We start from the raw sequence: 54,972 nt of genomic DNA, 5'->3' as shown, positions 1-54,972 counted from the left end.
CGTCGCGGCGCCGGTGCAGCCGAACGATGGAGGATCGCCATGGCGAACGAGCGTAGCACCACCTTCGAGATCCCCGCCGAGATGCGCGAGATGGCCGAGCGCAGCGTCGAGCAGGCCCGCATGGCCATGGAGGGCTTCGTCAGCGCCGCCGCGCGCGCGATGGAGAGCTTCGATGCCCCCGCCGAGCGGATGGGCATGAACCCCAAGGACATGCGCGAGAAGACGTTCGGCATGGCCGAGGCCAACCTCAAGGCGAGCTTCGAGCACGCCCAGAAGATGATCCGCGCCAAGGACCCGGCCGAGGCCATGAAGCTCCAGATGGAGTTCATGCAGGCCCAGTTCGTGCTGATGCAGGAGCAGATGCGCCAGCTCGGCGTCGACGCCGGCGCGGCGATGAAGCAGGCCGGCGACGCGGCGACCGCCGCGACCACCCAGGCCGGCAAGGCCGCGCCGACGGGCGGCCCCGCCAAGAAGGCCTGAGGACCGGCTCCGAGCCCGGGTGCACGATTCCGGCGCGCCGACCGCGCCGGGATCGTGCCGGGGCACGAGCGCGCGCAGACGAGGAGCGAGCGATGAGCGACGAGACCACGAGCAAGCCGAAGACCGCGGTCGCGGCGTCGACGAAGGCGCCTGCGCGCCGCACGACCCCGCGCGGCGCGCCCGCGAAGGCGCGCGTCCCCGAGAAGCCTCCCGTCGCCGCCGCGCCCGCCCCCGCCGCGCCGGCGCCGAAGCCGGCCCGCCGGGCCGCCGCCCCGAAGACCACGGCGCTGAAGTCCGCCGCGCTCAAGGCCGCGGCCGCGCCGCGCCCCGAGCCCGTGGCGACCGAGGCGGCGGAGATCGCGCCCCCCGCCGATCCCGCCCCCGCTCCTGTCCCTGCCCCTGCCCCTGCGGCCGCGCGCGTGCCGGCCGAGATCCCGGCTCCGTCCCTCGCGCCGCGCTCTCCCGCCGCCGCGTCGGTCTCCCCGGCCCCGACCCCGGTCGAGGACGAGACCCCGGATCCGCGCGGAGAGGCTTTCTCCGCGGTCGGCATCGCCCACATCCCGGCCGCCGAGGAGCTGGTGAAGCCCTACGGGCGCCTGCTCGAGACCGGCGCCGACGGCGCGCGGACCGCCTACACGCAGGCCCGCGAGAGCAACGAGGCGCTGGCCCAGGCCTGCTTCGAGAGCGCCACGGCCGCGTCCCGCGGGATGGCGGCGCTGAACGCGCAGGTGCTCGACCTGATGCGCGCCAACACCGACCTGACGCTGTCGCTGATGCGCTCGACGCTCACCGCGGGATCGCTGTCGGAAGCGGTGAAGCTCCAGACCTCCGGCGCCCGTCAGGCCTACGAGACCACGAGCGCCCACCTGCGCGCCATCGCCGACACCACGACGAAGCTCGTCGGAGAGGCGACCGGGCCGCTGACCCAGGCGATGACGAAGCGGTGAGGCCGGGCAGGCGAGCCGCCGCGGCGACCTTTCGCTCTCGGGCGTGACCCGCGCGCGGAACGCCGCCGGTGGGCCGCCGCCGGCATCCTACGCCGCGAGCGCCGCCGGCGGCTCCTTCGCGCCGGTCATGAACGCGACCGCATCCGACATCGACACGTCCTGCGGGCGCACCACGCACAGCCGCCGGCCCAGCCGGTGGACGTGGATGCGGTCGGCGATCTCGAAGACGTGGGGCATGTTGTGCGAGATCAGCACGATGGGCAGGCCCCGCGCGCGCACCTCCAGGATGAGGTCGAGCACGCGCCGGCTCTCCTTGACGCCGAGCGCCGCCGTCGGCTCGTCCATGATCACGACCTTGGAGCCGAAGGCGGCGGCGCGGGCCACCGCCACGCCCTGGCGCTGGCCGCCGGACAAGGTCTCCACCGCCTGGTCGATGTCCTGGATGGTCATCAGGCCGAGCTCGGAGAGCTTCTCGCGGGCGATCCTGCGCATGGCGCCGCGGTCGAGCGCGCCGAGCCATTTGCCGAGCGGGCCGCCCTTCCTGATCTCGCGGCCGAGGAACATGTTGTCGGCGATGGAGAGCGCGGGCGACAAGGCGAGCGTCTGGTAGACGGTCTCGATCCCTGCCGTGCGCGCCTCCATCGGCGAGCGGAACAGCATGGGCTCGCCCATGAGCCGCATCTCCCCGGAATCGGGCTGCACCGCGCCCGAGAGCGCCTTGATCAGCGTCGACTTGCCGGCGCCGTTGTCGCCGATGACGGCGAGGATCTCGCCGGGAAGGAGCTCGAAATCGGCGCCGTCCAGCGCGACCACGCGGCCGTAGCGCTTGGTCAGGTTGCGGGCCAGAAGCACGGGCTCGGTCATGACGCCACCTTCCTGATCCACTGGTCGATCGCCACCGCCACGATGATCAGCCAGCCGATGGCGAAGACCTGCCAGAGCACGTCCACGCCCGCGAGCCGCAGCCCCGACTGGAAGACGCCGACGATCAGCGCGCCGATCAGCGCCCCCATGATCGAGCCGCGCCCGCCGAACAGGCTGATGCCGCCGATCACCACGGCGGTGATCGATTGCAGGTTCCCTTCGTAGAAGCTCTGCGGCGAGATCGAGCCGAGCCGGCCGATGGCGGCCCAGGCGCCGATGGCGCAGACGAGGCCGGCGAGCGCGTAGACCGAGACGAGCACCCGGTCGGTGCGGATGCCGGCGAGCTCGGCCGCGTCCTTGTCGTCGCCGACCGCGTAGACGTGCCGGCCCCAGGCGGTGCGGTTGAGCAGGTACCAGAGCGTCGCGAACAGGACGAGGAGCAGGATCGAGCCGAAGGTGAACTGCGTCCCGAACAGGCCGAAACTCTGGCCGAAGACTTTCAGCGCCGGCGCCTCGGCATCGATCGCCTGCGAGCGGATCGACTGCGCGCCGGACAGCCAGAGGTTCAGCGCGAAGAAGACGTTCCAGGTGCCGAGCGTGACGATGAAGGGCGGCAGCTTCAGCCGCGTCACGAGGAGCCCGTTCAGCGTGCCGCAGGCGATGCCCACTATCAGGCCGATGGGGATCGCGATCCCCGCCGGCAGGCCGAGCTCGACGGCGAGCTGGCCCATGGCGACCGTCGTCAGCACCATGATCGCGGCGACCGAGAGATCGATGCCGGCGGTGAGGATGACGAGGCTCTGCGCCGCGGCGAGGATGCCGATCACCGTCACCTGCTGCATGATCAGCGACAGGTTGAACGGCGAGAAGAAGCGCTCGCCGGCGATGAAGCCGAAGGCGACCAGCGAGAGAGCGAGCACCACGACCGGCACCATGGTCGGGTAGGCGTGCAGGAAGGCCTGCACGCGCCCGAGCGCGGTGCGCTTGTGCCCGAAGGAGGCGGGACCCTCGGCGGTGGTCTCAGGCGGATGCATCCTCGTTCCCTCATCGTACGAGTCTCAGGCGGGTCCGCTCGCGCTGCATCGACGGATCGCCCGACCGCGACGCCCCACACCCCCGACCCCTCTCCACGAGGGAGAGGGGAGATCCGTGGCGGCCGAAATCGACGACGTCGACCGTCCGGCCGCCATGCCCGATGACAGGTGCGACGTGCTCCCCTCTCCCTCGTGGAGAGGGGCCGGGGGTGTGGGGCGTGCAGGACGATGCCGACGCCTCAGCCCCAGCAGCGCTCGAGGCCTTCTTCCGCCGTCATCGACTCGATCCCCTCCACCGGCTGGTCGGTGACGAGCTCGACGCCGGTGTTGAAGAAGTCGAGGCCCGGCGAGGGCTCGGGCAGGGTGCCGTCCTGCGCGTACTGCGCGATCGCGTCGATGCCGAGCGAGGCCATGAGCAGCGGGAACTGCATCGAGGTCGCGCCGATGACGCCCTCCTGGACGTTGCGCACCCCCGGGCAGCCGCCATCGACGGAGACCACCATCACCTCGTCCTCGCGCCCGACCGCGCGCAAGGCCTCGTAGGCGCCCGCCGCCGCGGGCTCGTTGATCGTGTAGACCACGTTGAGGTCGGGATGTGCCTGGAGCAGGCTCTCCATGGCGGTGCGCCCGCCCTCCTCGTTGCCGTTGGTCACGTCGCGGCCGACATAGCGCGGGTCGTCCTCGTCGCCGATGACGTTCGGGTCCTTCACGTCGACCCCGAAACCGGCGAGGAAGCCCTGATTGCGCAGGTAGTCCACGCTCGGCGTCATGGCGTTGAGGTCGAGCGAGACGATCTTCGCGTCCGCCGCCGCGTCCCCGAGCTGCGCCGCCGCCCAGCGGCCGATCAGCTCGCCGGCGAGACGGTTGTCGGTGGCGAAGGTGGCGTCCGCAGCGCTCGCGGGCTCGAACGGCGTGTCGAGCGCGATGACGAGGATGCCCTGCCCGCGCGCCTGCTCGACGAGCGGCACGAGGCCGGCAGAATCGGAGGGCGTGATCAGGATGCCCTTGGCGCCGGCCGCGATGCAGGACTCGATCGCCTGGATTTGGCTGTCGACGTCCCCGTCGATGCGCCCGGCATAGGATTGCAGCTCGATCCCGTTCTCGGCGGCGGCCGCCTCGGCACCCTCGCGCATCTTCACGAAGAACGGATTGGCGTCGGTCTTGGTGATCAGGCAGGCGGTGGTCTCCTGCGCCACCGCCGGAGCGGCCTGCATCAGGGCCGCGCCGGCGACACCCGCCAGCGCGAACGCGATCGTCTTGCGCATCGTCTCTCCTCCCGTCGGCGTTTCCTGTCGACCGTTCGTCGCGGCCGTGCGCCGAGTGCACACCGGCACGCATCGGCTGTCAATAACTAATTCATTATGATTTAGTTATTGACCGGTCCGCCGGGCCGGCGCATCCTGCGCGCGAGGAGAGATGCGGAACCATGCTGGCCGGCCCCTCGAGACGAGACGCCTCGACCCTGCATCGGGGCTCGAACCAGACGGGCGTCCGCGCCTACAACGAGCGGCTCGTTCTCTCGCTCCTGTGGCGAGGCGGGCCGCTGACCAAGACCGAGATCGCCCGCCTCACCGGCCTCTCGGCCCAGGCCGCCTCGGTGATCGTGCGCCATCTCGAGGCCGACGGGCTCGTGCGCCGCGGCGCGCCCCAGCGCGGCCGCGTGGGCCAGCCCTCGGTGCCGATGTCGCTCGACCCGGATGGCGCCTACGCCATCGGCGTGAAGATCGGGCGGCGCTCCACGGACGTGGTGCTGGTCGACCTCGTGGGCCGGGTGCGGGCGCGGGAGACGATCGGCTATCCCTATCCACGCCTCGCCCAGGTGACGCGCTTCATCGACGACACGACGGATGCGCTCGTCGCCCAGCTCGGCGCCCGGGCGAGCCGGCTGGCGGGGGCCGGGATCGCAATGCCCTTCGAGATCTGGAGCTGGAGCGACATCGTCGGCGCGCCGCCGGGCGTCATGGACGATTGGCGGGAGGCGGACGTGCGCCGGCATCTCGCCGCCCGGCTCGGCTGCCCGGTCGGGCTCCACAACGACGCGACCGCCGCCTGCGCGGCGGAGATGCTGTTCGGCGGCGCCGAGCGCGTGGGCGACGCCCTGACGATCTTCGTCGGCACCTTCGTCGGCGGCGGGCTCGCCCTCAACGACGGCCTCTTCGTCGGCCGCACCGGAAACGCCGCCGCCATCGGCTCGCTGCCGCTGCGCGGCCCCGACGGACGCCCGCGCCAGCTCCTCGACGAGGCCTCGCTCCTCCTGCTCGAGCGACGCCTCGAGCGGGCGGGGATCGACACCGCCGGCATCTGGCGCCCGGACGGCGACTGGGCCGCCTTCGAGCCGCACCTGACGGCCTGGATCGACCGCGCCGCGGAGGCGCTCGCCATGGCGATCGTCTCCGCCGCGGCCCTCGTCGAGATCGAGACGGCGGTGGTGGACGGCATCTTCCCGTCCGCGGTGCGTGACAGGCTGATCTCGGCCACGGCGCGGGAGGTGGCGCACCTGCCCGACACCGGCATCGCGCGCCCGACGCTGCGGCCCGGCCGCATCGGCCCCCTCGCGCGGGCGCTCGGCGCGGCAGGGCTGGCGCTGTCGGAGCGGTACCTGATCGACCAGAACACGCTGATGCGGGCGTGAAGGCGCTCAGCGCCGGAACTCCTCCCGCAGCGCCCGGTACAGCGCCCGCCAGCGCGGCAGGCGCTCGGCATAGGCGTCTCGCAGCGCCGGGTCGGGCGCCGTGACGTCGAGGATCGGCGGCGGCGTCGCGATCTCCGCCACCGAGGCGCCCGTCGCCGCGATCCTGCCGAGGCGCGCCGCGCCGACGGCCGGGCCGGCCTCGCCGCCGCTGTAGCGCGTCAGCGGCGCGTCGAGGGCGGAGGCGAGCAGGCGCGCGAGGAACGCACTGCGCGCGCCGCCGCCGATCAGCCCCGCACCCGGCACCGCGACGCCCGCGCCCGCGAGCGCGTCGCGGCCGTCCACCATCGAGAGGACGAGGCCGTCGAGCACGGCGCGCATCACCGCGCCGGGGCCGCCATCCGTGTCGAGGCCGACGAGCACGCCGCGCGCGTGCGGGTCGTCGTGCGGGGTTCGCTCGCCGGCGAGATAGGGCAGGAACAGGACGCGGCTCGGGCCGTCGGGCTCGCGCGCGGCGGCGGCGAGGGCGTCCGCGACGGAGAGGCCGAGAAGGCGCGCGGCCCAGGCGAGCACGCTCGCGCCGTTCAGCATCGCCGCCATGGCGAACCAGCGCTGCGGCACGCAATGGCAGAAGGCGTGGACGAGGGCGTCGGGCGCCGCGCGATACGCCGCGCTCGCGACGAAGATCTGCGCCGAGGTGCCGAGCGAGACGAACGCCGCGCCCTCGTCCACCGCGCCGAGGCCCACCGCCCCCGCCGCCACGTCGCCCCCGCCGCCCGCGACGATCACGCCCTCGGTGAGGCCGAGCTGCGCCGCGATCGCCGGCCTCACGACGCCCGTCGGCTCCGTGCCCTCGACGAGACGGGGCATGCGCGCGCGGTCGAGGCCGCCGGCGGCGAGCGCCGCGTCGCACCAGTCGCGGCGCGCCTGGTCGAGCCACCAGGTCCCGGCGGCGTCCGACATGTCGGTGGCGCGCTCCCCGCAGAGGCGCAGGCGCAAGTAGTCCTTCGGCAGGAGGACGGTGCGGATGCGGGCGAAGGCCTCCGGCTCGTGCCGGGCGAGCCAGGCGAGCTTCGGCGCGCCGAGGCCGGGCATCGGCTTCACGCCGACGGTCGCGGCGAGACCCGGGTGCCCGGCCGCGAGCGAAGCCGCCTCTTCGTGCGCGCGGCCGTCGTTCCACAGGATCGCCGGGCGGATCGGGCGGTCGCCGGCGTCGAGCAGCGTCGCGCCGTGCATCTGGCCGGAGAGGCCGATGGCGCGGGTCGCGGCATAGGCGTCGGGCGCCTGTGCGCGCAAAGCGGCGAGCGCGGCGACAGCGGCGTCCCACCAGGTGTCGGGATCCTGCTCCGACCAGAGCGGGCGGGGGCGCTGCGTGTCGAGGGGGATCTCGGCGCTGGCGAGGACGCGTTGCGCCTCGTCGACGAGCACGGCCTTGAGGGCGGAGGTGCCGAGGTCGAGGCCGAGGAAGGTGGGAGCGTGGTTCATCCGCGCAGAAGAGCGCGCCGCTTTCGCGTCCGCAAGCGCCGCGCCCTCGCTCAGAACAGCGAAACCACCAGCGCGATCGCGATCACCCACACCCCGATCACCAGCGCCCGGCCGCGGCCCGCCGCCGCCTCGCCGGCGCGCTCGATGGACGAGGGCGCGAGCGCGATGCCGCGCTCGGTGCCCTGCTCGAGCTGCACCAGGAGCCGCTCGGCGCGCACCGCGATGTCCGGCAGATCCTGGAGCACGCCGAAGAGCGTGCGGGCGCCGCGGCCGACGTCCTCGATCTTGCCGATGGGGCCGAGGTTGCGCTCGATCCACTCGCGCACCACCGGCTCGGCGATGGTCCACATGTCGAGATGCGGGTCGAGGCGTCGCGCGACGCCCTCGACCACGACCATGGTCTTCTGCAGCATGACGAGCTCGGTGCGCGTCTGCATCTGGAAGATGGCGGTGACCTCGAACAGCAGCGCCAGCACGCGGGCCATGGAGATCTCGTCGGCGCGCCGGTCGTGGATCGGCTCGCCGATGGCGCGGATGGCCTGGGCGAAATCGAGCACGGAATGGCGCGGGGGCACGTAGCCCGCCTCGAAATGCACCTCGGCCACGCGCACGTAGTCGCGCTGGATAAAGCCGAGCAGGATCTCGGCGAGGAACCGCCGCTCGCGGTGCCCGAGCCGGCCCATGATGCCGGTGTCCACCGCCACGAGCCGCCCGCGCGCGTCGACGAAGAGGTTGCCCGGGTGCATGTCGGCGTGGAAGAAGCCGTCGCGGATCGCCTGGCGCAGGAAGCTCTGGATGACGATGCGCGCCAGCGCCACCCGGTCGTGCCCGGCGGCGTCGATGTCCTCGGGCCGGTTGAGCTTGATGCCGTCGATCCACTCGAGGGTGAGCACCTCGCGATCGGTGAGGTCCCACTCGGGCTTGGGCACCCGAAACTCGAAATCGGTCTTGGTGTTGTCGGCGAGCTCGGAGAGGGCGGCGGCCTCGAGCCGCAGGTCCATCTCGATGACGACGGAGCGCGCCAACGTCTCCACCACCTCGACCATCTTCAGGCGGCGCGCCTCCGGGTCGTAGCCCTCGAAGACGCGCGCCGCGAAGCGCATGTCCTGCAAGTCCTGCGCGAAGCGCTGGCGAACGCCGGGCCGCACGACCTTGACCGCGACCACCTGCTCGCCGCCCTCGGGCGTCTTCATCACCGCGCGGTGGACCTGGGCGATGGAGGCGGCAGCCACCGGCTCGCCGAAATGCGAGAAGATCGCCTCGATCGGGCGCCCCAGCGCCTCCTCGACGACGCGCACCGCCTCCTCGCGCGGGAAGGGCGGCAGCCGGTCCTGCAGGCTCTCGAGGTCGCGCGCGGCCTGGAAGCCGACGATGTCGGGGCGCGTCGCCAGGAACTGGCCGAACTTCACGTAGGACGGCCCGAGCCGCACGAGCGCCGCCGAGAGGCGGCTGCGCGACGACCCCGCGTCCATGCGCTCGACGAGGCGGGCGAGCTTCAGCCCGAGCCGCGGCAGCGGCGGCAGGACGGACGGGTCGACGAGGCCGAGCGCGCCCTCGCGGGCGAGCACGAACCCGGCGCGCGCCATGCGCGCGATATGGACGGCGGCACCGATCACGAGCGCGCGCCCATCAGATCTTCCAGCCCGAATGCAGGCGCACGATGCCGCCGGTCATCGGCCGGTGCGACACGCGCCGGAAGCCCGCCTCCTCGATCATGTCGGCGAAGACGCCCGGCGTGGGGAAGCGGCGGATCGACTCGACGAGGTAGCGGTAGCTCTCCGCATCCCCGGTCACGGCCTTGCCGATGCGCGGGATGACGTTGAAGGAATAGGCGTCGTAGATCCGGTCGAAGCCCGGGATGTCGGGCATCGAGAACTCGAGGCACAGGAAGCGTCCGCCGGTCTTCAGCACGCGGTGCGCCTCGGCGAGCGCCGCCTCGATGCGCGGCACGTTGCGGATGCCGAAGGCGATCGTGTAGGCGTCGAAGCTCTTGTCGGGGAAGGGCAGGACCTCGGCGTTGCCATCGACGAAGGTGGCGCGCGAGCCGTAGCGCGCCCCCGCCCGATCGCGGCCCACCGCCAGCATCTCGGGATTGATGTCGAGGACCGTGACCCGCGCCGCCGGCCCGGCCTCGTCGAGCACGCGAAAGGCGACGTCGCCCGTGCCCCCCGCGACGTCCAGATGGGCGAAGGGGCGGGTGCGCGCCGGGCGCAGCGACACGACCATCGCGTCCTTCCAGGCCCGGTGGAGGCCCGCGGACATCAGGTCGTTCATCAGGTCGTAGCGGCGCGCCACCGAGCGGAACACGTCGTCGACGAGGCCCTGCTTCTCCTCGAGCGGGATCGTCCTCTCGCCGAAATGGGTCGTCGTCTCGTCCACCATCGCGTCCACCGTTCTCGCGCTCGCGCCCCGCGTCGCCGGGAGACATAGCGAAAGGCGCGGGCCGAGGCTATCTGATCTAGGCGCGCGGGCCGCTTTTCCCACCCGCGCGCCCCCGCGACACGCACCCGACGCCGAGACATATGCCCGAGCTTCCCGAAGTCGAGACCGTCCGCCGTGGGCTCGAGCCCGCCATGGTGGGCGCGCGGTTCACGAAGGTGGACCAGCGCCGCGCGGACCTGCGCTTTCCCTTCCCGCCGCGCTTTCCCGCACGCCTGGCAGGCGCGCGGGTCGAGGCGCTGTCGCGCCGGGCGAAGTACCTCGTCGCGGATCTCTCAACGGGCGAGAGCCTGATCATGCACCTGGGCATGACCGGCCGCTTCACCGTGGAGCACGCCCACGGGGTGATCACGCCGGGCGAGTTCCACTACGCGCCGGGCACGATGCCGCTGCACGACCACGTCGTCTTCGATTTCGACACCGGCGCGCGGGTCACCTACAACGACGTGCGCCGCTTCGGCTACATGGACCTCGTGCCCTCGACGGGGCTCGCCGCGTGCAAGCACTTCGCCGGGCTCGGCATCGAGCCTCTGGGGAACGCGTTGTCGGGCGAGACCCTGGCGGCGCTCTTCCGCGGCAAGATCGCCCCGCTCAAGGCCGCGCTCCTGGACCAGCGGCTGATCGCGGGGCTCGGCAACATCTACGTCTGCGAGGCGCTCCACCGCGCGGGGCTGCATCCGGAGGCGCCGGCGGGAATCGTCGCGACGAGGACCGGGCGCCCGCGCGCGAGCGCGCATCGGCTGGCGCAGGAGATTCGCGCGGTGCTGAACGAGGCCGTCGCCGCCGGCGGCTCGACGCTGCGCGACTTCGCCCATGCCGACGGCTCGCTCGGCTATTTCCAGCACGGATTCAAGGTCTACGACCGGGAGGGCGAGCCCTGCGCGGCGCCGGGCTGCAGCGGGATTGTGGAGCGGATCGTCCAATCGGGCCGCTCCACCTTCTACTGCGCCCGCTGCCAGCCGCGGTGAGCGCGCCAGCCGCGCGGCGTCAGCCCCCGAAACGCCGCGCCACCGCCCGGGAGAGGCGCTCGCCCTCGACGAGGTAGCCCGTGATCGCGCGCTCCGCGGCCGGCGTGCAGACGCGGTAGGTGAGCGCGAAGGCGCGGTAGCCGCGATTGTAGGCTCCGGCGAGCCGCTGGGCGCGCGTCTCGCCCTCGGCGTCGATGAGGCCCTGCATGCGCGCCGGCCACTCGGCTGCGTCCGCCGCGCCGCACAGGTCGCGCAGGAAGGCGAGCGCGCCCATCACCTCGGAGAGCCGCAGGAGCTCGGGCTCGTAGGCGGGAGCCGGTGCGGGAACCTGCTCCGCGGGCGGCGCGTCCTGCGCGCTCGAGGGAGCCGGGGCCGCGGCGAGGAGCAGCGCGGCGAGCGCCGGGGCGAAGAGGCGCCTCATCGCGTCGCCTCCGCCATGGCGATCGCCGCACGCACGATGTCCGGCAGGCCCGGCGTGGTGGGCAGGCGCTCGGCCTCCGCCGCGTCGGCCCAGCGGACGTCCAGCGCCTCGGGGCCGGTCTCCCCCTCGCCGGCGCGCCAATGCGCGGCATGGGCCTGGATGACGAAGTGCGAGGCGACCCGCCCGGCCTCGTCGCGCAGGATGATCTCGACGGGGCGGATCGGCCCGATGACGGAAGCCGCGACGCCCACCTCCTCGTGCAGCTCGCGCAAGGCGGCCTCGGCGAGCGTCTCGCCCACCTCGACGAGCCCGCCCGGCAGCGTGAAGAGCCCGCGCATCGGCTCCTTGCCGCGGGCGGCCAGCAGCACCCGCCCGTCGCGCACGACGGCGACGCTCGCGGCGAGGAAGGGTCGGGTGGGGGCGAGGCGATCGTCTGTCACGGACCGGTTTGTCGCCAATCCGGCGGCGAAGGGCAAGAGCGGGATTTCGGGCGGGATCTCGACGGGAATTTCGCGGAAGGCGCGTGCGTCGTCACCGAACCGTCGGAGACGTGCGCTAGGAACCCGGCTCGCCGTCACCCGCGTGGCCACGTGCGCCCGCCGCTGCCCGGAGCCCGCCGATGAAACGCCTGTCCGAAACGCCCCTCGTCCACCCCGACGCCGGCATCGTCGAGAGCCGGCTCGGCCGCTTCACCGAGGTCGGCGCGCGCACGCGGCTCGTCGAGAGCGTGCTCGACGACTACAGCTACATCGTCGAGGACGGTGAGGTGGCCTACACCACGATCGGCAAGTTCACCTCGATCGCCCGCGCCGTGCGCATCAACCCGGGCAACCACCCGATGGAGCGGGCGAGCCAGGCGCACTTCACCTACCGCGCCTCGGCCTACTGGCCCGACGTGGAGGAGGACGAGGCGGCGCTCTTCGCCTGGCGCCGCTCGTTCCCGGTCGCGATCGGCCACGACGTCTGGATCGGCCACGGCGCGGTGATCCTGCCCGGGCGCACCGTCGGCACGGGCGCGGTGGTGGGCGCCGGCGCGATCGTCACGAAGGACGTCGCCCCCTACACGATCGTCGTCGGAAACCCGGCGCGCCCGATGCGCCGCCGCTTCCCGGAAGCCGTCTCCGAGCGCCTCCTCGCGCTCGCCTGGTGGGACTGGGACCACGAGCGGCTGCGGCGGGCGCTCGGGGATTTCCGGAGGCTCGAGGTGGAGGCGTTCCTGGAGCGGCACGGGGGGTGAGGGTCGGGCCACCTCACCACTCCATCACCATCTCCACCCGGTCCGCCGGGAACAGCGCCCGCGTCGCCTGGATGCGCGCGCCGTGCGCATCGACGTTGACGTTCTCGAGCACGAGCAGGATGCGCCCCGGAACGAGGTCGAGGGCGGCCGCGTCGTCCCCGCCGGCGGGGCGCGCGGAGACCGTGCTGGCGAGGCGGCGGTAGTCGCCGACTCCCATCAGTGCATAGGCGCGCGTGAGCGAGCCGGTCTCGCGGAAGCGGGCGTCGAGGCCGGCGAAGCGGGGGAGCGGGAAGACGTTGGTGGCGAGCGCGATCGGCGATCCGTCGGCGGATCGCGTGGTCACGAGCTCGAGCACCGGCGCGCCTTCCGCGACCCCCAGCCGCTCCGCCATCCACGCGTCGGCCCGGCGCTCGCGGGCCGAGATCAGTTCCCCGGACGCCTGCCGCCCGGCGCCCGCGACGATCTCGGTGAAGCGGGTACGCGGGCCGATCGGGTAGGCGAGCGGGCGGGCCTCGACGAAGGTGCCGCGACCCTGCGTCGCGCGCACGAGCCCGCGCGAGGACAGCACGCCGAGCGCCCGGCGCACCGTGTGCCGGTTCACGCCGAAGCGCTCGGCGAGCTGCGTCTCGGCGGGAAGCCGGTCGCCGGGTGCGAGGCGGCCCGCGGCGACGTCGGCTTCGAGCCCGTCGACGATCTGCCGCCAGGCGGCGACGCCCTCGCCGCGGACGAGGGAGGCGGGGTCCGGCGGCGCGGCGCGATCGGAGACGGGCATGTCATCGAAACTTCATTTGACCCGGTTGAATGGTTGTCTATATCACTAGACAACACATCCCGCCAAGCCCTTCCGGAGCGGCGCATGACACCCGACGCCACATCCTCGCCGGATATCGCCGCCCGCCGTGCCGCGATGACGCTGTGCGCCCTCGCCCGGGCCGACGAGCTCGACGCGGCCCTCGCCACCCTCGGCCCGCCCGACGCCGTCGCCGACCTGCGCCGGCCGGAGACCGGGCTCGTCATGCTGCGCGGTCGCGTCGGCGGCGACGGCCGGCCCTTCAACGCCGGCGAGGCCACGGTAACGCGCGCGGCCGTGCGGCTTTCGTCGGGCGAGGCGGGCTTCGCCTGGCATCTCGGCCGCGACGCCGCCCGCGCCCGCAAGGCCGCGATCCTCGACGCGCTGTTCCAGGCCCGGCCCGACGCCGTCGAGGCGGCGCTCGCGCCGATCGGCGTGCGGGTCGCGGCAGAGCGTGCGGCGGAGGCACGCCGGGTCGCGGCGACGAAGGTGGACTTCTTCACCATGGTCCGCGGGGAGGATTGAGATGCACGCCGTCCCTGTCGCCCCCGAGGAGACCCCCGGGAACGCCGCCCCCGCGGACGCCCTCTCGCCCGGCTTCGCCGATCCCGTGCTCGACGCCCAGGCCGCGTTCCGCGCCGTGATGGAGGCCCTCGCCCGGCCCGGCACGCCGCAGCGGCTCCCGGTCGGCCTCGCGCCGCCGGCGCCGCTGTCCCCCGCGCTCGCCGCGATCGCGCTGACGCTCGCCGATCACGAGGCGCCGCTCTGGCTCGACGCCCCGCTGGCGGCGAAGCCCGCCGTGGCGGCATGGCTGCGCTTCCACACCGGCGCGCGGATCGTCGCGGACGGCCGCGAGGCCGCCTTCGCCCTCGTGTCCGATCCCGCCGCGCTGGCGCCCTTCGATCGCTTCGCGCTCGGCGAGCTCGCCTACCCCGACCGCTCGACGACCCTCGTCCTCGCCTGCGAGCGGCTCGCGACCGACCGCGGCCTCGTGCTCGAAGGCCCGGGCATCCGCGAGACCGCGCGGCTCGACGCCGCGCCCCTGCCGGACGGCTTCGTCGCCCGATGGCGAGCCAACGGCGCGCTGTTCCCCCGCGGCGTCGACGTGATCCTCACCGCCGGCGATCGCGTCGTCGGCCTGCCGCGCACCACCACGATCAGGGAGTGAGCGCACCATGTACGTCGCGGTGAAGGGCGGCGAGGCCGCCATCGACAACGCCCACGCGCTCCTCGCGGACGCCCGGCGCGGGGATCGCTCCGTGCCCGAGATCGGCACGGACCAGATCGCCGAGCAGCTCGCGCTCGCCGTCGACCGGGTCATGACCGAGGGGTCGCTCTACGATCGCGATCTCGCCGCGCTCGCGATCAAGCAGGCGCGCGGCGACCTGATCGAGGCGATCTTCCTGCTGCGCGCCTTCCGCACCACGCTCCCCCGCTTCGGCTACGCCGAGCCGGTCGACACGGGGGCCCTGCGGGTGCGCCGGCGCGTCTCGGCGACCTACAAGGACCTGCCGGGCGGCCAGGTGCTCGGCCCGACCTTCGACTACACACATCGCCTGATCGACTTCGCGCTGGCCGCCGGCGTCGAGCCCCCGCCCCCGCCGGAGGCCCCGGTCGCGGAGGAGGCCGCGCGCATGCCGCGGGTCACCGACCTGCTCGCCGGCGAGGACCTGATCGAGCGTGAGGCGCGCCCCGCGGACGACGCGCCCGTCGCCGACCTCACCCGTGCGCCGCTCGCCTTCCCCGCCGACCGCGACCTGCGCCTGCAGGCGCTGGCGCGCGGCGACGAGGGCTTCCTCCTCGCGCTCGGCTACTCGACGCAGCGCGGCTACGGCCGCAACCACCCTTTCGTCGGCGAGGTGCGCATCGGCACGGTCGAGGTCGGCTTCGTGCCCGAGGAGCTCGGCTTCGAGGTGCCCCTCGGGGAGGTCGTCGTCACCGAGTGCCAGATGGTCAACCAGTTCGTCGGATCCGCCGAGGTGCCGCCGCAGTTCACCCGCGGCTACGGCTTCGCCTTCGGGCAGAGCGAGCGCAAGGCGATGGCGATGGCCCTCGTCGACCGGGCGCTGCGGGCGGACGAGCTCGACGAGGAACGCACCAGCCCCGCGCAGGACGAGGAATTCGTCCTCGCTCACGCCGACAACGTCCAGGCCACGGGCTTCGTCGAGCACCTGAAGCTGCCGCACTACGTCGACTTCCAGGCCGAGCTCGACCTCGTGCGCCGCATGCGCGCCGAGATCGCCGAACGGCGGGAGCGCGACGCGAACAAGGAGGCCGCGGAATGAGCGCCGCCGTCGCGACCACGTCCACATCCGACTCCACGCCCGCCGCCCTCGAGACCGGCTACAACTTCGCCTATCTCGACGACCAGACCAAGCGGATGATCCGCCGCGCGATCCTCAAGGGGATCGCCATCCCCGGCTACCAGGTGCCCTTCGCCTCGCGCGAGATGCCGATGCCCTACGGCTGGGGCACGGGCGGCGTGCAGGTGACCGCCTCCGTGATCGGCCCCTCCGACGTGCTCAAGGTCATCGACCAGGGCTCGGACGACACCACGAACGCGGTCTCGATCCGCAAGTTCTTCGCACGCACGGCCGGCGTCGCCACTACGACCCGCACCCGCGCGGCGACCGTGATCCAGACCCGCCACCGCATTCCCGAGGAGCCGCTCGCCGAGGGGCAGGTGCTCGTCTACCAGGTGCCGATCCCCGAGCCGCTGCGCTTCCTCGAGCCGCGCGAGACGGAGACGCGCACGCTGCACGCGCTCGCCGAGTACGGCCTCATGCACGTGAAGCTCTACGAGGACATCGCCCGCCACGGGCACATCGCCAAGACCTACGCCTACCCGGTGGAGGTGGCCGGCCGCTACGTCATGGACCCCTCGCCGACGCCGAAGTTCGACAACCCGAAGATGGAGATGTCGCCGGCGCTCCAGCTCTTCGGCGCGGGGCGCGAGCAGCGCATCTACGCGGTGCCACCCTACACGCGGGTGCGCTCCCTCGACTTCGAGGACCATCCCTTCACCGTCCAGCGCTTCGCCGAGCCCTGCGCGCTCTGCGCGGGGACCGGCGTCTACCTCGACGAGGTGATCCTCGACGACCGGGGCGGGCGCATGTTCGTGTGCTCGGACAGCGACCATTGCGAGGAGCGCCGGGCGGCGGGGCATCGGGGGACGATGCTCGCCGACGGCACCGTCGACGGGGAGACGACCGATGCGTGAGGGCGCGCTCATCGAGGCCCGGGGCCTGACGAAGCTCTACGGCGGCCATGTCGGCTGCACCGACGTCTCCTTCGAGATCTTTCCCGGCGAGGTCCTGGCCATCGTGGGCGAATCGGGCTCCGGCAAGTCGACGCTGCTGTCGGTGCTCTCGACGGAGATGGAGCCCACGGCGGGCTCCGTCTCCTACCGCATGCGCGACGGCTCGGTGGAGAGCCTGTTCGACCTCGACGAGGCGCGCCGGCGCGTGCTGATGCGCACCGACTGGGGCTTCATCCGCCAGGACGCGCGCCAGGGCCTGCGCATGCGCGTCTCCGCCGGCGGGAACGTCGGCGAGCGGCTGATGGCGATCGGCGAGCGGCACTACGGGCGGATCCGCGCCACCGCCGAGGACTGGCTGTCGCGCGTCGAGATCGACGTCGGGCGCATCGACGACCGGCCGACCACGTTCTCGGGCGGCATGCGCCAGCGCCTGCAGATCGCCCGCAACCTCGTCACCCATCCGCGGCTCGTGCTGATGGACGAGCCGACGTCGGGCCTCGACGTCTCCGTCCAGGCCCGCCTCCTCGACCTGATCCGGGGCCTCGTCGCCGAGCTGGGGCTCGCGGTCGTCATCGTCACGCACGACCTCGCGGTGGCGCGCCTCCTGTCGCACCGGATCATGGTGATGCGCCAGGGTCGCGTCATCGAGACGGGGCTCACCGACCAGGTGCTCGACGATCCGCGCGAGCCCTACACGCAATTGCTCGTCTCGTCCGTGCTGGCGGCGTGAGGACCGACCGATGACCGATCCCCTCGTCTCCCTGGAGACCGTCTCCAAGACCTTCACCCTCCACCTGCGGGAGGGCACCCGGCTCGAGGTCGTCGCCGACGTCTCCTTCGACGTCCATCCGGGCGAATGCGTCGTGCTCGGCGGGCCGTCGGGAGCGGGCAAGTCGTCGCTGCTCAAGATGATCTACGGCAACTACCGCTGCGACGCCGGCGCGATCCGCGTGCGCGACGCCGACGGCGGGGTCGTCGACGTGGCGCGCGCGGCGCCCCGCGAGGTGATGCGGCTGCGGCGCACGACGATGGGCTACGTCAGCCAGTTCCTGCGGGTGATCCCGCGCGTCGGCGCGCGCGACGTCGTCGCGGCCGAGGGCCGCGAGGGCGGTCTCGAGCCCGATGCCGCCGACGCCCGCGCCCGCGAGCTGCTCGCGCTGTTGAACCTGCCCGAGCGCCTGTGGGAGCTGCCGCCGGCGACCTTCTCCGGCGGCGAGCAGCAGCGCGTCAACATCGCCCGCGGGCTGATCGCCCCGCGCAGCGTGCTGCTCCTCGACGAGCCGACCGCTTCGCTGGACGCCGCGAATCGCGCGGTCGTGATAGAGCTGATCCGGCAGAAGCGGGAGGCCGGCTGCGCGCTCCTCGGCATCTTCCACGACGCCGACGTCCGCGACGCGGTCGCGACCCGCGTCGTGGATGTGACACGCTTCAGGGCTAGACCCGCCGCCTGACCATTGCTTCCCGAAAGACCCGAGAGATGACATCGCAGAGCCCCGCGAGCTTCGTGCTCGAGAATGCCGAGATCGTGCTGCCCGATGCCGTGATCCGCGGCTTCGTCGCCGTGGCCGACGGGCGGATCGCCGAGGTGGGCGAGGGGCGCGCGCCCGAGCGGGGCATCGACTGCGCCGGCGAGACGCTGATCCCCGGCCTCGTCGAGCTGCACACGGACCACCTCGAGAGCCACTACGCGCCGCGCCCGAAGGTGCGCTGGCATCCGCTCGGCGCGGTGCTCGCCTACGACGCGCAGATCGTCACCTCGGGCATCACCACCGTGTTCGATTCGCTGCGCGCGGGCACCGATCTCGACGCGCCGAGCCTCGGCGGCGAGCTCTTCACCATCGCGGAAGCGCTCGACGAGGCGCGCCGGCACAAGCTCTTCCGGGCCGAGCACTACACGCACCTGCGCTGCGAGATCCCCTCGCCGGACCTGATCGAATCGGTCGAGAACTTCGCCGCCGTGTTCCCGGTCGGGCTCCTGTCGCTGATGGATCACACGCCCGGCCAGCGGCAGTTCCGGGACCTCGAGCAGTACTTCGTCTACTACGGCGGCAAGAACGCGACGAGCCGCGAGGAGACCGAGGCGCTCGTCGCGCGGCGGGTCGCGCGCAACGGCGCGATCGCCGAGAAGAACCGCCCGGCGCTGATCGCGCTGGCGCGGGCGCGCGGCATCCCGATCGCGAGCCACGACGACACGACCCGCGAGGACGTCGGCGCCTCCTGGGAGGCGGGCGTCTCGCTCGCCGAGTTCCCGACCACCGTCGAGGCGGCGCAGGCCTGCCACGACCGCGGCATCACCGTCATGATGGGCGCGCCCAACCTCATCCGCGGCGGCTCGCATTCCGGCAACGTCGCCGCCCAGACGCTGGCGCAGGAGGGCCTCCTCGACATCCTCTCCTCGGACTACGTGCCCGCGAGCCTCTTGATGGCCGCCTTCCGCCTTCCGGATCGCGTGCCCGCGATCGACCTGCCCGCCGCGATCCGCACGGTGACCGTGAACCCGGCCCGTGCGACCGGTCTCGGCGACCGCGGCGCCATCGCGCCGGGCCTGCGCGCCGATCTCGTGCGGGTGCGCATCGCCGGCGAGACGCCGGTCGTGCGCCAGGTCTGGCGCGAGGGGGAGCGGGTGGCGTGAGCGGCGCCCTCGTCCTCGTCGTCGGGCCGAGCGGCGCCGGCAAGGATACGCTCATCGCCGGCGCGCGCCGGGCGCTCGCCGGCGACCCGCGCATCCGCTTCCCGCATCGGCTCGTCACGCGGCCCGTCGGCACCCACGAGGCGCACGACACGATCTCGGAGGCCGATTTCGAGGCGGGGATCGCGACGGGGCGCTTCGCTCTCTGGTGGCGCGCCCACGGGCTCGGCTACGCCGTGCCGCGCGCGGTGGCGGAGGCGGCCGCGGCGGGGGCGGTGTGCGTCGTCAACGGCTCGCGCTCGCGGGTCGCCGAGGCGCGCGCGGCGCTGCCGGGCGTCGTCGTGATCGAGGTCACCGCCCCGCGTGCGGTGCTGGCCGCCCGCATCGCCGCGCGCGGCCGCGACGCCGACGCGGATGCGCGCCTCGCCCGCTCCGACGCGCTCGCCCCGATCGCCGCGGACGCGACCATCGTCAACGACCGAACGCCGGAGGAGGGCGTCGCGGCGCTGGTGGCGGCGCTGGAGCGGCTCGCCGGAGCGGCGCCGCCGGCCTGACGCCGGTTGCACGTCTTGCCGCCTCGCGCGCAATGGGCGACACTCCCGGGGGAGGTCGCTCGATGTCCCGCAAGTCGCTCGATCAGACGCTCGCCTTCATCCAGGAGGTCGATCGTGCGCGCACGCACGAGGACGTCTGTCGTGCGCTGCTCGCGCCGGCGCGCCGCTTCGGCTTCGAGCACCTGCTCGCCGGCACGATGCCGCGGCCGGGCGCCTCGCGTGTCCAGCAGGTCGCGCACGTCTTGCTGGCGGTCTGGCCGGAGGAATGGGCGCGCCGCTACTTCTCGCACGGCTACCTCTACCGCGACCCGGCGATCCGCCGCGTCAACGCGAATGCCTCGCCCTTCTTCTGGTCGGAGCTCGAGGCCGACTGCGCGCAGGACGCCGCGGCGCGCCGCGTCATGGACGAGGCCGGCGAGTTCGACCTGAAGTGCGGCTTCACCGTGCCGCTCGTCACGGTGGAGGGCGACGTCGCCGGCTTCTCGCTCGCCGGCCCCCGGAGCGAGTCCTCGCCGGAGGCGCGGGGCATGCTGACCCTGCTCGCCACCTACGCGCTCGCCCGTAGCCTGCAGCTGCGGCGCGTCGACGAGGAGGAGCCCTCCCCGCGCCCCTCCCTCTCGCCCCGCGAGCGCGAGACGCTGCAATGGGCGGCCGAGGGCCTCACCGACCTCGAGATCGGCGCGCGCATGCGCATCACCGACCACGGTGTCGACCGTCACCTGCGCTCCGCCCGCCGGAAGCTCGGCACGCGCAACAGGACGCACGCGGTTGCGGAGGCGATCCGGCTGGGGCTGGTGCGGTAGCGACAACGGAAAGGTAGTACGCGAAGGCGTACTACGCGAGCGCGTCATGTGCAGCCTAAGACTGTGGCTCGACAGATCCACTGCGCGCGGCCGACGTGAATCCCAGGAATCCGAGGATGAGCATGCATGACGCCCCAGGACTCGTGAGGCTGCTCGGTGAACTGAGGGCTGCCGCCGCTACGGCATGCGCCCTGGAGCGTCTCGCCCTCGTCGGCAGCATCGGCGATCACGAGGAGCTCGCGCAGGCGTGGAAGCGCGCCGACGCCGCCGCTCGTGCGATCCTGGAGGAGCGGTGCGAGCCGTGCCCGACCCGCTCCAAGGCACGATACGAGGCTAACCTGTGGCTGGAAGGCGGTCTCGGAAGCGCCCAGTCCGAGCCGCCGCTGCCGGGTCCGGTACCGGGCTCCCTGGAAGCGGCCTCGCTCCCGGGTCTCGTCGCGATGTGCGAATCGATCGAGGGGCTGGCGGAGGTGACGCGCGTCGCGCTCGACTGCGCCGGGGCGATGGCGTGCTCGGCGCGGTCCCTCGCCGAGGCGGATCCCGACGCGAGCCACGCTCTCGGGCTCGTCGCAGACTTCGCGCACAGGCTGGCTGCTTCGGCGGCCGAACGCTTGGAGGCGCGCGAACCGCGCTCACGCGACGCCGCCTACCGACGGGCCTCGGCGCTCCTGGCGCAGAGGCTGGCCAGTGCGGACGCGCGCGCCATCGAGCGCGCCGCGATGATCGCCATGCAAGCGGGCCTGGAGCACCACGAACCGAAGCATTGAGCCCGGGGGCTCCCCCTCACCGAACCGCCGCCTCCAGCAGCTTCCGCGCGGCCGCGCGGGCCTCGTCGGTGATGGTGGCGCCGGCGAGCATGCGGGCGATCTCGTCGCGGCGCGGGGTCTCGCGCAGGGGCGTGACGCGGGTGGCGACGCGCTCCGAGCCGTCGACGGGCTCCTTCGAGATCAGGTAGTGCGCGCCCGCGCGGGCCGCGACCTGCGGCGCGTGGGTCACCGCCATCACCTGGACGCGCCCGGCGAGGCGGGCGAGGCGCTGGCCGATGGCGTCCGCCACGGCGCCGCCGACGCCGGTGTCGATCTCGTCGAAGACGAGGGTCGGGGCCGAGCCGCGGTCGGCGATCACCACCTTCAGCGCCAGCATGAAGCGCGAGAGCTCGCCCCCGGAGGCGACCTTCATCATCGGTCCCGGACGCGTGCCGGGGTTGGTGCGCGCCCAGAACTCGACGCGGTCGAACCCGGCCGGATCGCGGCTCGCCTCGTCGACGGCGATCTCGGTGATGAAGGCGGCGCGCTCGAGCTTCAGCGGCGGCAGCTCCGCCAGCACCGCCGCATCCAGCGCGTGGGCGGCGGCACGGCGCTTCTCGCTGAGCGTCTGCGCGGCGGCGACGTAGGCGACGTCGGCCTCCGCCAGCGCCGCCTCGAGCCGATGCAGCGTCTCCTCGCCGGCGTCGATCTCGGCGAGATCGCCGGCGTAGCGCTGCGCCAGCGCCGCGAGATCGTCGGCGGGGACGTCGTGCTTGCGCGCCGCGGCGCGCAGCGCGAACAGCCGTTCCTCGACGCGCTCGAGCTCGTGCGGGTCGAACTCGGCGGCGCGCATCGCCGCCTCGAGCGCGGCACGCGCCTCGTCCAGCGCCACGAGCGCCGCGTCCAGCGCCCTCACCGGCGGGTCGACGAGGGCGGGCGCCTGCGCCCCGCGGCGCTCGAGCCGGCGCACGGCGGCGGAGAGGGCGGCGATCGGGGAGGCGTTGCCGGCGACCGAATCGAAGGCCTCGGAGAGGTCGCTCGCGACCTTCTCGGCCTGCATCATGGTGCTGCGCCGCTCGGCCAGGCTCTCCTCCTCGCCGGGCTTCGGCGCCAGCGCCGTCAGCTCCTCGACCGCGTGGCGCAGGAAGTTGGCCTCCTTGCGCGCCGCCTCGATCCGGGCGCGGTGACGTTCCAGCGCCCGGCGGCTCTCGCGCACCCGGTCCGCCGCCGAGGCGACCGCGGCGGCATCCGCCCCGAGCCCGCCATAGGCGTCGAGGATGGCACGGTGGGTCGCGGGGTCGACGAGCGCACGGTCGGCGTTCTGGGCGTGGATCTCGACGAGCATCGAGCCGATGGCGCGCAGGACCTGCACGCTCGCGGCCTGGTCGTTGATGAAGGCGCGGGTGCGCCCGTCCGCCATCTGGACGCGGCGCAGGATCAGGTCGCCCTCGGTGTCGATCTCCGCCTGCGCGGCGATCGCGCGGGCGGGGTGATCGGGGGATACGTCGAACACTGCGGTGACCACGCCCTGCTTCTCGCCGTGGCGCACCAGCGCCCCGTCGCCGCGCCCACCGAGAGCGAGGGAGACCGAATCGAGCAGGATGGACTTGCCGGCACCGGTCTCGCCGGTGAGCACGGAGAGGCCGTCGCCGAACTGCAGCTCCAGGCGATCGATCAGGACGATGTCGCGGATCGAGAGCTGGACGAGCATGGGCGCGCGGCTCAGCCGCCGACGCCGACCACCGCCCGCGTGAACCCGCGGAAGGCGCGGCTGATCCAGGACTCGCGGTTCTCGCGCGGCTCGAGGCCCCCCGACTGCAGGAGCGCGTAGCTGTCGCGGTACCACTGCGACTCGGGGAAGTTGTGGCCGAGCACGGCGGCCGCGGTCTGCGCCTCGTCGACGATGCCCATGGCCATGTAGGCCTCGGTCAGGCGCGCCAGCGCCTCTTCCGAGTGGCGGGTCGTCTGGTAGGTGGCCACCACGGTGCGGAAGCGGTTGATCGCGCCCGTGTAGTTGCGCCGCTCGAGGTAGAAGCGCCCGACCTCCATCTCCTTGCCGGCGAGCTGGTCGTTGGCGAAGACGATCTTGGCGCGGGCGTCCTCGACGTAGTCCGAGTTCGGGTAGCGGTCGATCAGCTCCTGGAAGGCGCGCAGCGCCTGGGCCGTGCGGGACTGGTCGCGGGTGATGTCGGGAATCTGGTTGAAGTTCGACATCGCCAGGATGTACTGCGCGTAGTCCGCGCTCTCCTGGCCCGGATAGAGCTGCAGGTAGCGCTGCGCGGTGTTCGAGCTGTCGTCGTAGGCACCGCCGGCGAACTGCGCGTAGGCCTGCATGATCAGCGCGCGCCGGGCGAAGTCGCTGAACGGGTAGGCCTCCTCGATCTCCTCGAAGCGCTCCGCGGCCGTCTGGTACTGGCCCCGGTCGATCAGCGAGAGGCCCTCGTTGTAGAGCTCGGCGGCGGGCCGCGTCTCCACGATCTCGGGCTCGTAGGTCTCGCCGCGGCCGAAGGGGTTGAGCGAGGCGACGGTCTCGCAGCCCGCGAGCGCGAGCGCGAGCCCGGCGATCGCGACCGAGCGGACGGCGGCGGCTTTCGCGCCTCGATACGCATTCGCGAAAGACATGCCTCGATCGACCTCCGAAGGGATTCGCGCCCCGCGCGTCCCGCGCCGGCACCTGGATTTCCGCGCTGTTTACCTCAGACCCGCCGATCCGCAAAGCGGCATCGCGCGAGATGCGCCCGACGGTCGCGAGAGAGCGGTGGAGGCGTCAGCCGGCGCGGCCGCCGAAGGCAGCGAGCGGCAGAGGCAGCACGGCCTCGGCCGGCTCCCGGCGTGTCCCGACCTCGACGATCTCGTAGTTCGCACGATCGGCGAACAAAGCTTCCAGGACGGCGAAATTGAGGCGGTGGCCGCCGCGATGGGCGCGGTAATGCGCCGCCAGCGGGTAGCCGGCGAGCGCGAGGTCGCCCACGGCGTCGAGCAGCTTGTGGCGGGCGAACTCGTCGGCGAAGCGCAGGCCCTCGGGGTTGATCACCCCGTCCTCGCCCACGGCGACGGTGTTCTCGAGCGAGGCGCCGAGCGCGAAGCCGGCCTTCCACAGCGCCTCGACGTCGCGCATGAAGCCGAAGGTTCGCGCGGCGGCGATCTCGCGGCGGAACGTCGCCGGCGTGAGGTCGCAGACGCGGCGCTGGCGGCCGATGGCGCCGTCGGCGAAGTCGATCTCGACGTCGAGCTTGAGGCCCTTGTCGGCCGGCAGCAGCTCGACGAAGGAGGCGCCCTTCTCCACCCGCACCGGGCGGCGGACCTTGAGCACGCGGCGGGAGGCAGCCTGGGTGATCGTGCCGACCGCCTCGATCGCGTCCACGAAGGGCGCGGCCGATCCGTCGAGGATCGGCACCTCGGTTCCGTCGATCTCGACGAGGACGTTGTCGACGCCGAGCCCGGCGAGGGCGGCCATCAGGTGCTCGATCGTCGCCACGCAGCCGCTCTCGCGGACGCCGACGACGGTGCACAGCTCGGTGGCCGAGACGTTGATGTGGCGCGCCTCGATGAGGCGGTCGATGCCGTTGGGGAGGCCCGTGCGCAGGAAGACGACGCCGTGGTTGGGCTCCGCCGGATGCAGGGTCACCGAGACGCTCTCGCCGGAATGGACGCCCGTTCCGCTGATCTCGACGGGCGCGCGCAGGGTGACCTGATGCATCTGGCTCATCGTTCTCTTCCAGGACAAAGGCTCTCGGCGTGGACGCGAGCGCCCCCGGCAATCGGCCTGCCTGTCCGTGTTCTCGGCCCCGGACGGTTCGAGCGGGAGCCCGACCGCCTCTTCCTGTATGCGGCGCACCATAGTCGCGCCCGAGGGGCCGGCCAAATCACGTTGTCTAACGTTCTGTTACAAGTCGCCGCGATTTCGCCACACCCGTGACGAACGTTGATTTCGTTGAGGTTTTCCAGCTCGGGGCCGGAAGAGCGAACGCCCCGGACGCGGGCGTCCGGGGCGATCCTGGGCGAGAATCGGGCGGGCTCGGGAAGGGGGCGGCGGCCGCGGGTCCGCACCGCGAGCCGCCGCCGGGAACGGCCGCCTCAGTTGGCCTGGCGGCGCAGGAAGGCGGGGATCTCGAGCTGGTCGTCGTCGAGCGGGCGCGGCTGGGCGGGCGCGCGGCCGTGCGGGTCGAGATTGCCCTGGGCCGGGCGGTAGCCCTGCGGCGCCGCCGGACGCTTGGTGTACTCGGCGTGGACCGGCGACATGCCGGGCTGCTGCGGCTGCTGCGGCTGCGCCGGAGCCTGCGCGGCCGGCTGCGCGGGACGCGGGGCGGGAGCCGGCTGGCGCGCCGCGGGAGCCTGCGCCTGCGGCGCGGGCTGGGCGTGCTGCTGGCCGGGGGCCTGGCCGGGTACCTGGCCGTGCGGCTGGGCCGGCGCGTCCTCGCGGCGGCCGAAACCGACCGTGGCGAGGCGGTGCAGGAGGCCGCGCTTCTGCTCGGCCTCGGGCTGCGGCCCGCGGGCGCGCAGCTGGTTCTGCGCCGGCATCGGCAGCTCGTCGACCCGCGGCATGCGCGGCGCGCGATGCACGCGCTCCGCCTGCGGCGGCACGAAGATGTCGTCGTGCGAAGCCTCGGGCTCCGGCTGCGGCGCCGGCGTGCGCTCCACGGCGAGACCGGCCATCGCCTCGGCGACGGCGCGCTCGGCGGCGGTGACCGCCGGCGACGGCGCGTGAACGGGCGCCGGCGCGGCGGCATGCGTGGCGGGCTGGGGCGCGGGCTGGGGCGCGGCGTGCGCCTGGACGACCGGCGCGGCGGCGGGCGCCGGGACGTGCGTCTCGGGCTCGGCCGCCACCTGGGCGGACGGCGCCTCGGCGGCCGGGCGGGCGGCGGGCGCCGCCGTCTCGGCCGGCGCGGCGGCACGCTGCGCCGGCACCTGCGGCACGACGGTCGTGGTCGCGGGAGCCTGCCCCTGCTGCGTCGCGCGGGCACGGGCCTCGGCGCGCAGGCGCTCGGCCACCTCCGCGATCCGCTGCTCGGTGGCGGAGACCTCGAGCGCCGCCGCGGCGAGCTCGTGGTCGATGCCGGTGGCCACCACCGACACGCGGATGACGCCCTCGAGCGTCTCGTCGAAGGTGGCGCCCAGGATGATGTTCGCCTCCGAGTCGACCTCCTCGCGGATGCGGGTCGCCGCCTCGTCCACCTCGTAGAGGGTGAGGTCGGGGCCGCCGGTGATGGAGATCAGCAGGCCGCGCGCGCCCTTCATCGACACGTCGTCGAGCAGCGGGTTCGCGATCGCCGCCTCGGCCGCCTGGAGCGCGCGGTTGTCGCCGGACGCCTCGCCGGTGCCCATCATCGCCTTGCCCATGCCGCGCATGATCGCGCGCACGTCGGCGAAGTCGAGGTTGATGAGGCCCTCCTTCACCATCAGGTCGGTGATGCAGGCCACGCCCGAGTAGAGCACCTGGTCGGCCATCGCGAAGGCGTCGGCGAAGGTGGTGCGCTCGTTGGCGACGCGGAAGAGGTTCTGGTTGGGGATGACGATCAGCGTGTCGACGTTCGACTGCAGCTCCTGGATGCCCGCCTCGGCGAGCTTCATGCGCCGCGAGCCCTCGAACTGGAAGGGCTTGGTCACCACGCCCACCGTGAGGATGCCCATCTCGCGCGCGGCCCGCGCGATCACCGGCGCGGCGCCCGTGCCCGTGCCGCCGCCCATGCCGGCGGTGATGAACACCATGTGCGCGCCCGACAGCTGATCGCGGATCTCGTCGATCACCTCCTCGGCGGCGGCGCGGCCGACGTCCGGCTGCGAGCCGGCGCCCAGCCCCTCCGTGACGGCGACGCCCATCTGCACGATGCGGCTCGCCCGCGAGGAGGCGAGCGCCTGCGCGTCGGTGTTGGCGACCACGAACTCGACGCCCTGCAGGCCCGAGTCGATCATGTTGTTGACGGCGTTGCCGCCGGCGCCGCCCACGCCGAAGACGGTGATGTGCGGCTTGAGCTCGCGGATGTCCGGAGCCTGCAGATTGATCTGAGCCATTGGCTTGCCCTCTCGTGCCCTGTCCCGTGTCCCGCGGCGCTCTGTGGGCGCCGCCCCTGTTCCGTGTCCCGACCGTGCCCCGCACCCGTTACGCCGGCGCGGTCCGGTTCATCTCAGAAGCTCTCGCGCAGCCATCGCCCGACCCGCGAGATGTAACCCTGTCCCTCGGCGCCCCCGGCCTGCCCGCCGCGGGTGTCGAAGCGCTCCGCGTGCGCCACCTGCGGATAGACGAGGAGCCCCACCGCCGCCGTGAAGGCGGGACCCTTGGCCGCCTCCGGCAGTCCCTTGATCCCGAGCGGACGGCCGACGCGGACCGGCCCCTCGAGGATACGACGCGCCGTCTCCGGCAGCCCCGCGAGCTGGCTCGCCCCGCCCGTGAGCACGATGCGCCGGCCGGGGCGCGGGCCGTGGCCGGCCTCGCCGAGGCGGTCGCGCACGAGCTCGAGGATCTCCTCGACCCGCGGCCGCACGATGCGCACGAGATGCGATTTCGGCAGATGCGCGGCGAGCGCGCGCTCGTCCTCGTCGACGGTCGGGACGTGGATCAGGTCCCGCTCGTCGGCGGCGGACGCGATGCAGGCGCCGTGCAGCGTCTTGAGCCGCTCGGCCGCGGAGAGCTTGGTCGCGAGGCCGCGCGCCACGTCCATCGTGACGTGATGGCCGCCCACCGCCAGCGCGTCGGCGTGGACGAGATGCCCCGCCTCGAAGACGCCCACCGAGGTCGTCCCCCCGCCGCAATCGACGACGACGACGCCCATCTCGGCCTCGTCGTCCGAGAGCGCGGAGAGCCCCGCCGCGTAGGGCGTCGCCACCACGGCCTCGACGTCGAGGTGGCAGCGCTGGATCGCGAGCATCAGGTTGCGCGCCGCCGCCGCCTGGGCGCCGACGACGTGGAGGTCGATCGAGAGCTTCTCGCCGAGCATGCCCGTCGGGTCGGCGATGCCGGCCTGGCTGTCGAGCGTGTAGGCCAGCGGGATCGAGTGGAGCGTGATCCGGCCCTGCCCGACGCCGCCGGCGGTCGCCAGCCGCAGGGCGCGCTGGATCTCGGAGTCCCCCACCGTTCCGCGGGCGACGACGCTCGAGGACAGCCGCTGCGAGGCGATCCGCCCGCCGGTCAGGTTGACGATGACGGACTGGATCTCGACCTTCGCCATCCGCTCGGCGGCGTGGACCGCGTGCCGGATCGCCGTCTCGGCGGCCTCGAGATCGACGATCGCGCCGCCCTTGAGCCCCGTGGAACGGTGGTGACCGATGCCGAGGATGCGCGCCAGGTGCGTGCGGTTGGTCAGCCCCTCCGCGCCTTCCCAGGGCTGGAGCTGGGCGACGAGGCAGACGATCTTCGAGGTGCCGACGTCGAGCACCGAGAGGATCGCGCCCTTGCGGGCGGAGAGCGGCTTGAGGCGGGGGAGGACGACGGTCGCGCTCACGTGCGCACCCCCCGGCCGCGCAGCGCGCGGTCCTTCATCTCCTCGGCGCGCGCGGCGGCGGCCTCCTCCGTGAGCCGCACGACGATTCGATCGGGCATGCGCAGGTCCACGGCGATGATGTCCTTGTCGAAAAGCCCGTGCTCGCGCTCCAGCGCGACGAAGCGCGAAAGCGCCGCCATCGGGTCGCGCTCGGGCAGCCGCAGGTCGATGCCGCTGTCGAGGGTGAGCGTCCAGCGCCGCTCGGCGACGAGGCTGCCGGCGCGGATGCGCGCGCGCAGCGGGCCGGCGGCGTCGACGATGGCGAAATAGTCCTCGAGCCGCTCGTTGGCGCCCTCGCCGACGACGTGCGGCAGGACGCGGTAGCGCGGATCGTCCCGGAAGACGTCGATGACGCGCCCGTCCGCGGCGATGACGTAGACGCGCCCGTCGACCTGCCACAGGGCATAGGGCTCGCGCTCCTCGATGCCGATCGTCACCTGGTTCGGGAAGAGCTTGCGCACCGAGGCGTGGCCGACGAGGGGCAGCGCCTCCAGCCCCTCGCGGGCGATGCCCGCGTCGAGGAAGGGCAGCGAGGTGCGCGGGTCGATGCCCGCGGCGGCGAGCACCTCGCGCTCGTCGAGCCGCGCGATGCCCGAGATCGTGACGGCGTCGATCCCGAAGCCGAGCGCCCGGGCGAGCACGTCGCGGGGAGACCCGTTCTGCGCGAAGAAGGCGTCGAGCCGGCCGCCCGCCGCGAGGCCCGAGACCGCCGTCGCGCCGAAGAAGACGCCGAGCAGAACCGTGCCGGCGAAGCGCGGCAGGCGCCGCTCGAGGCGGGCCATCGGCCCGCGGCGGCGGAAGGCGGCGGGGAGAGCGGAGCCCAGCGCGTCGAGCCGCAGGGCCGCGCGGAGCCCGGCACGCGCCGTCGCGCCGCCGGGCGATCCGGCGGTCAGCGGTTCAGCGAGGCGTCCTCCACCATCCATCGTACAAGCTCACCGAAGCTGTAGCCCGCATGGGCTGCGATCTCGGGCACGAGGCTCGTCGGTGTCATGCCGGGCTGGGTGTTGACCTCGAGCGCCACGAGCTTGCCGGTCCCGCCGGGGCCGTCGTCGTAGCGAAAGTCGGTCCTCGTCACCCCTCGGCAGCCGAGAGCTTGATGTGCCGTTAACGCCGACTCTTGGACCTGATGGTAAATTTTCGGTTTAAGGTCTGCGGGCAGGACGTGGATCGAGCCGCCCGCGGCATATTTCGCGTCGTAGTCGTAGAAGGCCCCCGAGGCGGGCCGGATGTCGATGATGCCGAGCGCCCGGTCGCCCATGACGGCGCAGGTCAGCTCGCGCCCCGCCACGTATTCCTCGGCCAGGAGGACATCGCCGTAGGGCCAGTCCTCGCGGGCGATCTCCTGGGGCGGATGCGAGCGGTCCTCGCGCACGATGACGACGCCGAAGGACGAGCCCTCGGCCACGGGCTTGAGCACGTAGGGCGGCGGCAGGACGTGGGCGCGCGCCGCCTCGAAGCGGGTGCACACGACGCCGGTCGCCACCGGCACGCCGGCGGCGGCCATGACGATCTTCGCCTTGTCCTTCTGCATCGCGAGCGCGGAGGCGAGCACGCCGGAATGGGTGTAGGGGATCGCCAGGTACTCGAGCAGGCCCTGGATGCGCCCGTCCTCGCCCATCGGCCCGTGCAGCGCGTTGAAGGCGACGTCCGGGGCGAGCGCGGCGAGGTCGCGCGCGACCTCCGGCGTCACGTCCACCTGCGTCACCCGGAAGCCCTCGCCCTCGAGCGCCGCGGCGCAGGCGCGCCCGGTGCTCAGGCTCACCGGCCGCTCGGCCGAGGAGCCGCCCATCAGGACCGCGACGTGCTTCATGAGATCATCCCTTTCCGGCGGCGCCCATGGGCGAGAGCGTCGGGCCTCGTGCTGAACGGGCGGTAAACGCGTCCTCGAGGATCGCGTGCCTGCGCGGGGTAGCGCGGGCGGGTCGCGCACGCAAATCGGGACGGGTAGGATGGGCGCTCCGGCGCCGATTCGCGGCGCCCGAGCGTGAGGACGCATGCCCCCCGCCGTCGCCCGGACCCGTGCCGCGCACAAGGCCCTGCCCCGTCTCGACGGGCGGCGGGAGCGTGCGGCCGCGCCGGGCGCCCTCGTCGCGGGCATCGACGAGGCGGGCCGTGGTCCGCTCGCCGGGCCCGTCGTCTGCGCGGCGGTGGTCTTCCACGGGCCCGTCCCGCGCGGGCTCGCCGATTCGAAGAAGCTCGCTCCCGAGCGGCGCGAGGAGCTCTACGGCACGATCCTGGCGCGCGCGCACGTGGCGGTGGCGAGCGCCTCGCCCGCCGAGATCGACCGGCGCAACATCCGTGGCGCGACGCTCGCCGCCATGTGCCGCGCGCTCCTCGGGCTTCCCTGCGCGCCGGACCTCGCGCTGGTCGACGGGCGCGACGTGCCGCCGGGCCTTTCCTGCGAGGGCCGCGCGGTGATCGGCGGGGACGGCGAGGTCGCGGCGATCGCGGCGGCGTCGATCGTGGCCAAGGTGACGCGCGACCGGATGATGGCGCGGCTCGACGCCGTCCACCCGGCCTACGGCTTCGCGCGGCACATGGGCTACGGCACGCCCGAGCACCTCGCGGCGCTCGCGGCGCACGGCCCCTGCCCCGCCCACCGCCGCAGCTTCGCGCCGGTGCGTGCACACCTCGGCGATGCGGAGCGGGCCGCCCTGGAGAGCGCGCACGCGAAAGAGGCCGGCGACGAGGCCGGCCTCCTGCTGCGTCACGCGTCCTGAGGACGGCGTCGCGTCGGCGTTCGCGTCAGCCCTGGGGCTGGAACACCTGGCCGTCGAGCATCTCGCACGACGAGGTCTGCGCCGAGATGCGGAAGCCCTCGCCCTCCTCGGCGATGGTGCAGGTCATCGGGAACGAGGCGTCGCCCGTGGCACCTTCGACGTTGGAGAGCGTCAGCGTGTCGTCGAACACGCGCCAGTCGCCCTCGACCGTGTTGCCGTCCGGACCCGTGAGGGCGAACGTGCCGCCCTCGGCGAGCTCGAGCGAGAGCTGGTCGGAGGAATAGGTGCCCGGATCGACCATCGCGGCGGTGGTGGCGCTGAGCGCCCCGGTCGCCTCGCCCGTCGTCCCGGCGCCGAACCCCGTCCCCGCGCCGGTGCCGGTCGCCTGGGCGGTGGTCTCGGTCCCGGCATCGGGCGTGATCACGGTGACCTCGGCCTCGCCGGTCTCCTCGACGATCGGCTCGATCTCGGTCCCGGCGGTCTCGGTGCCGGTCGTGGTGCCGACCTGCGGCTCGATCGCGCCGACCTCGGTCTCGGTCTCCGTCTCCAGCGGCTCCACCGCGACGGTCTCCTCCTCGACGAGAGCCGCGTCGTCCTCGACGACGGCGGTCTCCTCCTCGACGACGGCGGTCTCCTCCTCGATCACCGGCGCCTCGGCCGTGGTCGGCTCGTTTTCGCAGGCGGCGAGCGCGAGAAGCGCCACGATGGGCGTCAGCTTCGCGAAGGTCATGGTGCGCATGGCATCACCTCTCGTGTGTCCGTTTCGGATGCGTCCGAATTTCGGCGTGACAACGAGCGAAGGCGCCGAGCGTTCAATCACGAAACATGACGGCTCGAATCACGTGCGGCTGAGCAGGAACACGCCCTGCTCGCCCAGCAGGTTCCAGGCCCACCACGGCAGCGGCAGCCGCACCGGCTCGCCGCGCCCGTCGAGCGCCCACGCCTTCTCCATGCGCGCGCCCACGAGCTCGCACAGGCCGACGAAGTCGCGGATCGTGCAGAAGTGGATGTTGGGCGTATCGAACCAGGTGTAGGGCATGGTCTCGTTCACCGGCATGCGCCCGCGCAGGCCGATGTCGACGCGCACGCGCCAGTGCCCGAAATTGGGGAAGGAGACGATGGCGCGGTTGCCGATGCGCAGCATGTGCTCGAGCACCTCGCGCGGGTGCCGCGTCGCCTGGATCGTCTGCGAGAGCACGACGTAGTCGAAGGCGTCGTCGGGATAGTCCGCGAGATCCGTGTCGGCATCGCCTTGGATGACCGAGAGGCCCTTCGCGAGGCAGGCGGCGACGTTGTCGCGGGCGATCTCGATGCCGCGCCCGTCGACGCCGTTGCGGTCGCGCAGGAGCGCGAGGAGCGAGCCGTCGCCGCAGCCGACGTCGAGGACGCGCGCGCCCGGCGCGACCATGCCCGCCAGCAGCAGATGGTCCTTGCGCGGCCGCGCCGCCGTGTCGGCGGGCCCCAGCGGCGGCGGCAGGTGCGGCGGAGGCGGGTTCGGCGGCGGCAGGTGCGCGGTCATCCCGGGATCCCCCGCGCCGCGGCGGCGCCGTCGACGAAGCCCTTCGCCGCCGCGAACATGTCCGGCTCGTCGAGCAGGAAGGCGTCGTGGCCCTTGTCGCTCTCGATCTCGACGAAGGAGACCGACGCTCCCGCCGCGTTGAGCGCGCGCACCACGGCGCGGCTCTCCTCGGTGGGGAACAGCCAGTCGGAGGTGAAGCTCATCACGCAGAAGCGCGTACGCGTGCCGCGGAAGGCATCCGCGAGCTTGCCGCCGTGCGCGTCCGCGACGTCGAAATAGTCCATCGCCCGGGTGACGTAGAGATAGGAGTTGGCGTCGAAGCGCTCGACGAAGGTGATGCCCTGGTAGCGCAGGTAGCTCTCGATCTGGAAGTCGGCGTCGAAGGAGAAGGTCGGCGCATCGCGCTCCTGCAGGCGCCGGCCGAACTTGCGGTGCAGCGCGCTCTCCGAGAGGTAGGTGACGTGCGCGCCCATGCGGGCGACCGCGAGCCCCTTGCGGGGGCGCGCGCCCTCCTCGAGGTAGCGCCCGCCGCGCCAGTCCGGATCGGCCATCACCGCCTGCCGGCCGACCTCGTGGAAGGCGATGTTCTGCGCCGAATGGCGCGCCGAGGCGGCGATCGGCATGGCGGCGAAGACCCGCTGCGGGTAGAGCGCCGCCCATTCGAGCACCTGCATCCCGCCCATCGAGCCGCCGACGACGCAGAACAGGTCGTCGATGCCGAGCTTCTCCACCAGCATCGCCTGGGCGCGGACCATGTCCCGGATCGTCACGAGCGGGAAGTCGAGCCCCCAGGGCGCTCCGGTCGCCGGGTTGGTGGAGGCCGGGCCCGTCGAGCCCATGCAGCCGCCGATGACGTTGGCGCAGATCACGAAGAAGCGCTCCGTGTCGATCGGCCGGCCCGGCCCGACGAAGCTCGACCACCAGCCGGGCTTGCCCGTGACCGGATGCACGTTGGCGGCGTGCTGGTCTCCCGTCAGCGCGTGGCAGACGAGCACCGCGTTGGAGCGCTGCGCGTCGAGCGTCCCGTAGGTCTGGTAGGCGAGCTGCCAGGGCGCCAGCGCCGTGCCGCAATCCATCATCAGCGGCTCGTCCCCCGAGAAGCGCATGACGAGGCTCTGCGGCTCGTCGGCCTGCGAGCGCGCCTCGCGGGCGAGGGTCGAATCCGGGATCGGGGCGGCGGCTGTCATGGGCGGCGGTCTGCCTTCGGCGGCGTGTGGATTTCGGGGTCCGGGTTGCGGGATGAGCCGACCGAACGATCGAATTCGTTCGATAGGTCGAACGGAGCATAATGCGGCGGGCAAGGCGGGGCAATGGGGTGAGGTGGCGCGAGGCGTGCCGCACGCCCGCGGCGGCGAGGCGCGGTGAGCCGCTCCCGGAGGGACGCGAGGAGGGCTCGATCCAGCAGGCCTCCCCGGCCGCCTCGAGCACCGCGGCACGCCGGTACGTGAAGACCATCGCGCAGGACCCGCGCGCCCCTACTCGCCTCCGAGAGAGGCGCGCTACCCCCGCCAGAACCGCGGCATGAACAGGATCAGCACCGTGAACAGCTCGAGCCGCCCCAGCAGCATCGCGAAGGCCAGCACCCACTTCACCGGGTCCGGCAGCGAGGAGAAGTTCCCCGCCGGGCCGATGATCGGGCCGAGCCCCGGGCCGACGTTCGACAGGGCGCTCACCGCCGCCGAGGCGCTGGTGAGGAAGTCGAGATCGAAGGCCATCAGCACGATGGTGATGATCGAGTAGCACACGAAGAACAGCGAGAAGAACACCACCACCGAGGCGACGACGTCGTCGGGGAGCGGGCGGTTGGCGTAGGTGCGGGGGAAGACGCCGCGCGGGTAGATCAGGTGCAGGAAATGGCTGTGCAGGAGGCGCGCCATCACCTCGTAGCGGAAGATCTTCACGCCGCCCGCCGTGGAGCCCGTGCAGCCGCCCACGAACATCAGGCCGAAGAACACGCCCACGGCCACGTTGCCCCATGCGCCGTAGTCGGTGGAGGCGAAGCCCGTCGTCGTCACCACCGAGACGATGTTGAAGGACGCGTGCCGGATGGCGTCGGAGAGGGCGTATCGCTCGCTCGAGACGAGCCAGAGCGCCATCAGCGCGACGACCACGGCGAGGAAGCCGAACAGGATGCGGACCTGGCTGTTGCGCAGCGTGTCGAGCTCGCCCTGGAACAGGCGCACGTAGAGCACGAAGGGCACGGCGCCCGCGAGCATGCCGGCCACCGCGATCCAGTGGACGGCCGGGTTCACCCAGTTGCCGAGCGAGTTGTCGTGCGTCGAGAAGCCCGCCGTCGAGATCGTGGTCAGCGCGTGCGCCAGCGCGTCGAAGGGCGTCATTCCCGCGATCCAGTAGGCGATCGCGCAGGTGACGGTGAAGGCGAGGTAGAGCGACACGATGGCGGTGGCGATCTCGCGCACCCGCGGCAGCACCTTCTCCGAGCGGTCCGAGCTCTCCGTGCGGAAGAGCTGCATGCCGCCGACGCCGAGCGCGGGCAGGATCGCGATCGCCGTCGCGATGATGCCGATGCCGCCCATCCATTGCAGCAGCGCCCGCCAGATCAGCACGCCGGGCGGCGCGTCCTGCAGCCCGACGATCACGGTCGCGCCCGTGGTGGTCAGGCCGGACATCGACTCGAAGAAGGCGTTGGCGAAGCTCTCGCGCAGCTGCGCGTAGTCCGAGAAGTAGAGCGGCAGCGCCGCGAACACGGCCACGGTGAGCCAGGTCAGCGGGGTGAGCACGAAGGCCTGGCGCAGCGTCAGCCCGCCGGCGAGCTTCGTGCGCGCCATCAGCACGAGGGACATGCCGCACACGAAGGTGACGACGGAGGAGAGCGCGAAGGCGCGCCAGTCCTCGTTGCGGGCGTAGAGGTCGAACCCCGCCGGGATCAGCATCGCCGCCGACAGCGACAGCAGCATGCCGCCGACGAGCAGCATGATCGGGCGGAAGGCCGGCGGCGCCCAGGTGTCGAGCGAGACGCGCGCCATCGGCTCAGCGCTCGCCGGTGCGGATGTCGGGTCCCTTGCCCGCCAGAAAGGCCTCCGCCTTCTTCAGCGCTTTGTAGGTCACCATGGCGATGACCGAATCCCCCGCCTGCACCCGGAAGTCGCCGTGGGGGATCACCACCTGCTCGCCGCGCACGACGGCACCGATGAGCATGCCATCCGGCAGGCCGATCTCGTTGATCGGCCCCGACACGAGCTTCGATCCGGCCTGCGCCTTGGCCTCGATCACCTCGCCGAACTCCTCGCGCAGGGTGTAGAGCGCCGAGACGGAGCGGTGGCGCACGTGGCGCAGGATGGTCGAGATCGTGATGGCGTTGGGCGAGACCACCGCGTCGATGCCGAGCGAGGGCATGATCGGCTCGTAGCTCGTCTTGTTGACGAGCGTGATCGCGCGCTTGCAGCCCATCCGCTTGGCGAGCACCGAGGAGAAGATGTTGGTCTCGTCGTCGTTGGTGACGGCGACCACCGTCTCGGCGGAGCCGGCATTCGCCTCCTCGAGCACGTCGGTGTCGAGCGCGTCCCCGTGCAGGACGACGGCGCGGTCGCCGAGCTCGCGCGAGACGAACTCGGCGCGCTCGCGGGAATGCTCGATGATCTTGAGGCGCACGTAGGGCGCCTCGCGGGCGAGCATCTTGGCGAGGTTGAGCCCGACATTGCCGCCGCCCACGACGACGACGCGGCGCGCCACACGCTCCTCGTGGCCGAACACCGCCATCACCCGGTCGACCCGCGAGGGCTCGGTGACGACGTAGACGTCGTCGCCCTTCTCGATCCGGTCGGCGCCCTTGGGGACGAAGGCCTGCCCGTCGCGCACGATGGCCACCACGATCATGTGCGGATCGGGCATCACCTGCGGCACCTCGGAGAGCGTGCGCCCGGTGAGCACGCAGCCCGGCGTGTCCGTGTGGATGCCCATCAGCTGCACGCGGCCTTCGGCGAGCGGCACCGTGTCGAAGGCGCCGGGCGTGCGCAGGCGCCGCGCGACGCCGTTCGCCACCTCGAGCTCGGGCGAGATCACGACGTCGATCGGCATCTGGTCGGCGGCGTAGAGCGCGCGGGAATAGGGATCGAGATAGCCGTGGTGGCGTACGCGGGCGATGCGACGCGGCACGCGGAAGAGGGAATAGGCGACCTGGGCGGCCACCATGTTCACCTCGTCCGAGCGGGTGACGGCGATCAGCATGTCGGCCTCGCGGCATCCGGCGCGCTCGAGCACCTCCGGGTGCGAGGCGTGGCCGACCATGCCGCGGACCTCGTAGCTCTCGTCCACGCGCCTGGCCTGGCCGGGATCGGAGTCCACGACGGTGACGTCGATCCCCTCGTTGGCGAGATGGCGCGCGATGGTGGAGCCCACCTGCCCGGCGCCGCAGACGACGATCTTCATGCCCTGCCCGTCGCGTGTTCATCGTCCGCCGCGCGCGGAGCCGCGCACGGTCGTGAGAGGTTCGGACCGCCCTGCGGGGCGAAGGCCGCGCCGCCGTGTGTACGACGAAGCCGCGGTATCGACAAGCCTGCGGAAGGCGTGCGGCGGGGGGAACGCGCGGAGGCCGCGCACCGCCGCCGCCGGCGGGGTACGCGGCCTCCTCGTTGGTCGCAGGGACGCGGGACGGTCAGTGACGCCCGTTGCCGCCCGGGCTCGTGCGCCGCGCGGCGTCCTCCTCGGGGCTGCGCTCGCGCCGCCACTCGTCCTCGTGGACCGGGTGGCCGCCCTCCTCGGAGAAGGCGTGGTGGGCGTAGTCGCGGCCGCGATCGATCGCGTCGCGGGCGTAGCCCATGCCGCGCTCCTGCGCGTCGCGGGCGTAGTCCCAGCCGCGCCGGCGTGCCTCGTCCGCGTAGGGGCCGTAGTACCGGTCCTCCTGGCGCGTGCGCGGCAGGAGCGCGCCGAGCGCGAGGCCGGCGGCGAGGCCGAGCACGCCGATCAGGATCGGGTTCTCGCGCAGGATGCCGCGGCTGGCGTCGTAGGCCTCGCGGCCGTAGGCCATGGCGTCCTCGTAGTACTCCTCGCCGTAGTGGCGGGCCTGATCCCAGGCGGCCTGGCCGCGGCGGCTGGCTTCCTCGTAGTACCCCTCGCCGCGGCGACGGGCCTCCTCGTAGGCGCCCTCGCCGCGGGCGCGGGCCTCGCCGAGACGCTCGCGGGTATGCTCCTGCGCGCCGGCGGCGCGGTGGCGGGTCTCCTCGTAGGCCCGGGCGGCGCGATCGCGCACCGAATCCGACGAGCCCGAAGAGCCCGAGCCGCCCGACTCGACGCGCCCGCCCGCGGGGGCGGCGGCATAGGTCGGATGCGGCGTGTAGGTCCCCGCGCCCGGCGCCGGGTTCGGCGTGTAGGGCGGCGTCCCCGCCGCGCCCGGGGTCGCGGGCATCGGCGTCGGGCTCATGCCGGGCGTCGAGCCCGGCGCCGCGGGCGAGACCGGGCTCGCCGCCGTGGCGGGCTGGGCCGGGCGATCCGTGCGGGCGTCGCCCGGCTCGACGATCGGCTTCTCGTCCTTCCTGATCTCGGCCATGCTGGTCTCCTTTCGTGAGGATCGCTCCTCGATGTCTCGGTCGCGGGGGCGCCCCGCCTCGGCGGCGCGCGCCCCGATGTCGGCGTCGCCGACGTCAGCGGCGCACGCCCGATGTCGTGCCGGTCACCGGCTCGTAGGGCGTGGGTTCGTAGGGCGCGGGACGCGCGGGCGTGATCGGCTCGACCGGCGGGCGTCCGCGCGGCGTCGGGTCCGTCGCGGTCTCCTCCGTGCGCACCATCGCCGGCGGCACCGTGCCCGCCCGGCGCGTGGCACCGAGGCCCGGCTCGACCTCCGGGACCGGGTCGCCCGCGACGTGGCGGCGGGGCGGCCGATCCATCAGGCCGCGCCGCTCGAGCTCGCGGCGCGCCGTGCGGCGGCGCGCGCCGTCGGTCATGGAAAGCGCCAGCCAGCCGATACCGGCCGCCACGAGGAGGACCGGGATCGGGTTCTCGCGGATCGCCTCCGCGGCGCGGTCGAGCTGCGAGCCGTATCCGTAGCGACGCGCGGTGCCGAGCACGTCGTCGGCGACGCCGCTCGCCGTCATGCGGTCCTGCAGCCGGTCGATCGTCCGGTCGAGCCGTGCGCGGCTCTCCTCGATGTCGCGTTCCAGCTCTGTCATCTTGGTCATCTCGTCTTCCTCCCGGTCAGTGCCGGCGGTGCGAGAGCACGTCGCCGTCGCGCTCCACCGAGCGGATGGTGTGCGTGGGCTCGAGCGTGGCCGAGGACAGCTTCGAGCGGCCGTAGAGGATCAGCGCGATCGTGATCACCAGCGTCACGCCCGCGACGATCAGCGAGGCGAGGGCCGCCGAATCGACGAGAACGGCGATCCAGTCGACGAGCGCGTCGGTGAGCAGCACCAGCGTCGCGATCGCGAAGACGCTCGAGGCGAGCAGCGCCACGATGCCCGCGATGAGCAGCTTGACGTTGTGGCTCATCTCCGCGCGGAAGAGCGCCACCTCCTTGCGGGCGAGGTCGGTCGCCTCGCGCAGGGCCTCGGCGACGAGGCCCTGGATCGACGCGTTCTCACGGGCGCTACGGCGCGCCTGCTCGGCGTCTGCTGCGGGGTCGCGGTGGTCCATGAGGGCCTCCTCAGCTCTCGCCGCGCGGGCGCGCGGCGGCGTTGGCGGCGGCCTGCGCCGCGGCCGCGTTGGACGTGCCCGGCGCGCCGCCGGAACGTTCCGGCGTGCGGGTGCCAGAGACGTTCGTCGTCTCGCTGCGGCTGGGGCGCGTGCCCACCGGACCCTCGTGGGTCTCGCCGGGCGGCCGGCGCTCGGCGGCGTGGCCGCCGGGATCCCGGCCGCCGGGCTTGCCACCACTCGTCTCGAAGCCGGCCTGGGCCGCGCCCGGCGCGTAGCCGGCGCCGCCGTAGCGGCGGGCATGACGCTGCTCGCGCTGGTAGGCCCCGTGCATGCGCCGCTCCTCGACCTCCTCGGCGGAGCTCTTCAGGAATCGCGCGAGCATGAAGCCCGCGACGCCGGCGGCGGTGGCGAACAGGGCCGGGCGACGGCGGGCGAGCTGCTCGACGTCGGCGTAGACCTCGATGAAGCTGCGGTCGCGGATCTCCTCGGCGAGATTCTCGAGCCCGTCCGCGGCGCTGTCGACGAAGAGCCGCAGGTTCGGCCGGTCGTCGAAGTTCTCCGAGCTCTCACGCAAGGTGTGAGCCACATCGTCGATCGATTGCACGGCGCTCTCCTTGCGCCGCTCGAGGTAGTCGGTCGCCCGGTCGCGGGCCCCGTGCACGAAGGCGTAGCCCGCCTCGCGCGCTTCGTCTGCGGTCTCGCGGGCGGCGTCGGAGGCCTCGCGCTTGAGCTCGTCCCAATCGGCGCGGGGACGATCTTCGCCGTTCTGAGCACTGGCGGTCATGAAATCGCACTCCTCATCGGTTCGGGCACTCAACATCCGAGCCGTGCGAGGGTTCCGTGCCCGCGGCGGCCCACGGCGACGCTTCGACGCGGCCCCTCGCGCACCCGTGCGCGCGCTTCCGTCGAACGTCCCGGCGGGCGCCCGCGTTGGTTCTGTCGCAGGCGATGCAGCGAGGACCCGTGCACGACGACGACGCCCCCAGGAGCGAGCCCGGAACCGGCCCGCGTCGGCCCCCACGCCGGCCGCCGGGACGCGGGCGCACGCCGCTGCCGGTGTCGCAGGCCCGCGCCCGCGAGGACGGCCGCGGACGCGACGCGACGAGCCCCTGGCGGATGCCGGCGAGGGGCCTGCGCGACGTGTTCTGGCGCGTGCTCGAGGGCTACGGGCGCGACCGTATCGCGCCCAACGCGGCGGGCGCGGCCTTCTTCCTCGTCTTCGCCATCGTGCCCTCGCTCGCGGCTCTGGTGGCCCTGTTCGGCCTCGTGGCCGATCCGCAGGTGCTCTCCGGGCAGCTCGACGATCTCCGGGGCTTCCTGCCGAGCGGGCTGCTGGAGCTGATCGCGAGCGAGCTCGACCGCCTGATCGCGGCCCAGACCGGCACGCTCACCGCGACGCTCGCGATCACGCTCGCCATCGCGCTGTGGATCATCAACTCGGCGGTGCTGGCGCTGTTCGACGCGCTCAACGTCATCTACGGCGAGCGCGAGAAACGCCCGCTCGTCTCGCTCTACGGCCGCTCCTTCGCCTTCACGCTGGCGACGCTCGTCTTCACGACGATCCTCGTCAACGTCGTGGTCGGCGTTCCCGTCCTGCTCCAGGCGCTGCCGCTCGGCGGGGTCGGGCGCCTGCTCATCGCCGCCTTCCCCACGCTGGTGCTGTTCTTCGTCGCCAATGTCGGCATCGCCGCGCTCTACCGCTACGGCCCGAGCCGCGCGGCGGCGCGCTGGCGCTGGATCTCGCCGGGCTCGCTCACCGCCTCGGCGGTCTGGCTCGTTGGTTCGGCGGGGTTTTCGTACTATGTCTCGAACCTCACCGACTTCTCCGCGACCTACGGCTCTCTCGGCACGATCGCGGCGGTGATGATGTGGGCCTGGATCTCGACGGTCATCCTGCTCGTGGGCGCGGAGGTCGACGCGGAGATGGAGCACCAGACGGCAGCCGACACGACCCGCCCGCCGGACGCGCCGCTCGGCGCCCGCGGCGCGGTCGTCGCCGACCAGGTCGGGGCCGCGAAGGTGGATCGGGGCGAGACGGATCGGCGGGAGGGCGGCTCGTGAGCATCGTCGGACCGTCCCGCGGCATCGACCGGCTCGCGCGCCTCTGTGCGCTGGCGCTCGCCGCCGCGCACGTTCTCTTCGCCGCCCCCGTCCCGGCGGCCGCCCAGGGCGAGCCGCGCACGGAGCGCTACGGGGTCGAGACCGTCGTCGTCGCCGACGTCGACGGCCCGATCGGCCCGGCCACGACGCTCCTCGTCGAGAACGCGCTGGCGCAGGCCGCCCGCGTGCCCGGCGGCATGCTCGTCCTGCGCATGGACACGCCGGGCGGCCTCGACGCAGCCACGCGCGACATCGTCGCCGCGATCCTCGCCGCGCCGGTACCCGTCGCGACCTGGGTCGCGCCCGCCGGCGCGCGGGCCGCCTCGGCGGGCACCTACATCCTCTACGCGAGCCACGTCGCGGCCATGGCGCAGAGCACCACGCTGGGCGCCGCGACGCCGGTCAGCCTCGGCGGCGGCGACCCCGGGGACGCGGCCTCGCGCAAGGCGATCAACGATTCCGCCGCCTTCATCCGCGGCCTCGCCGAGCTGCGCGGGCGCAACGCCGCCTTCGCCGAAGCGGCCGTGCGAGAGGCCGAGACGCTGACCGCCGCCGACGCGGTGCAGGACGGCGTCGTCGAGATCCTGGCGGACGATCTTCCGGCGATGCTGCGCGAGGCGAGCGGCCTCGTCGTGCGGCTCGGCGCGCGGAGCGTGCGGCTCGAGACGGACGGCGCGGCGATCGTGTCCCACGAGCCGGGCTTCCTGGTGGAGGCGCTCGCGCTGATCACCAACCCGAACGTCGCCTACATCCTGCTGCTGATCGGCATCTACGGCATCGTCTTCGAGTTCGCGAACCCCGGCGTGATCTTCTCCGGGGTCGTCGGCGCGATCTCGCTGCTGCTCGGCCTGTTCGCGCTCGACTTCCTGCCGATCGACGTCACGGGCGTCCTGCTCATCGCGCTCGGCATCGCGCTGATGGTGGCGGAGGTGTTCGTGCCCGCCTTCGGGGCGCTCGGCATCGGAGGGGCGGTGGCCTTCGGCTTCGGCTCCTTCATCCTGTTCGACACCGACGTGCCCGGCTTCTCGCTCTCGCCCGCCGTCGCCGTCGCCGCGACGCTCGCGACCGTCCTCCTGCTGACGATCGTCCTCGTCGCCGCCGTGCGCGCGCTGCGGCGACGCCCCGCGAGCGGGGACGAGGCGCTCGTGGACGAGCGGGCGCGGGTGCTCCATTGGGAGGCCTTCGCCGGCGAGGTCGAGATCCACGGCGAGCGCTGGCGTGCCGTCGCCGACGAGCCGCTCGCCCCCGGCGAGCCCGTGCGCGTGCGCGCCCGCGACGGGCTCACGCTCTCCGTCGCGCGCCTCGGCGCGGACCACCGCGACCCGGACCACCGCGACCCGGATCACCGTGACCCGGACCACCGCGACCCGGACCACCGCGACCCGGATCACCGCGACCCCATGCACCCCGCCGCGCAGCCGCCGGCACAGTGAGGAGCACCCGACCGATGGGCCTCGATCTCGTCGCCTACCTCGTCATAGCGCTGGTCGTGCTCGGCATCGTCGCGAGCGCGATCCGCATCATGCGCGAGTACGAGCGCGCCGTCGTCTTCACGCTGGGGCGTTATTCCGGCGTGCGCGGCCCGGGCATCATCTTCGTCATCCCCGTCCTGCAACAGGCGGTGAAGGTCGACATGCGCACCATCACGATGGACGTGCCCTCGCAGGACGTGATCTCCAAGGACAACGTCTCGGTGAAGGTCAACGCGGTGATCTACTTCCGCGTCGTCGACGCCGACCGCTCGATCATCCAGGTCGAGGACTACATGATGGCCACGAGCCAGCTGGCGCAGACCACCCTGCGCTCGGTGCTCGGCAAGCACGACCTCGACGAGATGCTGTCGGAGCGCGACAAGCTCAACTCCGATATCCAGGAGATCCTCGACAACCAGACCGACGCCTGGGGCATCAAGGTCGCCAACGTCGAGATCAAGCACGTCGACATCGACGAGAGCATGGTGCGCGCCATCGCCCGCCAGGCCGAGGCCGAGCGCAACCGGCGCGCCCGCATCATCGACGCCGAGGGCGAAATGCAGGCCTCGCAGAAGCTCTCCGAGGCGGCGGGGATCCTCGCGCAGACGCCCGAGGCGATGCAGCTGCGCTTCCTCTCCACCCTCTACGACATCGCCGGCGACAAGAACTCGACGATCGTCTTCCCCGTGCCGATCGACCTTCTGCGCGGGTTCATGGGTGGTGCAGCGGGCGGCTCCAACGGCGCTTCCACGGGGGCTTCCACGGGGGCTTCCACGGGGGCTTCCACGGGCGGGGCCGGGGGCGAGGCGCGGCGCGCCGGCGAGGGGGAGTGGCAGACACCGGCGCGCTGAACGGCGCTCCGCCTCCCCCGAGGCACCCGGCGCGTCCTCGGACGTTCATGACCAAACGGTCATGCGCAGGCCATCTCGGCGGCAGCCGGGACCTGCGACGATCCGTCCCGAAGCGTCCCGGAGGGACGCGGACAACGAGGACAGCCATGAAATTCGCATCCCCACGCGCCACCTTCCTCGCGCTCGCCACCGTCGCGGCGCTCTCCGCCGCGCCGGCGCTGGCGCAGCAGCAGGCACCCGCGAGCGCCGCCCCGGCGGCCGCGATCGACCGCGGGACGCTGATCGACGCGCGCCTCGCCGGCATCCGCGCCGGGCTGGACCTGTCCCCGGATCAGGCGGCGCTGTTCGAGCCCGTGGCCGAGGCCTGGCGCTCGGTGGCGCAGAGCCGTGCCGAGCGCCGCGAGGCGATGCGGGCCGAGCGCGGCACGCGCATGCAGGAGCGCTTCGGCGATCGGGACGGTCCGGGCCGCGGCCCGCGCGACGGCATGGGCCAGGGCATGGGTCCGGGCCAGGGCCAGGGCATGGGTCCGGCCGCCGGCCGAGGCATGGGGCCCGACGCGGGCCGAGGCATGGGACCCGACGCGGATCGCGGTCCCGGCGACGGGCTCGACTTCATGGAGCGTCTGGATCGCCGCGCCGCGGTGTCGAGCGCGCACGCCGACGAGATCGGCCGCCTCGCCGAGGCGATGCGCCCGTTCTGGGAGAGCCTCGACGCGGAGCAGCAGGCCCTGCTGCCGGTGCTCGTGCGCGAGCTCGGCGGCTTCGACGCCGGCCCGCGCCGCGGAGGCGACGGCCATCGCGGCGGCCGCTATCACCACGGCCGCGGCTGACGCCGAGCCCTCAGGGTCCCCCCGAAACGAAGGAAGCCGCCCGGTCCCCCGGGCGGCTTCGTCGTTCGTCGTGCCGTCTCGCCCCGAGCGGTTTCGCCTGGAGGCGGACGATCAGCGCGAGTAGAACTCGATGACGAGGTTCGGCTCCATCTGCACCGGGTACGGCACCTCGGAGAGGGTCGGGATCCGGGCGTAGGTGGCGACCATCTTCGAATGATCGACGTCGATGTAGTCCGGCACGTCGCGCTCGGCGAGCTGCGAGGCCTCGAGCACCACGACGAGCTGCTTGGAGGCCTGCTTGATCTCGATCACGTCGCCCGGCTTGACGAGGAAGCTCGGGATGTTGACGCGGCGCCCGTTCACCCGGATGTGGCCGTGGTTGACGAACTGGCGCGCGGCGAAGGGCGTCGCCACGAACTTCGAGCGGTACACCACCGCGTCGAGACGGCGCTCGAGCAGGCCGATCAGGTTCTCGCCGGAATCGCCCTTCTGGCGGATCGCCTCGGCGTAGTAGCGGCGGAACTGCTTCTCGGTGATGTTGGCGTAGTAGCCCTTGAGCTTCTGCTTGGCGCGCAGCTGCGTGCCGAAGTCGGAAACCTTGCCCTTGCGGCGCTGGCCGTGCTGGCCGGGGCCGTACTCGCGGCGGTTGACGGGGCTCTTCGGGCGGCCCCAGATGTTCTGACCGAGGCGGCGGTCGATCTTGTACTTCGCCTCAATGCGCTTCGACATCGCGGTTCCTCTTGCGTTGTCTGGTCTTCGAGGAACGCGCCCTCCTCTTCCCTCGTGGCGGGCCGCTTCCGCGGTGAACCACTCGGGACGACAGGCCCGGCCTGCCGGCCGGATCCGCGGGTGCGTGAACGACAACGCGGGCCCCTGGCGAGACCCGCGCTTTCCGGGGCGACATAGACGAGGCGGGGGCGGGTGTCAACGAAGGGCGTTCGCCCGCACGCCGCACTTGCACGCCCCCGGCGGCTACGCCGATACTGAGTGGCCGAAGGAGCGTGCAGACGTGTGGCTGGAGACGACCCGGTTCGATGAGAGAACGAAGCGCGGCGTCGACAATGGCCGTGACTTCGAGGCGTTTGTCCGGGATTGCCTGGAGCGCCATCGCCGCGACCGGCTCTTCTGGCGCAGCATCCGCGGCGGCCCGGACGGCGCGATCGACCTGCGCGGCGCGAGCGCTGACGGCCTCCATGTCGGCGAGTGCAAGTTCATCGGCCGCGATGCGACGACGCGGCCGCGGGACGTCTGGCGCGACGTCGCCGGCGCGCTGACGGAGAGCCTGCCCGAGCTCGCTGGAGACCTGGACAAGCGGGCGGGCTCGCCCTACCGCCGCTGGCTCGACGCGGACAATCCGATCCTCTCCTACACGTTCTGCGTGGCGGCGCCGCTGACCGGCGTAGAGCGGGAGGCGATCGAGGCGGACATCCGCGCGACGTTCCGCAGCCTCGCCGAGGCGACCGGGCGCCCGCACCTCGCGCGAATCGCCGACGAGGCGAAAGGCGTCGAGGTCCTGTCCTGGGACGACTTCACCCGCATCCTCGGCAACGATCCGGGCCTGCGCTTCGCCTGGTTCGGCGGCTGGCCGACCGGCGTGCGCTCCTTCGGCGAGGTCCTGGGCCGAGCCACCGGCTTCCGCGCCTTCCTGCGTGAGAATGCGCTGCCCTACTTCTCCCGCGCCGATTTCGCGCGGGACGAGGGCTTCGGACCGCGCGACGAGACGGCGCTCCTCGACGCGCTCGAGGACGAGGACCCCTTCTCCGCGCTGGTCCTCTCGGGGCCGGGCGGCGTCGGGAAGACGCGCCTCTCGCTCGAGATCGGCGCGCAGCTCCGCGCGAGGGGCTGGCACGTCTATGCACTCGGCCAGACGGCGACCGCCGAGGCGGCTCTCCAGCTGGTCCGCGGCTACGGCGGAGACGCCCGCATCGCGTTCGTCCTCGACTATGCGGAGGCGGCAACCGCCTTCGACGGCCTTCCAGACGCGCTCGATCAGGTCGCCCAGGAAAGCCGGCGGCGCGTGCGGCTCGTCGTGAACTGCCGCGCGAGCGCCGCCGCGATGGTCGAGAGCGCACTCAGCGGTCTGCCCGTCGTGCCGGTGCGGCTGGCGGCCGGGCAGACGGAGGAGGAGCGCTACGCCCGCTGGGTGGCCCGCCGCATTCTCGACACGGCGGGGCTCGGCGTGGACGAGCGGCTCGCCGCGATCTGCCGCCTGCCCGCCCTCGCGGCCTTCGCGGTCTTCCTCAAGCGCGAGCGGCCTGCCGATTTCGAAGAGCAGTTCGGAGCACTTCACGACGTGGCCGACTTCGAGGGCTGGGCGACGCGGCGGATCACGGCCCTGCTGCGCGGCGTGGAGGCACGCGTCGGCCGCAGCACGCTCTGCGACCTCGCCCTCTCCCTTCCCCTGCCGCTCGCAGAGCGTGACGCGCTCGCGGACGGGAAGGACGAGCGAGCGACCTTGCTCGCGCGGCTGGAGGACGACGGCTGGATCGAGCGCGACGAGGACGGCGCGGCGATCGCGCCGGCGCACGACGTCCTCGCCGACGCGCTGGCGGCGCACGACCTGTTCGGCCCGGGGGCGGACCCGACGCGCCGGGCCGGCGATGCGCTGCGCCGAGCTGCGGCCGACGGCCGGCTGCCGCGTGCCCTCGTCGCCCTCGATCGGCTCGCCGCCCATCCGCGCGCGAGCGAGGCCGCAAGCGGCCGGATTGTGTCGGACCTGCTGCGGGCGGTGCCCGACGCGATGCGGGACGCCGCGCCCGTCGTCATGCGCAGCCGGTTTCTCGGCTGGACGGGACGGCTCGCGGCGCTGGGCGACGCGGGTGTGCGTGCGGCGGTGGGCGGGGACGTGATGCTCGCCAATGTCGTCGCGCACCTCTGCGACTCGGTCGCGGATCTCGATCCCGAGGCCCACGAGAGGCTCGATCTCTCGGCCCTTCTGGATACCGCCAGCTCTCTGGCGCGACTGCTTCCGCCTGGGAGCGGCAACATGATCCTGCGGTCGGCCTACCGTTTGGCCCCGGCCGAGTTCCGGGACGCGCTGCGTGACCGCGTCGGCGTGGAGCCGGTGGCGAGCCAGACGCACTACCTGCTCGTCGCGCTCCTGCGCGGCGGCGAGCCGCCGCTCAATCTCGCGCCCTATGTCGAGGCATGGCTCCAGCGCCATGCGGACGGCAATCTCAAGACGAGCTTCGTCCTCGCCGCTTGGCTCGACGCCGGCGGCGCGCCCGACCGCGTCGAGGCGGAGGTCGAGGTCTGGCTCGCCAATCGCGCGGCGGAGCCGGAGGCGCGGTTCGTCTACAAGGCCTGGCTCGGCGCCGGCGGCGCACCCGACCGCGTCGAGGCGCCGATCGAGGCCTGGCTCGCCCGCCACGCGGCGGAGCCGGAGGCGCGGTTCGTCTACCAGGCCTGGCTCGACGCCGGTGGCGCACCCGACCGCGTCGAGGCTCCGATCGAGGCCTGGCTCGCCCGCCACGCGGCGGAGCCGGTGGCGCAGTTCGTCTACAAAGCCTGGCTCGCCGCCGGCGGCGCGGTCGATCGCATCGAGGCGGCGATCGAGTCCTGGCTCGCTCGCCACGCGGCGGAGCCGGAGGCGCGGTTCGTCTACAAGGCCTGGCTCGACGCCAACGGCGCGATCGGTGGGGTCGCGGCCGCGATCGCGATCTGGCTCGCCTCACACGCGGCGGAGCCGGAGGCGGGGTTCGTCTACAAGGCCTGGCTCGACGCCGGCGGCGCGGTCGACCGCGTCGAGGCGGCGACCGAGGCCTGGATCGCTTGCCATGGGGCGGAGCAGGAGGCGGGATTCGTCTACCAGGCTTGGCTCGACGCCGGTGGCGCGATCGACCACGTCGAGGCGCCGATCGAGTCCTGGCTCGCCAACTACGCAGCGGCACCGGAGGCGCAGTTCGTCTACAAGGCCTGGCTCGACGCCGGCGGCGAGATCGACCGCGTGGAGGCGGCAATCCGGCAATGGCTGACGGCCAACGAGACTGATGAGCGGTCCGACTTCGTGATCAAGGCCTGGCTCGATGTCGGCGGTTCGATCGACGATGTGCTGGAGCCGGCCGTGGCTTGGCTGCGGCGCAACTGGCGTCGGGCGGACGCCGCCTTCGTCACGAAGCCGCTGTCGAAGGTAGAGCATCTTCCGCAGGAGGCGATCGTGCTCATCGGCTTGTGGGCGCGGGAGTACCCGGCAAACGTCGACGCCGTCTATCGACTCGCGAACATCGCGAAGGACCGGCCGGAACCGCATGACGAGCTGAGTGTCCGGGCGATCCTGGCGGGAACACAATCCGTTCTCGGGCACTTCGGCGCGCACCTCGCCACCGATCCTGTTTGCGCCGTCCCCGCTCAGGCTCTCGTACTGAACTGCCACAGCCTGTCTCGGCCGTACCCCCCGCTTGCCCTCGCCGCCGACCGCCTCGTCTCCCGCGCGATCGGGTCGACTCCGCTCTATCGCCGGGGAACGCGCGTCCGATTCGACGAAAACCTCCTCACCGCCTGCCATTCCGTCCTCTCCGCCGGCTTCTTCACCCCCGCCGACGCCGCCGGCGTCGAGGCGTTCATCGGCTGGCTCGACGAGCAGCGTCCGGGCGATCCCTTCGTTGCGCATCTTGCCCAACGCCTGCGCGCGGCGATCACCGCGCCCCGCTGGACCGCGACACGATAGCCGTGGACAGCCCCACGTGTCCCGCTTCCCCTCCCTCCTCGCCGGCGCTACATCTCCCGCATGCACGCGCGCGCCCCTCTGCACCTGCTCAAGCTCTGCGTCGGCGCCGAGTCGATCGCCGATCTCGAGGGCTGGATCGAGGAGAGCCGGCTCTACGCGAACCGGGCGGGCCGCGCGTACGAGCAGCGGCACACGACGCGGATGGTGCCCAAGCGGATGGACGAGATCGCCGGGCGCGGGTCGCTCTACTGGGTGATCAAGGGCCAGCTCTGCGCCCGCCAGCGGCTCCTCGAGATCCGCCCCTTCACCGACGAGGGCGGCATCGGGCGCTGCCATCTCGTGCTCGAGCCGGTGGTCGTGCCTGTCGCGCCGCGCCCCTGCCGCCCGTTCCAGGGCTGGCGCTACCTCGAGGAGAAGGACGCGCCGGCGGACCTCTCGGGCGAGGCCGCCGCCGGGCTCGCGGAGATGCCGGAGGGGCTCAGGCGGGAGCTGGCGGAGCTGGGATTGCTGTGAGCGCGCTCCCGCCCCATCGGGGCGGGGACGGCGAGCGGAGCGAGCCAGGGGCGGGGTCCCCCGGCTCGACGCGTCCTATTTCGGCTGTCGCCGAACGCGCCTGCGGCGCACCCCCTCCGTCTCGTCGGCTTCGCCGCCGATCCACCTCCCCCGATGGGGGAGGAGCGATCCCGCCGCTCCCCCTCTCTCACGGCGAAGGAGACGCGTTCTCCCACGCCTCCCGCTCCAGCCGGTAGACCACGCAATCGTCCTCCCCGAACAACCGCCGTTCCACCGCGCGGAAGCCCAGACGCTCGTAGAAGCGGCAGGCGCGGACGTTCTCGGCCAGCGGGTCGAGCAGCACCGCCGTGACGGACGGGTCGGCGAAGCAGCGTTCCAGGGCGAGGCGCATCATCGCCGCGCCGAAGCCGCGCCCGCGATCGGAGGCCGCGCCGATCCAGACGTCCAGCGCCCGCAGCCCCGGGCCGCAGTCGCCCCAATAATGGCTCTCCTCCCGCGCCGGGTCGATCGAGACGAGGACGCCGACCGGCCGGCCCTGCGCCTCGAAGATCAGGATCTCGCGCCAGTCGACCACGCGCGGAATCTCCGCGGCCCAATCGTACGCGTCGTCGGCCCCGCTCGAGGCGGCGATGTCCGGGTCGTCGTCCCAGGCGCGCAGGGTCGGCAGGTCGGCGCTGGTGGCGGGTCTCAAACGCATCGTCCCCTCCCCGGTCGGGTCGGAATGATCTAGCATGGGGCCATGCAGCGCCTCGATCACGTCTTCATCCTCACCGGCGCCGGGATCTCCGCCGAAAGCGGGCTCGGCACCTTCCGCGACGTGGGCGGCATCTGGGCCGCGTTCGATCCCATGACGCTCGCCACTCCGGAAGCCTTCGCCCGCGATCCGGACACGGTGCAGGCCTTCTACGACGCGCGCCGCCGCAACCTGCTCGCGGCCGAGCCGAACCCCGCACACCATGCGCTGGCGCGGCTCGAGGCCGGCCTCGCCGCGCGGGGCGGGCGGCTCACGCTCGTCACGCAGAACATCGACGACCTGCACGAGCGCGCCGGCCATCGCGAGGTGCTGCACATGCACGGCGCGCTGCTCGAGGCGCGCTGCGTCGCCTGCGAGGCGGTGACGGAGGTCCGTTCGGACCTCTCGACGGCGGACGCCTGCGGCGCCTGCGGGCGCACCGGAGTCCTGCGCCCGAACGTCGTCTGGTTCGGCGAGATCCCGTTCCACCTCGACGAGATCGAGGAGCGGCTGATGGCGGCGGACCTCTTCGTCGCCATCGGCACCTCCGGCGCCGTCTATCCCGCCGCCGGCCTCGTCGGTGCCGCGCGCCGGGCGGGGATCGCCACGCGCGAGATCAACCTCGAGCCGTCCGACACCGCCCATCTGTTCGACGCGGCGGATTACGGCCGCGCCAGCGAGACCGTGCCGCGCTGGGTGGAGGACGTCCTGGGCCCCGACGCCCCCTCTCAGGAGAGGTCGGCGCCCCCTCACCGCACCCGCTCGAGCACCGAGACGTAGTTCGCCACCGCCGCACCGCCCATGTTGAAGATGCCGCCGAGCCGCGCGTCCTTCACCTGGATCCCGCCGGCCTCGCCGACGAGCTGCATGGCGGAGAGCGCGTGCATCGAGACGCCGGTGGCGCCGATCGGGTGCCCCTTGGCCTTGAGGCCGCCGGACGGGTTCACGGGGAGCTTGCCGTCCTTGCGCGTCCAGCCCTCGGCCACGGCGCGGGCGCCCTGCCCTTCCGGCACGAGCCCCATCGCCTCGTACTCGATCAGCTCGGCGATGGTGAAGCAGTCGTGCGTCTCGACGAAGGAGAGGTCGTCGAGCGTCACCCCCGCCTCCGCCAGCGCCCGCTGCCAGGCCACCGCGCAGCCCTCGAACTTCAGGATGTCGCGCTTGGACATCGGCAGGAAGTCCTGCGCGTGCGCCGTTGCGCGGAAGCCGACGGCGCGCGGCATGGTCATGGCGCTGTCCATGTCGGCGATGACGAGCGCCGCTGCGCCGTCCGACACGAGCGAGCAGTCGGTGCGCTTCAGCGGCCCGGCGACGAAGGGGTTCTTCTCGCTCTCGGCGCGGCAGAAGGCGAAGCCGAGATCCTTGCGCATCTGGGCGTAGGGATTGTCGACGCCGTTGGCGTGGTTCTTCGCCGCGATGCCGGCGAGCGCGTCCGACTGGTCGCCCCAGCGCTGGAAGTAGGCGGCGGCGATCTTGCCGAAGACCCCGGCGAAGCCCCCCGGCGTGTCGCCGTCCTCGGGCAGGTAGGAGGCCTTGAGCAGGTTCTTGCCGATCTCCGGCCCCGACGTCGTCGTCATCTGCTCGACGCCGACCACGAGGACGCGCCGCGCGCGCCCGGCCTCGATCGTCTTCAACGCCTGCTGCACGGCGGCGGAGCCGGTGGCGCAGGCGTTCTCGACGCGCGTCGCCGGCTTGAAGCGGAACAGGTCGGAGGCCTGGAGCACGAGGCCCGCGGTGAAGTCCTGCGCCGAGAAGCCCGCGTTGAAGTGGCCGAGAACGATCTCGTCGATGTCCTCCGGGCCGATCTCCGCATGGGCGAGCGCCTCGCGGGCGACGCGCACGATCAGGCTCTCGACGGTCTCGGCGTCCTGCTTGCCGAAGGGCGTGTGGGCCCAGCCCACGATGGCGGCTCTCATGGCGTCTTCTCTCCGGGATCCGGGGCGGCGTCGGTCGCGCGCGCGGCGTTGTTCGCCCAATGTGCGTGCGCGGGCGTCGCGGGGCAAGAGGCGGCGGGTGCGCCGGGCGACGCCGGCGCGTCAGGTGCTCGCCGACGGCGCGGCCGCGGTCGGCGCCGTCGCGAGCCAGACGAACGCGCACACCCAGAAGAGCAGCGCCAGCGGGCCGACCAGGAAGCCCGAGGCCAGGATGGCGAGCTGCCACACCGCCCACCAGGCGGGCCTCCCCGCATCGCGCAGCCGCTGCACGGTCACCGCGGTCGAGCCCACGACATAGACGTAGACGAGCGCCACGAGGGCCGCCATTGCCGCGAGCCCCACGCCCGCCGGCCGGGCGTCGCCGCGGCCGTACGGCTCGATCGCCGCGAAGACGAGAAGCGTGCCGACGAAGCACGCAACCGCGATCAGCGAGCCGCGCAGGGCGAAGTCGAGCCGCCCGATCCGGCCGTCGTAGCGGAAGTAGTTGCCGAGCATGAGCGCGCCCTCGCGTCCTCCATCGCAGCCCGACGTCGAGCCGTCCCGACCGGATCTACCGGAGGCGGCTTAACGGAACGCTGACGCCGCCGTCCCGCCCCGACCGGCGCGCGCTGCGCGGGGGAGCCGTGCACGCGCGCGCGTTTCGGGCGTGCCCGGCCGCGGGTAGGCTGGCGCCGCCGACAGCGATTCGGCCTCCCTCACGCCCGCTCCGAGCGTCCCGACGATGACAGCCCCGACGACATCCGGCGCGCGCGCCGGCATCCTCGTGATGCTCCTGGCGATGCTCCTGTTCGCGGTGAACGACACGCTGGGCAAGTGGCTGGTCGCCACCTATTCCGCCGGGCAGGTGCTCCTGATCCGCAGCCTCGCGGCGCTCGTCGTGCTCGCGCCCTTCCTGATGCGCACGAGCCCGGCGGCGCTGCTGCGGCCGGATCGCCCGCGCCTGCAGGCGCTGCGCGTCGCGCTCTCGACGCTCGAGGTGTTCTGCTTCTACGTCGCCGTGGCGAACCTGCCGCTCGCCGACGTGCTGACCTACTGGATGGCCGCGCCGATCTGGGTCGCGGCGCTCTCGCCGCTGGTACTCGGGGAGCGGGTCGGCTGGCGGCGCTGGAGCGCCATCGCGGTCGGCTTCGTCGGCGTGGTGATCGCGCTCGAGCCCTCGCGTGCGACGATCTCGCCGGCGGCGGGGGTGTCGATCGTGGGCTCGCTCGCCTTCGCGGGCATGATGCTGCTCTCGCGCGTCCTGCGCGGCACGCCCGACACCACGCTCGTGCTCTGGCAGACGGCGGGCGCCGGGGCGGCCGGGCTCGTGCTCGCGCCCTTCGCCTGGGTCGCGCCGAGCCCGATCGATCTCGGCCTGCTCGCGCTGCTCGGCGTGCTCTCGATGATCGGCCACATCGCGGTCAATCGCGCCTTCAAGCTCGCCGACGCGGCGACCATCGTGCCCTACCAGTACACGCTCCTGTTCTTCGCCGCCGTGCTCGGCTGGCTCGTCTTCGGCGACGTGCCGCGCCCGGCGCTGATGCTGGGCGCGGGGATCATCGTGGCGGCGGGGGTGTACATCTTCCTGCGCGAGCGGGCCGTGGCGCGGCGGGGACGGGTGCCGCCGTCGGTCCCGTGACCGCGACGGCGGCGCCCGCGATTGTGCTTGTGCGCGGCCGCGAAGGCGCTCATCATCGGCCCGGAGAGGTGAGAGATCCGGCCCCTCGCGGTGGACGCCCACCCCGCCGGCTCGCAGCCCTCTCCCCAGGAGCCTCCATGTCCGGACATCGCGGCGGCGACGGCCCCGCCCACACGCAGGCGCTCGGCGAGCACAGGCGGCGCACCGCGCCGCGCTGCGACTGACCGCCGGCCGCGCGCCGTCCGGCACGCGAGGACGACCACCCGCCCCAGCAAGCCCTGCCGGCCGCATCCGCGGACCGGCGATCGAGGAGAGAACCATGGCCAAGGGTCAGATGCGCGGCAACAAGGAAGTCCGCAAGCCCAAGACGAAGAAGGAGCCCGCCGCGGCGCCCACGGGCTTCGCCAAGGGCAACCTCTCCCCCGCCGCCGCGAGCCCGCCCAAGAAGAAGGGCTGAGCCCGCGAAAGCGGGGCGGGCTCGGGCGCCCGCCCCGCCTCACACGAAGGCCCATTGATCCGGCTGCACGCCCGTCGTGCCGATCAGCCAGACGGACGTGCCGTCGGCGGCGGAGATCAGCGTCCCGCCGGCGTCTACCGGAATGTCGGATCCTCCTCGGCGACGCCGTCGAGGGCGAAGCGGCCCCGGGCGACGTCGCAGGGGCTATAGC

The 54,972-nt window shown here is 73.1% G+C and carries 54 protein-coding genes; 25 read left to right on the top strand and 29 right to left on the bottom strand.

The genetic code is table 11. The annotated features are described in order from the left end of the window. Positions 1–39 precede the first annotated feature (39 nt). Positions 40–480: a phasin family protein gene (locus G407_RS0112590; RefSeq protein ID WP_029031082.1), complete on the top strand. Its 441-nt coding sequence runs from the start codon at positions 40–42 to the stop codon at positions 478–480. A 92-nt stretch (positions 481–572) separates the two neighbouring features. Further along, a complete protein-coding gene (locus G407_RS0112585) occupies positions 573–1,427 on the top strand; it encodes a phasin family protein (RefSeq protein ID WP_029031081.1) in 855 nt (284 codons plus the stop codon). Between the two features lie 87 nt (positions 1,428–1,514). Here G407_RS0112585 and G407_RS0112580 read toward each other — a convergent pair whose 3' ends face one another. The 3 genes from G407_RS0112580 to G407_RS0112570 all read right to left on the bottom strand — a co-directional run bounded on the left by G407_RS0112580 (position 1,515) and on the right by G407_RS0112570 (position 4,590). Then, positions 1,515–2,291: an ATP-binding cassette domain-containing protein gene (locus tag G407_RS0112580; RefSeq protein ID WP_043539662.1), complete on the bottom strand. Its 777-nt coding sequence runs from the start codon at positions 2,289–2,291 to the stop codon at positions 1,515–1,517. Further along, entirely contained in the window at positions 2,288–3,325 is a 1,038-nt protein-coding gene (locus tag G407_RS0112575) for an ABC transporter permease (RefSeq protein WP_029031079.1), read from the bottom strand. The genes G407_RS0112580 and G407_RS0112575 overlap by 4 nt, the downstream gene beginning before the upstream one ends. Positions 3,326–3,564: 239 nt before the next feature. Further along, entirely contained in the window at positions 3,565–4,590 is a 1,026-nt protein-coding gene (locus G407_RS0112570; RefSeq protein WP_029031078.1) for a substrate-binding domain-containing protein, read from the bottom strand. Between the two features lie 161 nt (positions 4,591–4,751). Between G407_RS0112570 and G407_RS0112565 the strand changes: the two genes are divergently transcribed. Then, entirely contained in the window at positions 4,752–5,957 is a 1,206-nt protein-coding gene (locus tag G407_RS0112565; RefSeq protein WP_029031077.1) for an ROK family transcriptional regulator, read from the top strand. Between the two features lie 6 nt (positions 5,958–5,963). Here G407_RS0112565 and xylB read toward each other — a convergent pair whose 3' ends face one another. From xylB to ubiE, 3 genes are read right to left on the bottom strand one after another with little or no spacing between them, the layout of a single operon-like run. Next, a complete protein-coding gene (xylB, locus tag G407_RS0112560; protein WP_029031076.1) occupies positions 5,964–7,439 on the bottom strand; it encodes a xylulokinase in 1,476 nt (491 codons plus the stop codon). Positions 7,440–7,489: 50 nt separating this feature from the next. Beyond that, the gene (ubiB, locus tag G407_RS0112555) at positions 7,490–9,055 is read right to left on the bottom strand and encodes a 2-polyprenylphenol 6-hydroxylase (protein ID WP_029031075.1); all 1,566 of its coding nucleotides are present in this window, start codon (positions 9,053–9,055) and stop codon (positions 7,490–7,492) included. A 13-nt stretch (positions 9,056–9,068) separates the two neighbouring features. Further along, positions 9,069–9,821: a bifunctional demethylmenaquinone methyltransferase/2-methoxy-6-polyprenyl-1,4-benzoquinol methylase UbiE gene (ubiE, locus tag G407_RS0112550; RefSeq protein ID WP_029031074.1), complete on the bottom strand. Its 753-nt coding sequence runs from the start codon at positions 9,819–9,821 to the stop codon at positions 9,069–9,071. 140 nt (positions 9,822–9,961) lie between these two features. On the opposite strand from ubiE, the gene mutM reads away from it, so the two are divergent. Next, entirely contained in the window at positions 9,962–10,846 is an 885-nt protein-coding gene (gene mutM / locus G407_RS0112545; RefSeq protein WP_029031073.1) for a bifunctional DNA-formamidopyrimidine glycosylase/DNA-(apurinic or apyrimidinic site) lyase, read from the top strand. Between the two features lie 19 nt (positions 10,847–10,865). Here the strand turns inward: mutM and G407_RS0112540 are convergent, their stop codons facing one another. Beyond that, positions 10,866–11,267, bottom strand: a complete 402-nt coding sequence (locus tag G407_RS0112540; protein WP_029031072.1) for a TIGR02301 family protein — start codon at positions 11,265–11,267, stop codon at positions 10,866–10,868. Further along, positions 11,264–11,707, bottom strand: a complete 444-nt coding sequence (locus tag G407_RS0112535) for an NUDIX hydrolase (RefSeq protein WP_043539661.1) — start codon at positions 11,705–11,707, stop codon at positions 11,264–11,266. Before G407_RS0112535 ends, G407_RS0112540 begins: the two co-directional genes overlap by 4 nt. Before the next feature lie 179 nt (positions 11,708–11,886). On the opposite strand from G407_RS0112535, the gene G407_RS0112530 reads away from it, so the two are divergent. Beyond that, entirely contained in the window at positions 11,887–12,504 is a 618-nt protein-coding gene (locus G407_RS0112530) for an LbetaH domain-containing protein (RefSeq protein WP_029031070.1), read from the top strand. 13 nt (positions 12,505–12,517) lie between these two features. Here G407_RS0112530 and phnF read toward each other — a convergent pair whose 3' ends face one another. Then, positions 12,518–13,276, bottom strand: a complete 759-nt coding sequence (gene phnF / locus G407_RS0112525) for a phosphonate metabolism transcriptional regulator PhnF (RefSeq protein ID WP_029031069.1) — start codon at positions 13,274–13,276, stop codon at positions 12,518–12,520. An 84-nt stretch (positions 13,277–13,360) separates the two neighbouring features. Here phnF and phnG point away from each other — a divergent pair, with 84 nt between their 5' ends. The 10 genes from phnG to G407_RS0112475 all read left to right on the top strand — a co-directional run bounded on the left by phnG (position 13,361) and on the right by G407_RS0112475 (position 21,306). Beyond that, positions 13,361–13,819: a phosphonate C-P lyase system protein PhnG gene (gene phnG, locus G407_RS0112520; protein ID WP_084327497.1), complete on the top strand. Its 459-nt coding sequence runs from the start codon at positions 13,361–13,363 to the stop codon at positions 13,817–13,819. A 1-nt stretch (position 13,820) separates the two neighbouring features. Beyond that, a complete protein-coding gene (gene phnH / locus G407_RS0112515) occupies positions 13,821–14,462 on the top strand; it encodes a phosphonate C-P lyase system protein PhnH (RefSeq protein WP_052341307.1) in 642 nt (213 codons plus the stop codon). Between the two features lie 7 nt (positions 14,463–14,469). Beyond that, positions 14,470–15,579, top strand: coding sequence for a carbon-phosphorus lyase complex subunit (locus G407_RS0112510; protein WP_029031066.1), 1,110 nt, complete (start codon positions 14,470–14,472; stop codon positions 15,577–15,579). After that, the gene (locus G407_RS27470) at positions 15,576–16,514 is read left to right on the top strand and encodes an alpha-D-ribose 1-methylphosphonate 5-phosphate C-P-lyase PhnJ (protein WP_052341306.1); all 939 of its coding nucleotides are present in this window, start codon (positions 15,576–15,578) and stop codon (positions 16,512–16,514) included. The genes G407_RS0112510 and G407_RS27470 overlap by 4 nt, the downstream gene beginning before the upstream one ends. Then, positions 16,507–17,283 carry a phosphonate C-P lyase system protein PhnK gene (gene phnK / locus G407_RS0112500; protein ID WP_029031065.1) on the top strand — a complete coding sequence of 259 codons (777 nt, stop codon included), beginning with the start codon at positions 16,507–16,509 and terminating at the stop codon, positions 17,281–17,283. Before G407_RS27470 ends, phnK begins: the two co-directional genes overlap by 8 nt. Before the next feature lie 10 nt (positions 17,284–17,293). Continuing rightward, positions 17,294–18,004 (top strand): phosphonate C-P lyase system protein PhnL, encoded by a 711-nt coding sequence (gene phnL / locus G407_RS0112495; protein WP_029031064.1) that lies wholly within the window; start codon positions 17,294–17,296, stop codon positions 18,002–18,004. 26 nt (positions 18,005–18,030) lie between these two features. Beyond that, positions 18,031–19,185 carry an alpha-D-ribose 1-methylphosphonate 5-triphosphate diphosphatase gene (locus G407_RS0112490; RefSeq protein ID WP_029031063.1) on the top strand — a complete coding sequence of 385 codons (1,155 nt, stop codon included), beginning with the start codon at positions 18,031–18,033 and terminating at the stop codon, positions 19,183–19,185. Continuing rightward, positions 19,182–19,736 (top strand): phosphonate metabolism protein/1,5-bisphosphokinase (PRPP-forming) PhnN, encoded by a 555-nt coding sequence (gene phnN, locus G407_RS0112485; RefSeq protein WP_029031062.1) that lies wholly within the window; start codon positions 19,182–19,184, stop codon positions 19,734–19,736. Before G407_RS0112490 ends, phnN begins: the two co-directional genes overlap by 4 nt. Before the next feature lie 62 nt (positions 19,737–19,798). Then, positions 19,799–20,539: a LuxR family transcriptional regulator gene (locus G407_RS0112480; protein WP_029031061.1), complete on the top strand. Its 741-nt coding sequence runs from the start codon at positions 19,799–19,801 to the stop codon at positions 20,537–20,539. A 116-nt stretch (positions 20,540–20,655) separates the two neighbouring features. Then, the gene (locus tag G407_RS0112475; protein WP_156917571.1) at positions 20,656–21,306 is read left to right on the top strand and encodes a hypothetical protein; all 651 of its coding nucleotides are present in this window, start codon (positions 20,656–20,658) and stop codon (positions 21,304–21,306) included. 16 nt (positions 21,307–21,322) lie between these two features. Here the strand turns inward: G407_RS0112475 and recN are convergent, their stop codons facing one another. From recN to G407_RS0112440, 7 genes are all read right to left on the bottom strand, one after another. After that, entirely contained in the window at positions 21,323–22,996 is a 1,674-nt protein-coding gene (gene recN, locus G407_RS0112470) for a DNA repair protein RecN (protein WP_029031059.1), read from the bottom strand. An 11-nt stretch (positions 22,997–23,007) separates the two neighbouring features. Next, positions 23,008–23,907 (bottom strand): outer membrane protein assembly factor BamD, encoded by a 900-nt coding sequence (locus G407_RS0112465; RefSeq protein WP_029031058.1) that lies wholly within the window; start codon positions 23,905–23,907, stop codon positions 23,008–23,010. Between the two features lie 145 nt (positions 23,908–24,052). After that, positions 24,053–24,994 carry a UDP-3-O-acyl-N-acetylglucosamine deacetylase gene (gene lpxC, locus G407_RS0112460; RefSeq protein ID WP_029031057.1) on the bottom strand — a complete coding sequence of 314 codons (942 nt, stop codon included), beginning with the start codon at positions 24,992–24,994 and terminating at the stop codon, positions 24,053–24,055. A gap of 368 nt (positions 24,995–25,362) precedes the next feature. Beyond that, positions 25,363–27,297, bottom strand: a complete 1,935-nt coding sequence (gene ftsZ / locus G407_RS0112455) for a cell division protein FtsZ (RefSeq protein ID WP_029031056.1) — start codon at positions 27,295–27,297, stop codon at positions 25,363–25,365. A gap of 113 nt (positions 27,298–27,410) precedes the next feature. Beyond that, positions 27,411–28,724, bottom strand: a complete 1,314-nt coding sequence (gene ftsA / locus G407_RS0112450) for a cell division protein FtsA (RefSeq protein WP_029031055.1) — start codon at positions 28,722–28,724, stop codon at positions 27,411–27,413. Beyond that, positions 28,721–29,686 carry a cell division protein FtsQ/DivIB gene (locus G407_RS0112445; protein ID WP_029031054.1) on the bottom strand — a complete coding sequence of 322 codons (966 nt, stop codon included), beginning with the start codon at positions 29,684–29,686 and terminating at the stop codon, positions 28,721–28,723. The genes ftsA and G407_RS0112445 overlap by 4 nt, the downstream gene beginning before the upstream one ends. Beyond that, the gene (locus G407_RS0112440) at positions 29,653–30,573 is read right to left on the bottom strand and encodes a D-alanine--D-alanine ligase (protein ID WP_029031053.1); all 921 of its coding nucleotides are present in this window, start codon (positions 30,571–30,573) and stop codon (positions 29,653–29,655) included. The genes G407_RS0112445 and G407_RS0112440 overlap by 34 nt, the downstream gene beginning before the upstream one ends. A 184-nt stretch (positions 30,574–30,757) precedes the next feature. Here G407_RS0112440 and G407_RS27465 point away from each other — a divergent pair, with 184 nt between their 5' ends. Then, positions 30,758–31,483 (top strand): ribonuclease HII, encoded by a 726-nt coding sequence (locus G407_RS27465; protein WP_084327496.1) that lies wholly within the window; start codon positions 30,758–30,760, stop codon positions 31,481–31,483. A 25-nt stretch (positions 31,484–31,508) separates the two neighbouring features. Here the strand turns inward: G407_RS27465 and G407_RS0112430 are convergent, their stop codons facing one another. From G407_RS0112430 to G407_RS30465, 9 genes are all read right to left on the bottom strand, one after another. Continuing rightward, positions 31,509–32,222 carry a hypothetical protein gene (locus tag G407_RS0112430; RefSeq protein ID WP_029031052.1) on the bottom strand — a complete coding sequence of 238 codons (714 nt, stop codon included), beginning with the start codon at positions 32,220–32,222 and terminating at the stop codon, positions 31,509–31,511. Between the two features lie 99 nt (positions 32,223–32,321). Beyond that, complete coding sequence (gene metW, locus G407_RS27460) at positions 32,322–33,002, bottom strand: methionine biosynthesis protein MetW (RefSeq protein WP_084327495.1); 681 nt, start codon at positions 33,000–33,002, stop codon at positions 32,322–32,324. Continuing rightward, positions 32,999–34,189: a homoserine O-acetyltransferase MetX gene (metX, locus tag G407_RS0112420; protein ID WP_043539660.1), complete on the bottom strand. Its 1,191-nt coding sequence runs from the start codon at positions 34,187–34,189 to the stop codon at positions 32,999–33,001. Before metX ends, metW begins: the two co-directional genes overlap by 4 nt. A 312-nt stretch (positions 34,190–34,501) precedes the next feature. Next, positions 34,502–35,989, bottom strand: a complete 1,488-nt coding sequence (locus tag G407_RS0112415) for a TrkH family potassium uptake protein (RefSeq protein WP_052341305.1) — start codon at positions 35,987–35,989, stop codon at positions 34,502–34,504. A gap of 4 nt (positions 35,990–35,993) precedes the next feature. Next, positions 35,994–37,391, bottom strand: coding sequence for a Trk system potassium transporter TrkA (gene trkA / locus G407_RS27455; RefSeq protein WP_052341304.1), 1,398 nt, complete (start codon positions 37,389–37,391; stop codon positions 35,994–35,996). 226 nt (positions 37,392–37,617) lie between these two features. Beyond that, positions 37,618–38,508, bottom strand: coding sequence for a hypothetical protein (locus G407_RS30475; protein ID WP_052341303.1), 891 nt, complete (start codon positions 38,506–38,508; stop codon positions 37,618–37,620). Between the two features lie 94 nt (positions 38,509–38,602). Next, positions 38,603–39,136, bottom strand: a complete 534-nt coding sequence (locus G407_RS30470) for a DUF3618 domain-containing protein (protein WP_052341302.1) — start codon at positions 39,134–39,136, stop codon at positions 38,603–38,605. 16 nt (positions 39,137–39,152) lie between these two features. Continuing rightward, entirely contained in the window at positions 39,153–39,587 is a 435-nt protein-coding gene (locus tag G407_RS0112395) for a phage holin family protein (protein WP_052341301.1), read from the bottom strand. Between the two features lie 10 nt (positions 39,588–39,597). Further along, positions 39,598–40,371, bottom strand: a complete 774-nt coding sequence (locus tag G407_RS30465; RefSeq protein WP_052341300.1) for a hypothetical protein — start codon at positions 40,369–40,371, stop codon at positions 39,598–39,600. A gap of 332 nt (positions 40,372–40,703) precedes the next feature. Here G407_RS30465 and G407_RS27435 point away from each other — a divergent pair, with 332 nt between their 5' ends. The 4 genes from G407_RS27435 (at position 40,704) to G407_RS30460 (ending at position 44,840) form a co-directional block, all read left to right on the top strand. Then, entirely contained in the window at positions 40,704–41,648 is a 945-nt protein-coding gene (locus G407_RS27435; RefSeq protein WP_052341299.1) for a YihY/virulence factor BrkB family protein, read from the top strand. After that, on the top strand, positions 41,645–43,120 hold the full coding sequence (locus G407_RS27430) for an NfeD family protein (RefSeq protein WP_156917569.1): 1,476 nt from the start codon (positions 41,645–41,647) through the stop codon (positions 43,118–43,120). Before G407_RS27435 ends, G407_RS27430 begins: the two co-directional genes overlap by 4 nt. Before the next feature lie 14 nt (positions 43,121–43,134). Then, the gene (locus G407_RS27425; protein ID WP_084327493.1) at positions 43,135–44,010 is read left to right on the top strand and encodes a slipin family protein; all 876 of its coding nucleotides are present in this window, start codon (positions 43,135–43,137) and stop codon (positions 44,008–44,010) included. Positions 44,011–44,156: 146 nt separating this feature from the next. Beyond that, positions 44,157–44,840 (top strand): hypothetical protein, encoded by a 684-nt coding sequence (locus G407_RS30460; RefSeq protein WP_052341298.1) that lies wholly within the window; start codon positions 44,157–44,159, stop codon positions 44,838–44,840. A gap of 111 nt (positions 44,841–44,951) precedes the next feature. Here G407_RS30460 and rpsD read toward each other — a convergent pair whose 3' ends face one another. Next, the gene (gene rpsD, locus G407_RS0112365) at positions 44,952–45,569 is read right to left on the bottom strand and encodes a 30S ribosomal protein S4 (protein ID WP_029031048.1); all 618 of its coding nucleotides are present in this window, start codon (positions 45,567–45,569) and stop codon (positions 44,952–44,954) included. A gap of 280 nt (positions 45,570–45,849) precedes the next feature. Between rpsD and G407_RS0112360 the strand changes: the two genes are divergently transcribed. Both G407_RS0112360 and G407_RS0112355 read left to right on the top strand, forming a co-directional pair. Next, positions 45,850–49,506, top strand: a complete 3,657-nt coding sequence (locus tag G407_RS0112360; RefSeq protein WP_029031047.1) for a hypothetical protein — start codon at positions 45,850–45,852, stop codon at positions 49,504–49,506. Positions 49,507–49,566: 60 nt separating this feature from the next. Then, positions 49,567–50,019 (top strand): DUF1489 family protein, encoded by a 453-nt coding sequence (locus tag G407_RS0112355; protein ID WP_043539659.1) that lies wholly within the window; start codon positions 49,567–49,569, stop codon positions 50,017–50,019. Between the two features lie 187 nt (positions 50,020–50,206). Here the strand turns inward: G407_RS0112355 and G407_RS0112350 are convergent, their stop codons facing one another. Then, complete coding sequence (locus G407_RS0112350) at positions 50,207–50,716, bottom strand: GNAT family N-acetyltransferase (RefSeq protein ID WP_029031045.1); 510 nt, start codon at positions 50,714–50,716, stop codon at positions 50,207–50,209. A gap of 42 nt (positions 50,717–50,758) precedes the next feature. Here G407_RS0112350 and G407_RS27415 point away from each other — a divergent pair, with 42 nt between their 5' ends. Beyond that, positions 50,759–51,532: an NAD-dependent deacylase gene (locus G407_RS27415; protein WP_052341297.1), complete on the top strand. Its 774-nt coding sequence runs from the start codon at positions 50,759–50,761 to the stop codon at positions 51,530–51,532. Here the strand turns inward: G407_RS27415 and G407_RS0112340 are convergent. Further along, positions 51,502–52,668, bottom strand: a complete 1,167-nt coding sequence (locus G407_RS0112340; RefSeq protein WP_029031044.1) for an acetyl-CoA acetyltransferase — start codon at positions 52,666–52,668, stop codon at positions 51,502–51,504. The genes G407_RS27415 and G407_RS0112340 overlap by 31 nt on opposite strands. A 120-nt stretch (positions 52,669–52,788) precedes the next feature. Then, complete coding sequence (locus G407_RS30455; protein WP_029031043.1) at positions 52,789–53,181, bottom strand: DUF805 domain-containing protein; 393 nt, start codon at positions 53,179–53,181, stop codon at positions 52,789–52,791. A 226-nt stretch (positions 53,182–53,407) separates the two neighbouring features. Between G407_RS30455 and G407_RS0112330 the strand changes: the two genes are divergently transcribed. Together G407_RS0112330 and G407_RS32060 are read left to right on the top strand one after the other, a co-directional pair. Next, positions 53,408–54,304 carry a DMT family transporter gene (locus G407_RS0112330; RefSeq protein ID WP_029031042.1) on the top strand — a complete coding sequence of 299 codons (897 nt, stop codon included), beginning with the start codon at positions 53,408–53,410 and terminating at the stop codon, positions 54,302–54,304. 319 nt (positions 54,305–54,623) lie between these two features. Further along, positions 54,624–54,761 carry a hypothetical protein gene (locus tag G407_RS32060; protein WP_169728782.1) on the top strand — a complete coding sequence of 46 codons (138 nt, stop codon included), beginning with the start codon at positions 54,624–54,626 and terminating at the stop codon, positions 54,759–54,761. The last annotated feature ends 211 nt before the right edge of the window (positions 54,762–54,972 follow it).

Source organism: Salinarimonas rosea DSM 21201, assembly GCF_000429045.1.
In the GTDB taxonomy this organism is placed as follows: domain Bacteria; phylum Pseudomonadota; class Alphaproteobacteria; order Rhizobiales; family Beijerinckiaceae; genus Salinarimonas; species Salinarimonas rosea.
This window is presented reverse-complemented; position numbering and strand designations above follow the sequence as displayed.

Bases quoted from the DNA above. Each gene is read 5' to 3' on its own strand.
- G407_RS30455 (WP_029031043.1), bottom strand. From the start codon at position 53,181: ATGCTCGGCAACTACTTCCGCTACGACGGCCGGATCGGGCGGCTCGAC.
- phnG (WP_084327497.1), top strand. From the start codon at position 13,361: ATGACACCCGACGCCACATCCTCGCCGGATATCGCCGCCCGCCGTGCC.
- G407_RS27465 (WP_084327496.1), top strand. From the start codon at position 30,758: ATGCCCCCCGCCGTCGCCCGGACCCGTGCCGCGCACAAGGCCCTGCCC.
- lpxC (WP_029031057.1), bottom strand. From the start codon at position 24,994: ATGAGCCAGATGCATCAGGTCACCCTGCGCGCGCCCGTCGAGATCAGC.
- metX (WP_043539660.1), bottom strand. From the start codon at position 34,189: ATGACAGCCGCCGCCCCGATCCCGGATTCGACCCTCGCCCGCGAGGCG.
- G407_RS0112580 (WP_043539662.1), bottom strand. From the start codon at position 2,291: ATGACCGAGCCCGTGCTTCTGGCCCGCAACCTGACCAAGCGCTACGGC.
- G407_RS30475 (WP_052341303.1), bottom strand. From the start codon at position 38,508: ATGGCCGAGATCAGGAAGGACGAGAAGCCGATCGTCGAGCCGGGCGAC.
- G407_RS0112430 (WP_029031052.1), bottom strand. From the start codon at position 32,222: ATGCGCACCATGACCTTCGCGAAGCTGACGCCCATCGTGGCGCTTCTC.
- G407_RS0112565 (WP_029031077.1), top strand. From the start codon at position 4,752: ATGCTGGCCGGCCCCTCGAGACGAGACGCCTCGACCCTGCATCGGGGC.
- G407_RS27470 (WP_052341306.1), top strand. From the start codon at position 15,576: ATGAGCGCCGCCGTCGCGACCACGTCCACATCCGACTCCACGCCCGCC.
- G407_RS0112475 (WP_156917571.1), top strand. From the start codon at position 20,656: ATGAGCATGCATGACGCCCCAGGACTCGTGAGGCTGCTCGGTGAACTG.
- ubiE (WP_029031074.1), bottom strand. From the start codon at position 9,821: ATGGTGGACGAGACGACGACCCATTTCGGCGAGAGGACGATCCCGCTC.
- phnH (WP_052341307.1), top strand. From the start codon at position 13,821: ATGCACGCCGTCCCTGTCGCCCCCGAGGAGACCCCCGGGAACGCCGCC.
- G407_RS0112540 (WP_029031072.1), bottom strand. From the start codon at position 11,267: ATGAGGCGCCTCTTCGCCCCGGCGCTCGCCGCGCTGCTCCTCGCCGCG.
- trkA (WP_052341304.1), bottom strand. From the start codon at position 37,391: ATGAAGATCGTCGTCTGCGGCGCCGGGCAGGTGGGCTCCACCATCGCG.
- G407_RS0112445 (WP_029031054.1), bottom strand. From the start codon at position 29,686: ATGGATGGTGGAGGACGCCTCGCTGAACCGCTGACCGCCGGATCGCCC.
- G407_RS0112530 (WP_029031070.1), top strand. From the start codon at position 11,887: ATGAAACGCCTGTCCGAAACGCCCCTCGTCCACCCCGACGCCGGCATC.
- G407_RS0112340 (WP_029031044.1), bottom strand. From the start codon at position 52,668: ATGAGAGCCGCCATCGTGGGCTGGGCCCACACGCCCTTCGGCAAGCAG.
- G407_RS0112330 (WP_029031042.1), top strand. From the start codon at position 53,408: ATGACAGCCCCGACGACATCCGGCGCGCGCGCCGGCATCCTCGTGATG.
- phnL (WP_029031064.1), top strand. From the start codon at position 17,294: ATGACCGATCCCCTCGTCTCCCTGGAGACCGTCTCCAAGACCTTCACC.
- recN (WP_029031059.1), bottom strand. From the start codon at position 22,996: ATGCTCGTCCAGCTCTCGATCCGCGACATCGTCCTGATCGATCGCCTG.
- ftsZ (WP_029031056.1), bottom strand. From the start codon at position 27,297: ATGGCTCAGATCAATCTGCAGGCTCCGGACATCCGCGAGCTCAAGCCG.
- mutM (WP_029031073.1), top strand. From the start codon at position 9,962: ATGCCCGAGCTTCCCGAAGTCGAGACCGTCCGCCGTGGGCTCGAGCCC.
- rpsD (WP_029031048.1), bottom strand. From the start codon at position 45,569: ATGTCGAAGCGCATTGAGGCGAAGTACAAGATCGACCGCCGCCTCGGT.
- G407_RS30460 (WP_052341298.1), top strand. From the start codon at position 44,157: ATGAAATTCGCATCCCCACGCGCCACCTTCCTCGCGCTCGCCACCGTC.
- G407_RS27435 (WP_052341299.1), top strand. From the start codon at position 40,704: ATGCCGGCGAGGGGCCTGCGCGACGTGTTCTGGCGCGTGCTCGAGGGC.
- G407_RS0112590 (WP_029031082.1), top strand. From the start codon at position 40: ATGGCGAACGAGCGTAGCACCACCTTCGAGATCCCCGCCGAGATGCGC.
- G407_RS27415 (WP_052341297.1), top strand. From the start codon at position 50,759: ATGCAGCGCCTCGATCACGTCTTCATCCTCACCGGCGCCGGGATCTCC.
- G407_RS0112490 (WP_029031063.1), top strand. From the start codon at position 18,031: ATGACATCGCAGAGCCCCGCGAGCTTCGTGCTCGAGAATGCCGAGATC.
- G407_RS0112480 (WP_029031061.1), top strand. From the start codon at position 19,799: ATGTCCCGCAAGTCGCTCGATCAGACGCTCGCCTTCATCCAGGAGGTC.
- phnF (WP_029031069.1), bottom strand. From the start codon at position 13,276: ATGCCCGTCTCCGATCGCGCCGCGCCGCCGGACCCCGCCTCCCTCGTC.
- G407_RS0112440 (WP_029031053.1), bottom strand. From the start codon at position 30,573: ATGAAGCACGTCGCGGTCCTGATGGGCGGCTCCTCGGCCGAGCGGCCG.
- G407_RS0112465 (WP_029031058.1), bottom strand. From the start codon at position 23,907: ATGTCTTTCGCGAATGCGTATCGAGGCGCGAAAGCCGCCGCCGTCCGC.
- metW (WP_084327495.1), bottom strand. From the start codon at position 33,002: ATGACCGCGCACCTGCCGCCGCCGAACCCGCCTCCGCCGCACCTGCCG.
- G407_RS32060 (WP_169728782.1), top strand. From the start codon at position 54,624: ATGGCCAAGGGTCAGATGCGCGGCAACAAGGAAGTCCGCAAGCCCAAG.
- G407_RS0112350 (WP_029031045.1), bottom strand. From the start codon at position 50,716: ATGCGTTTGAGACCCGCCACCAGCGCCGACCTGCCGACCCTGCGCGCC.
- G407_RS27425 (WP_084327493.1), top strand. From the start codon at position 43,135: ATGGGCCTCGATCTCGTCGCCTACCTCGTCATAGCGCTGGTCGTGCTC.
- G407_RS0112395 (WP_052341301.1), bottom strand. From the start codon at position 39,587: ATGGACCACCGCGACCCCGCAGCAGACGCCGAGCAGGCGCGCCGTAGC.
- G407_RS0112585 (WP_029031081.1), top strand. From the start codon at position 573: ATGAGCGACGAGACCACGAGCAAGCCGAAGACCGCGGTCGCGGCGTCG.
- G407_RS0112510 (WP_029031066.1), top strand. From the start codon at position 14,470: ATGTACGTCGCGGTGAAGGGCGGCGAGGCCGCCATCGACAACGCCCAC.
- phnK (WP_029031065.1), top strand. From the start codon at position 16,507: ATGCGTGAGGGCGCGCTCATCGAGGCCCGGGGCCTGACGAAGCTCTAC.
- G407_RS0112570 (WP_029031078.1), bottom strand. From the start codon at position 4,590: ATGCGCAAGACGATCGCGTTCGCGCTGGCGGGTGTCGCCGGCGCGGCC.
- G407_RS0112575 (WP_029031079.1), bottom strand. From the start codon at position 3,325: ATGCATCCGCCTGAGACCACCGCCGAGGGTCCCGCCTCCTTCGGGCAC.
- G407_RS0112355 (WP_043539659.1), top strand. From the start codon at position 49,567: ATGCACGCGCGCGCCCCTCTGCACCTGCTCAAGCTCTGCGTCGGCGCC.
- xylB (WP_029031076.1), bottom strand. From the start codon at position 7,439: ATGAACCACGCTCCCACCTTCCTCGGCCTCGACCTCGGCACCTCCGCC.
- G407_RS0112415 (WP_052341305.1), bottom strand. From the start codon at position 35,989: ATGGCGCGCGTCTCGCTCGACACCTGGGCGCCGCCGGCCTTCCGCCCG.
- G407_RS30470 (WP_052341302.1), bottom strand. From the start codon at position 39,136: ATGACCAAGATGACAGAGCTGGAACGCGACATCGAGGAGAGCCGCGCA.
- G407_RS30465 (WP_052341300.1), bottom strand. From the start codon at position 40,371: ATGACCGCCAGTGCTCAGAACGGCGAAGATCGTCCCCGCGCCGATTGG.